The 42648-nt window shown below is 43.2% G+C and carries 36 protein-coding genes; 17 read left to right on the forward strand and 19 right to left on the reverse strand.

Going from position 1 to position 42648, the window contains the following annotated elements; all coding sequences use genetic code 11:
• The first annotated feature begins 545 nt into the window (after positions 1-545).
• The 5 genes from cpcB to IM496_RS00975 all read left to right on the forward strand — a co-directional run bounded on the left by cpcB (position 546) and on the right by IM496_RS00975 (position 5256).
• Positions 546-1064 carry a C-phycocyanin subunit beta gene (gene cpcB / locus IM496_RS00955; protein WP_002771747.1) on the forward strand — a complete coding sequence of 173 codons (519 nt, stop codon included), beginning with the start codon at positions 546-548 and terminating at the stop codon, positions 1062-1064.
• Between the two features lie 66 nt (positions 1065-1130).
• Positions 1131-1619, forward strand: coding sequence for a C-phycocyanin subunit alpha (cpcA, locus tag IM496_RS00960; RefSeq protein WP_004268966.1), 489 nt, complete (start codon positions 1131-1133; stop codon positions 1617-1619).
• Between the two features lie 176 nt (positions 1620-1795).
• On the forward strand, positions 1796-2674 hold the full coding sequence (locus tag IM496_RS00965) for a phycobilisome linker polypeptide (protein ID WP_002736362.1): 879 nt from the start codon (positions 1796-1798) through the stop codon (positions 2672-2674).
• Positions 2675-2811: 137 nt separating this feature from the next.
• Positions 2812-4488: a bifunctional 3,4-dihydroxy-2-butanone-4-phosphate synthase/GTP cyclohydrolase II gene (gene ribBA, locus IM496_RS00970; RefSeq protein ID WP_287660978.1), complete on the forward strand. Its 1677-nt coding sequence runs from the start codon at positions 2812-2814 to the stop codon at positions 4486-4488.
• A gap of 66 nt (positions 4489-4554) precedes the next feature.
• Positions 4555-5256 carry a Uma2 family endonuclease gene (locus IM496_RS00975; RefSeq protein WP_287660979.1) on the forward strand — a complete coding sequence of 234 codons (702 nt, stop codon included), beginning with the start codon at positions 4555-4557 and terminating at the stop codon, positions 5254-5256.
• Between the two features lie 57 nt (positions 5257-5313).
• On the opposite strand, the gene IM496_RS00980 is transcribed toward IM496_RS00975, so the two are convergent.
• The 4 genes from IM496_RS00980 to metH form a co-directional block, all read right to left on the reverse strand.
• Positions 5314-6372, reverse strand: a complete 1059-nt coding sequence (locus IM496_RS00980; protein ID WP_002749933.1) for a D-alanine--D-alanine ligase family protein — start codon at positions 6370-6372, stop codon at positions 5314-5316.
• A gap of 232 nt (positions 6373-6604) precedes the next feature.
• Positions 6605-7606 (reverse strand): hypothetical protein, encoded by a 1002-nt coding sequence (locus IM496_RS00985; RefSeq protein ID WP_287660980.1) that lies wholly within the window; start codon positions 7604-7606, stop codon positions 6605-6607.
• Between the two features lie 2 nt (positions 7607-7608).
• A complete protein-coding gene (locus IM496_RS00990) occupies positions 7609-8211 on the reverse strand; it encodes a J domain-containing protein (RefSeq protein ID WP_008197935.1) in 603 nt (200 codons plus the stop codon).
• Between the two features lie 382 nt (positions 8212-8593).
• Positions 8594-12157, reverse strand: a complete 3564-nt coding sequence (metH, locus tag IM496_RS00995; RefSeq protein WP_287660981.1) for a methionine synthase — start codon at positions 12155-12157, stop codon at positions 8594-8596.
• A 146-nt stretch (positions 12158-12303) separates the two neighbouring features.
• On the opposite strand from metH, the gene IM496_RS01000 reads away from it, so the two are divergent.
• Entirely contained in the window at positions 12304-12888 is a 585-nt protein-coding gene (locus IM496_RS01000) for a MiaE family protein (protein ID WP_194015998.1), read from the forward strand.
• 30 nt (positions 12889-12918) lie between these two features.
• Here the strand turns inward: IM496_RS01000 and IM496_RS01005 are convergent, their stop codons facing one another.
• Positions 12919-14109 carry a GNAT family N-acetyltransferase gene (locus IM496_RS01005; protein ID WP_287660982.1) on the reverse strand — a complete coding sequence of 397 codons (1191 nt, stop codon included), beginning with the start codon at positions 14107-14109 and terminating at the stop codon, positions 12919-12921.
• 36 nt (positions 14110-14145) lie between these two features.
• Positions 14146-14826: a RibD family protein gene (locus IM496_RS01010; RefSeq protein WP_194016002.1), complete on the reverse strand. Its 681-nt coding sequence runs from the start codon at positions 14824-14826 to the stop codon at positions 14146-14148.
• Between the two features lie 91 nt (positions 14827-14917).
• Here IM496_RS01010 and IM496_RS01015 point away from each other — a divergent pair, with 91 nt between their 5' ends.
• Positions 14918-16843, forward strand: a complete 1926-nt coding sequence (locus IM496_RS01015) for a sensor histidine kinase (protein ID WP_194016005.1) — start codon at positions 14918-14920, stop codon at positions 16841-16843.
• A gap of 41 nt (positions 16844-16884) precedes the next feature.
• On the opposite strand, the gene pheA is transcribed toward IM496_RS01015, so the two are convergent.
• Together pheA and IM496_RS01025 are read right to left on the reverse strand one after the other, a co-directional pair.
• A complete protein-coding gene (gene pheA, locus IM496_RS01020; protein ID WP_194016007.1) occupies positions 16885-17739 on the reverse strand; it encodes a prephenate dehydratase in 855 nt (284 codons plus the stop codon).
• 55 nt (positions 17740-17794) lie between these two features.
• Positions 17795-18202, reverse strand: a complete 408-nt coding sequence (locus IM496_RS01025) for a ribonuclease D (RefSeq protein WP_228009639.1) — start codon at positions 18200-18202, stop codon at positions 17795-17797.
• Positions 18203-18220: 18 nt separating this feature from the next.
• On the opposite strand from IM496_RS01025, the gene IM496_RS01030 reads away from it, so the two are divergent.
• Complete coding sequence (locus IM496_RS01030) at positions 18221-18709, forward strand: universal stress protein (protein ID WP_194016009.1); 489 nt, start codon at positions 18221-18223, stop codon at positions 18707-18709.
• A 9-nt stretch (positions 18710-18718) separates the two neighbouring features.
• Here IM496_RS01030 and lepB read toward each other — a convergent pair whose 3' ends face one another.
• The 9 genes from lepB to IM496_RS01075 all read right to left on the reverse strand — a co-directional run bounded on the left by lepB (position 18719) and on the right by IM496_RS01075 (position 26550).
• Positions 18719-19294: a signal peptidase I gene (gene lepB, locus IM496_RS01035; RefSeq protein ID WP_287660983.1), complete on the reverse strand. Its 576-nt coding sequence runs from the start codon at positions 19292-19294 to the stop codon at positions 18719-18721.
• Complete coding sequence (gene mazG / locus IM496_RS01040; protein ID WP_287660984.1) at positions 19294-20127, reverse strand: nucleoside triphosphate pyrophosphohydrolase; 834 nt, start codon at positions 20125-20127, stop codon at positions 19294-19296. Before mazG ends, lepB begins: the two co-directional genes overlap by 1 nt.
• 383 nt (positions 20128-20510) lie before the next feature.
• A complete protein-coding gene (locus IM496_RS01045; RefSeq protein WP_104395404.1) occupies positions 20511-20882 on the reverse strand; it encodes a hypothetical protein in 372 nt (123 codons plus the stop codon).
• 694 nt (positions 20883-21576) lie between these two features.
• Entirely contained in the window at positions 21577-21978 is a 402-nt protein-coding gene (locus IM496_RS01050; RefSeq protein ID WP_002738428.1) for a phosphomannose isomerase type II C-terminal cupin domain, read from the reverse strand.
• 94 nt (positions 21979-22072) lie between these two features.
• Complete coding sequence (gene gatC, locus IM496_RS01055) at positions 22073-22369, reverse strand: Asp-tRNA(Asn)/Glu-tRNA(Gln) amidotransferase subunit GatC (protein ID WP_104395410.1); 297 nt, start codon at positions 22367-22369, stop codon at positions 22073-22075.
• Positions 22370-22486: 117 nt separating this feature from the next.
• Positions 22487-23008 (reverse strand): photosystem I assembly protein Ycf3, encoded by a 522-nt coding sequence (locus IM496_RS01060; protein ID WP_002770118.1) that lies wholly within the window; start codon positions 23006-23008, stop codon positions 22487-22489.
• Positions 23009-23209: 201 nt separating this feature from the next.
• Positions 23210-23884 carry a discoidin domain-containing protein gene (locus IM496_RS01065; RefSeq protein WP_287660985.1) on the reverse strand — a complete coding sequence of 225 codons (675 nt, stop codon included), beginning with the start codon at positions 23882-23884 and terminating at the stop codon, positions 23210-23212.
• A 266-nt stretch (positions 23885-24150) separates the two neighbouring features.
• Positions 24151-25350, reverse strand: a complete 1200-nt coding sequence (locus IM496_RS01070; protein WP_287660986.1) for a hypothetical protein — start codon at positions 25348-25350, stop codon at positions 24151-24153.
• A gap of 258 nt (positions 25351-25608) precedes the next feature.
• Positions 25609-26550, reverse strand: coding sequence for a glycosyltransferase family 2 protein (locus IM496_RS01075; protein ID WP_194018103.1), 942 nt, complete (start codon positions 26548-26550; stop codon positions 25609-25611).
• Between the two features lie 491 nt (positions 26551-27041).
• Between IM496_RS01075 and glmM the strand changes: the two genes are divergently transcribed.
• The 7 genes from glmM (at position 27042) to IM496_RS01110 (ending at position 34417) form a co-directional block, all read left to right on the forward strand.
• Positions 27042-28481, forward strand: a complete 1440-nt coding sequence (glmM, locus tag IM496_RS01080) for a phosphoglucosamine mutase (protein ID WP_194017130.1) — start codon at positions 27042-27044, stop codon at positions 28479-28481.
• 57 nt (positions 28482-28538) lie between these two features.
• A complete protein-coding gene (hpsL, locus tag IM496_RS01085) occupies positions 28539-30266 on the forward strand; it encodes a hormogonium polysaccharide biosynthesis protein HpsL (protein ID WP_287660987.1) in 1728 nt (575 codons plus the stop codon).
• A gap of 353 nt (positions 30267-30619) precedes the next feature.
• Positions 30620-31615, forward strand: a complete 996-nt coding sequence (gene hpsN, locus IM496_RS01090; protein ID WP_194017134.1) for a hormogonium polysaccharide biosynthesis glycosyltransferase HpsN — start codon at positions 30620-30622, stop codon at positions 31613-31615.
• Complete coding sequence (hpsO, locus tag IM496_RS01095) at positions 31612-32781, forward strand: hormogonium polysaccharide biosynthesis glycosyltransferase HpsO (RefSeq protein ID WP_194017136.1); 1170 nt, start codon at positions 31612-31614, stop codon at positions 32779-32781. Before hpsN ends, hpsO begins: the two co-directional genes overlap by 4 nt.
• Positions 32782-32937: 156 nt before the next feature.
• Positions 32938-33522, forward strand: coding sequence for a sigma-70 family RNA polymerase sigma factor (locus IM496_RS01100; RefSeq protein WP_104398216.1), 585 nt, complete (start codon positions 32938-32940; stop codon positions 33520-33522).
• Positions 33522-33896: a hypothetical protein gene (locus IM496_RS01105; protein WP_104398215.1), complete on the forward strand. Its 375-nt coding sequence runs from the start codon at positions 33522-33524 to the stop codon at positions 33894-33896. Before IM496_RS01100 ends, IM496_RS01105 begins: the two co-directional genes overlap by 1 nt.
• A gap of 20 nt (positions 33897-33916) precedes the next feature.
• Positions 33917-34417, forward strand: coding sequence for a Spy/CpxP family protein refolding chaperone (locus tag IM496_RS01110; protein ID WP_194017138.1), 501 nt, complete (start codon positions 33917-33919; stop codon positions 34415-34417).
• Positions 34418-34518: 101 nt separating this feature from the next.
• Here the strand turns inward: IM496_RS01110 and IM496_RS01115 are convergent, their stop codons facing one another.
• Positions 34519-35670: an NAD-dependent epimerase/dehydratase family protein gene (locus tag IM496_RS01115; protein WP_002747854.1), complete on the reverse strand. Its 1152-nt coding sequence runs from the start codon at positions 35668-35670 to the stop codon at positions 34519-34521.
• A 396-nt stretch (positions 35671-36066) separates the two neighbouring features.
• On the opposite strand from IM496_RS01115, the gene IM496_RS01120 reads away from it, so the two are divergent.
• Complete coding sequence (locus IM496_RS01120; protein WP_287660990.1) at positions 36067-37917, forward strand: polysaccharide deacetylase family protein; 1851 nt, start codon at positions 36067-36069, stop codon at positions 37915-37917.
• A gap of 45 nt (positions 37918-37962) precedes the next feature.
• Positions 37963-38736, forward strand: coding sequence for a hydroxyacylglutathione hydrolase (gene gloB / locus IM496_RS01125; RefSeq protein ID WP_287660991.1), 774 nt, complete (start codon positions 37963-37965; stop codon positions 38734-38736).
• A 140-nt stretch (positions 38737-38876) separates the two neighbouring features.
• On the opposite strand, the gene adhE is transcribed toward gloB, so the two are convergent.
• Positions 38877-41543: a bifunctional acetaldehyde-CoA/alcohol dehydrogenase gene (gene adhE, locus IM496_RS01130; RefSeq protein WP_287660992.1), complete on the reverse strand. Its 2667-nt coding sequence runs from the start codon at positions 41541-41543 to the stop codon at positions 38877-38879.
• Positions 41544-42648 lie beyond the last annotated feature (1105 nt).

Below are 42648 nucleotides of genomic sequence, written 5' to 3' on the forward strand. Positions count from 1 at the left end.
ACCCCACACCCCACACCCCACACCCCACACCCCACACCCCACACCCTTCTTTACAAAACTTCATCTTGTTGGAGTGCTGGAAAGGGCGATCCTTGGGTAATAGGGGAAGAGAAATCGGGAAAATATTAAAAAAAACTTAAAATTTTTATCTTGCTGCCCTTTATACCCTTAAAGCCTTGCTGTCTTTGATTTCCCGACAGTGAGAGGCTTTGAGCCATGTCAGGAATTGATGACCAACTCGATCGAGTTATTGTTAAGTGGCCGTTACAAAAAGACAGCAAAAAACTTAATAATTTGTAACAAACAAAGTTTCGACAGCAGTGTATAAATTTAACTTGAGGGGCCAAGATAACAGACAAAAGTTAAGCTGGATACTTGTTTAACCTCCCTAGGTGATTTATGAGAGAGCCGTGAAGTTTTTTCAGGTTTCTTAAAGTAAATCGCAACAATCACGGTCAAGGCTCGTCCAGACTCACCGTGAAATCCCTTAAGAGGGAAAATTTTAATTGCAAGCAAATCCCATTTAAATTTAGGAGATTGTGACAATGTTTGACGCATTCACCCGGGTAGTATCCCAAGCTGATGCTCGTGGCGAATATTTAAGCTCTTCGCAACTAGACGCTCTCAGCGCCATGGTTGCCGACAGCAACAAACGGATGGACTCTGTTAACCGGATCACCAGTAACGCTTCCACCATCGTTGCCAACGCCGCTCGTAGCCTGTTCGCTGAACAGCCCCAACTGATCACCCCCGGTGGTAATGCCTACACCAGCCGTCGTATGGCCGCTTGCCTACGCGACATGGAAATCATCTTGCGTTATGTTACCTACGCTACCTTCTCTGGCGACGGCAGTGTTCTCGACGATCGTTGCTTAAATGGTCTTCGCGAAACCTATGTAGCTTTAGGAGTACCAGGAGCTTCCGTAGCTGCTGGCGTAAGCAAAATGAAAGAAGCTGCTTTGTCCATCGCTAACGATCGCAACGGTGTCACCCCCGGCGATTGCAGTGCTTTAATGTCTGAAATTGCCAGCTACTTCGACCGCGCCGCCGCTGCTGTCGCCTAGTCCCCAGGGCTAGTCTTAATTAAACCGTAGGAAACTTATTGCAAGATTATTGGGAGATACCAAACAATGAAAACCCCCCTTACCGAAGCCGTAGCAGCCGCTGATTCTCAAGGTCGTTTCTTAAGCAGCACCGAAATCCAAGTTGCTTTCGGTCGTTTTCGTCAAGCTTCTGCCAGCCTCACCGCCGCTAAAGCGTTGACCGAAAAAGCCAGTTCTTTGATCTCTGGCGCTGCTCAAGCTGTGTACAACAAGTACCCCTACACCACCCAAATGCAAGGGGCTAACTTTGCGGCGGACCAACGCGGTAAAGAAAAATGCGCTCGTGACATCGGTTACTACCTCCGCATGGTGACCTACTGCTTAGTTGCTGGTGGAACCGGTCCGATGGACGAGTACCTCATCGCTGGTATCGACGAAATCAACCGCACCTTCGACCTGTCTCCTAGCTGGTACATCGAAGCTCTCAAATACATCAAAGCCAACCATGGTTTAAGTGGCGACCCTGCGGTAGAAGCCAACTCCTATATCGACTACGCTATCAACGCTCTCAGCTAGTCCAATCGAAAAAACTGCTGGTCTGGAAAGACAGGAGGTTGTTAGCAAAAGGGTTAGCAATCACCTGTTCTTCCAGACCTTGTTATATCCATCGTCAAGGCGGCCAGGTAATCGAACTGATCCTCCCCTAGTTTTGAGGGGTCAGAAAATGATCATTTTTTTGTAGGAGAACTTTAGTGGCAATTACTACCTCAGCTTCCCGTTTAGGGACAACCGCTTTTAGCGAGGTTGCTCCCGTGGAATTACGTCCCGATTGGTCCCGTGACGACGCACAGGCGGTTATTCGCGCCGTCTATCGTCAGGTGCTAGGCAATGACTATATCATGCGTTCCGAGCGCCTTACCAGTGCCGAATCCTTACTCTGCAACGGTTCGATCACCGTGCGGGAATTCGTCCGCGCCGTGGCCAAATCGGAACTGTATAAGAACAAATTCTTCTACGGTAACTTCCAAACCCGCGTCATCGAACTTAATATCAAACATCTTTTAGGTCGCGCTCCCTACGATGAGTCGGAAGTGGTCTATCACCTCGATCTCTATGAAAACAAAGGATTCGAGGCCGATATCGACTCCTATATCGATTCCGCCGAATATACCGAAAACTTCGGTGATAGCATCGTTCCCTACTATCGCGGTTTTGCCAGCCAACCCGGTCAAAAAACCGTGGGATTTACCCGGATGTTCCAACTCTATCGCGGTTATGCCAACAGCGATCGCTCTCAGATTGCCGGCAAAACCTCCCGTTTAGCGGTGGAATTAGCCCAAAACGGCGCTTCGGCAGTGGTCGGTCCCTCCGGTGGCAGCGATGGTTGGGCCTATCGTCCCTCTGCTCAACGCAACACCCCCAGTAAAGCTCTGGGTGGTAGTGTGGCCTATGGTGATGTGGGTAAGCTCTATCGCGTGGAAATTGCCGCTATTAGCAAACCGGGTTATCCCCGTGTCCGTCGCAGTAGCAAAGCGATTATCGTCCCCTTTGAACAGTTAAATAACACCCTGCAACAGATCAACCGTCTCGGTGGCAAAGTTGCCAGCATCACCCCCGCTAGTTTGAATTAATTTTCTAGCTTAAGATAGCTAAAAGTCTCCCGGGCAGCCGTCAGGTTCACCGGGAGACTTTTTTCTAGGGAACTGGCAGAAATTGACCCTCAGCAGATCGAGCAAACCTGTAGAATGAAAATAGTTCTATCGTTTTAATGCCTGTGACTGTCACTTCGAGCGCTTTTGACTCTATCGATACTGCCTTAGCGGAAATCAAAGCCGGACGGGCTATTGTAGTAGTTGATGATGAGAATCGCGAAAATGAAGGAGATCTAATCTGTGCGGCCCAATTTGCCACCCCCGATCTGATTAACTTCATGGCAGTGCAAGCTCGCGGTTTAATCTGTCTGGCAATGACGGGAGAGCGTCTTGATGCTCTCGAATTACCTTTGATGGTGACAAAAAACACCGATAGCAATCAAACTGCTTTTACCGTTAGCATCGATGCTGCTCCCCATTTAGGGGTTAAAACTGGCATTTCGGCAGAAGATCGGGCTAAAACCGTGCAAGTTGCCATTAATCCGGTCACTCGTCCCGACGATCTCACCCGTCCCGGTCATGTCTTCCCGATTCGTGCTAAAGCCGGTGGAGTCTTAAAACGTGCCGGTCATACGGAGGCAGCCGTGGATCTAGCTCGATTAGCCGGGTTGTATCCGGCGGGAGTTATCTGTGAGATCCAAAATCCCGATGGTTCCATGGCCCGTTTACCGCAACTATTTGAATACGCTCGTCAACATAATCTCAAGTTAATCAGCATTGCCGATCTGATCAGTTATCGCTTAAAACATGATCGCTTTGTCCATCGGGAAACGGTCTGTAATTTTCCTAGTCAATTCGGCACTTTTCAGCTTTATGCCTACCGAAATTTATTAGATCAAACCGAACACATCGCTATTGTGAAAGGGGATCCCGCTCTCTTTGGCGATCAACCTGTAATGGTACGAATGCACTCAGAATGCCTGACTGGGGATGCTTTGGGATCCTTGCGTTGCGATTGTCGGCAACAGTTACAAGCTGCCTTAAAAATGATTGAAAACAACGGTTTAGGGGTGGTGGTTTACCTGCGACAGGAAGGCCGGGGAATTGGCTTAATTAATAAGCTAAAAGCCTATTCTTTACAGGATATGGGATTAGATACGGTGGAAGCCAACGAAAGGTTAGGATTTCCCGCTGATTTGCGCGATTACGGCATGGGAGCGCAAATGCTCAACGATTTGGGGGTGAGAAATATTCGTTTAATTACCAATAATCCGCGTAAAATTGCCGGGTTAAAAGGCTATGGTTTGGAAATAGTCGAGCGAGTACCTTTGCTGATCGAGGCTAATGATTATAATTCCAATTATCTGGCCACAAAAGCGGAAAAGTTAGGACATCTATTCCTACAAACCTATCTAGTCACCATCGCTCTCAGTTGGGGAGAAAATCCGCCGTCAATTTCGCAGAGATATCATCAATTAGAGAAATTACGGCAGTTAAGTCGCGCTAATCAATTATCTCTCCAAGAAGAAACCCGACCGGTAGCCAATGCCCTTTTTGATCGCGCCCCTTTGATCGTACATTTAGGTTTAGATATTCGTCAGGGTGTTAGCAGTAATTGGTATAAAAATACTTCCCATCCTTATCTTCTGGTTATTGACAAGATATTAAATGACGTTAAAGATTGGTCGGAAATTGAACGCTTAGAATTTTTAATTTCCGACGGAGACGATTCGATGACGGGATTACAAATGAAACTCGATCGTCAAAAAATGTCCGATGAAGATTTCTCACAATTACCACAATTAGCTACCCAAATTATCTACAGTTTTACTCGTGATTCAGCAAAAAATTAGTTTTCTATGACCAGAAAAGAGCGTAACAGTTATAATTAAACAAAGCTAGTATAACGGGGAAAAACTATGACAACTCTCGACATTTTACCGGAAGTTACCTGTCCCCCCACCGATTTATGGAGTGATGAACCACCCTTGGAAAGTGATTTACATCTACAACAAATTACAATTCTGATCGGTTGTTTAGAAAGGTTATGGCAACAAAGAACTAATTACTATGCTTCGGGCAATCTTACCATCTACTATAACGAAGAACAACTAAAAAAACGTGATTTTTGTGGTCCTGATTTTTTTGTCGTCTTAGATACGGAAAGACATCCGCGTAAAAGTTGGGTAGTTTGGGGAGAAGGGGGTAAATATCCCAATGTAATCGTGGAAATTCTCTCCCCATCCACTGCTAATATTGATCGCAATAAAAAGAAAAATCTCTATCAAAATACCTTTCGGACTCCTAACTATTTCTGGTTTGATCCTGAAAGTTTAGAACTGCAAGGATTTAGATTAATTGCTGGACAATATCAAGCTATTGCTGCTAATGAAAACGGCTATTTATGGAGTGAACAGTTAGAACTATATTTAGGCATTTTTGAGAGGAAATTGCGTTACTTTACCCCCACGGGTGAATTAGTGCTAACTGCCGCAGAAGCCGAATTACAGGAACGACAAGCGAAGGAACAGGCTATCCTAGAAAAAGAACAAGCTATCTTGGAAAAGGAAAAATTAGCCCAAAAATTACGAGAATTGGGCATTGATCCTGAAACTATCTAATTGATCAATATCTCTAGTTTAGGTAATTCCTATCCTAGAAATGCTGGTGATTTAACCTTATTTTTCCTGTCTTTCTAAAGCTAATTGTACCAACTTATCGACCAATTTATCAAACTCTAAACCGGTGGCTTTCCAGAGTTGGGGATACATACTAAAATTAGTAAACCCCGGCAGAGTATTAATTTCATTGAGAAACACTTCCCCAGTCTTTTCCACATAGAAAAAATCCACCCGCGACAATCCCGCAGCATCCACAGCTTTAAATGCTTCTACAGCCATTTCTCGCACTTGATTAGCAATTTTATCGGGAATATTTGCGGGAATCACCATACTCGATCGCCCGTCAGTATATTTAGTTTCATAGTCATAAAAATCACTATCAAAAGTAATTTCTCCCACCAAAGAAGCTTGGGGATTATCATTACCTAAAACCGCACATTCGATCTCCCTTGCGGTTACTCCTGCTTCAACAATAATCCGTCGATCATAACTAGCAGCACTATCTAAAGCAGCCTCTAATTCTTGCCGGTTGCGTGCTTTACTAATACCCACCGAAGAACCTAAATTAGCCGGTTTAATAAAACAAGGATAACCTATTTCCTCGGCGATTTGATCGCACAATTGCGGAAAAACACAGGCATTTGACCACACTTGCGAGCGGGTTATAGCCTTATATTTAACTTGGGGTAATCCAGCGGCTGCAAAAGCAGTTTTCATGGCAATTTTATCCATGCCTAGGCATGAACCCAGTACCCCACTACCCACAAAAGCAACCCGCATGAGAGTGAGTAATCCTTGTAAAGTGCCATCTTCTCCATTCGGTCCGTGGAGAATTGGAAACCAAACCTCAATTTCGCTCACTTCTGGGGGAAATTGCCAGATATTGACTTTTATATCACTCTCAATAGCTAGGGGTTGCCCAGAGGTTAAAATTTGTCTAGCAGTTGCTGCCGAATGCCAACAGCCATTTTTATCGATATAGAAGGGGATAACGGCGTATTTGTCAAGATTTTCGGGATAATTAAAAGCTTGCAGGATCGATCGAGCCGAATTGATAGATACCTCGTGTTCTCCCGATCGACCACCAAACAACAATCCTACCTTGATCTTATCCATATTATCCTCTCTAGACCCAGCTAGATCCTAAATTAGAGTTCAACTATCATATATACTATGGGCGGAGTTGACAATAGTTGCCAATGATTTAGATGCGGCTGTTCCTCGTGAGATAGGAGTTTTAACCCAAATTCTCGATAAATTAATTATCGCTCATGATGAGATATGGTCGTTCTTTCCCTAAAAAAATGGATAATCACTTTGGAGCTATTCACCCCCCGAAATTGAATGATTATTTAGCTAATTTTTCCAGTTTTTTCTTAGTTTTCTGAAGTTTTAAGGCTAAATTACCATGATGTTCGGGATAGTAAACGTGCAAGAATTCGATAAAATCCTCGATGGTACAAGGTTGATGAAATCCCCCTAAATTACCGTGGAATTCTTGGTGAATTTCTTCTTTAATAGTCACCAAATTCAGATCTAATGTCGCTAGATGGGGATATTTCTGGAGAGAGTAAAGATGATGGACAGCGAGATTAAATTGTACATCTTTATCCGGTTTTTGCCCTGTCACCTGACAAGTGTTTTTATCTCTAGTTTTAGCTCGTTTTTTAGCCTTTTCAATCTCGATTTTTTGTTTGGTATCGTCATCTAGATTTTCCTGAATTTCTTTAAAGGCAAGAGGAAACTCCATTGCAATCGTTTTACACATTTCTTGGCGCGATTTATTCGTCAAAGTTTCACTCATGGATTTAGAAATCATCACTATTCCACTTTCAGAGAACCAAAACTCTCTTTTTTCATCTTCGTAAAAATCTACTCCTAATTCTAGAGGTTTATCAGTTCTTTGCTGAAGATGATTCACGGTTTTATTTAGCTTGGCTCCATTAGTTTCTAAAATTCGCCGTAAACTCTGTTTATGAATCATAGCCACTCCTTGATAAACTTGAATTTCGCCAGAGTCAATGAGTTCAGCAAAAATTAATTTTCGTGCCAAAGAGCGACGAATTTTTTGATCGTGCTTAGTAAAAAATTCTCTAAATCTGTATAAAATTCCTCGCTTTTCATGCTGATCAATATAGGAAGCAATTTTTAAAGCACCTTCAAAAGAAAACACTCTAACTTTATCTTTTTTGTTGACAAATTGATAATCGACACCTTCAACTAAATCCCAATCATCATTAGGATCGGCATCAAAAATATCAACAATTTTATCTAATTTTTCGAGAGTAATAGAAAACCATTGAGCTAATTCGGTATCCCGGATCAGGAAGGTATTTGCTTTCTGAGGCATGATTATTTTATCTCCGTGGTGATAGACTTATACATGACAGTTAAACAATCAAAAACTTCTGCGTCTCCTGTTTCTTGGTTATCAGGATGATAGATTTTAGAAAGACGATAATAGGCATTTTTAATGTCTTCCTTGCTGGCAGTTTTTGGATCAAGCTCGAAAACACGATAGGGATAAAAATACTTAAATATATTAATACCATTAATACAATGCTTACCAGTTTCTCCATCTTCTTCTGGTAAAATACCTACATACTCTCTGTAAATTTTTTCCCAACTTTCTCGCTGAGATAAATTGATGTTATCAAAGGCTCTAGTAGCCATTTGAAACATACTCGATTTTTTTAATTCTGTGGTATTGCTAACCTCAAAATAGGCATAAACTGCCTGTTTAAGTTGCGTTAGAGTTAAAGGTTTAACTTTTGAGCCTGTGGTGGTGGTGGCTGTAGTTTTTGATTTAGTTAACGATGGTTTGGGAGACTTTTTACGGTGGTTTTTGATGACAAAATCGGCAAAATCTTCGAGAATACGACTTTCGATCGAGTATTGCTCACAGATATGACTAATCTGCTCTAAAATGAGCGAGTTAAGAGGATTAGTGGTCATAATTTCCCTAAGAAGCTGCAAAAAATCTAGCCTTTCTTATCAAGATGAAGTGTAGGCTAATTTGGTATTAACGACCGACGACTGACTCCCGAAAACTTCCTATCCTAAATTAATGCCACTGCTGTGGCCACTTTGTCATGTGGTTAATAATGAAAAAAATTGCTGGCATATTATAGATCTAAGTCGATAATTGCAATGAAAACTCAAATCTGATTACTGATAAGTAGGTAGGCGTTAAAAGTTGTCAGACACCCCCCTTATCAAGGGGGGCAGGGGGGATCCCCCCGCCTATCGGCACCCCCCTTATCAAGGGGGGCAGGGGGGATCGAACCTAAAATCCATTTTAAATTTAATTATAACCAGCTACTTAACTGATCACTGATTAGGTACTAAAGTATTTAGCGGTGGGGTGATAGGTAATAATGGCGGTGGTGGATTGTTCTGGGTACAATTGTTCGCTTTCGTCCATATACATCCCAATGCGATCGCATCCTAACAGATCTAGTTGCTTGTATTGGTCCTGAATATTAGGACAAGCGGGATAGCCGAAACTATAGCGAGAACCCTGGTAACGCTGTTGCAGTATATCGCGGATATTATCGGGATCGAACTCTGCAAAACCTAACTCGCGACGGATGCGGGTGTGGGTCCATTCGGCCATGGCTTCGGCGGTTTGGACAGCCATGCCGTGATAATAGAGGTATTCCGTATATTCGTTGGCATCAAAGAGAGATTTAGCGTATTCCGTGGCGATTTCCCCCACTGTCACCGCTTGCATAGGGAAAGCATCGATAATACCGGATTCCTGCGGGGCGAAAAAGTCAGCAATACAGAGACGGCGACCGGATTTCTGGCGAGGAAACTCAAAAATGGCTATCGGTTGCAGATTTTCGGGTTTTTCGCCTGCTTGTATCGATTCGGGATCGTAAATTAACAGGGAATTACCAGAGGATTGACAGGGAAAATAACCATAAATTAATGTGGGGTTTAGTAAATTTTCCTTGACAATTTTCTCTTTCCATGCTGCTAGAATTGGATGAACTTTTTCCTGTAAAAACTGGTCGTATTCTTGCTTCGATTGGCTTTTTGGCTTGCGGAATTGCCATTGACCGACAAATAAAGCTTGTAGGTCCAAATACCAGAAAACCTCCTCGATGGGAATTTCTGCTGCCGTTAATATTTTAGTACCCCAGAAGGGCGGTGTTGGTCGGGGAATATCAACTTCCACCGCTTCCGAGCGACGGGTATCAATAACTAATTCTTGGTTGACGCTGCCATCGGTAAAAATAGTATCGGGATTAACCTTTAATTCTTCGGCAACAACCGGGGTTTTTTCTGCCTCGGCAAACTTACCTAAAAAGCCTTTACTATCATCCCATTGACCGCCAGCTTTAGCGGGCATTAATTTATCCATAAAATGCAGGTCAGAGAAGGCATCTTTACCATAGATAACCTGTCCATTGTAGGTTTTTTGGCAGTCATCATGGACAAATTTGGGAGTTAAAGCTGCCCCGCCAAGGATAACAGGAACGGTGATTCCTTTTTCATTAAAAACCTCTAGATTTTCCTTCATAAAAGCCGTCGATTTCACCAATAAACCGCTCATAGCGATACAATCGGCTTTATGTTCTTTGTAGGCTTCGATGATATTTTCTACGGGTTGTTTAATGCCCAAATTAATCACCCTATAGCCGTTATTGGTCAAGATAATATCAACTAAGTTTTTACCAATATCGTGAACATCCCCTTTAACCGTTGCGATAATAAAAGTCCCTTTGGCATTATTATCCCCCTCTTTTTTCTCCATAAAGGGTTCTAAAAAGGCAACGGCTGCTTTCATAGTTTGGGCAGATTGGAGAACAAAAGGTAACTGCATTTGTCCCGAACCAAATAATTCACCCACTACCTTCATCCCATCCAGGAGAAAAATATTAATAATATCGAGGGGTGGATAGTCCTGTAAAGCTTGCTTTAAAGCCTCTTCCAGTCCCAATCTTTCCCCATCAATAATATGCTGTTTTAAGCGTTCCTCCACGGGTAAATTAGCATTACTAGAGGGGTCTTTTTTAGTAGTTTTCCCCGCAAATAATTCGGTTAATTTGGTCAGGGGATCATAAACACATATATCGCCCTCAAAACGACGATTATCATAGATTAAATCCCGACAAATTTGCTGATATTCTGGTTCAATTTTTGCCAGAGGAAGAATTTTATTAGCGCTGACGATTGCGCCATCCATACCCACCTGCATCGCTTCGTGGAGGAAGACAGAATTTAATACCTGACGCGCTGCCGGATTCAACCCAAAAGAGATATTAGACACACCTAAAAGAATGTGACATTCGGGCAATTCTTGGCGAATTCGACGCATTGCTTCGATAGTAGCCTTGCCATTTTCTCGGTCTTCTTCGATACCGGTAGAAATCGGTAAAGCTAAAGGATCAAAAAAGATTTCGTAGGGAGGAATTCCGTATTCTATCGCCCCATAATAGGCCCGTTTAGCTATCTGGAATTTTTTCTCGGCAGTGCGGCCCATTCCTTCTTCATCAATGGTTCCAATTACTACCCCCGCGCCGTATTTTTTCGCTAAATCCAAGACTTGATAAAAACGCGGTTCCCCGTCTTCGTAGTTAGTAGAGTTGAGGATACATTTACCCCCCGCTACTTTTAACCCCGCTTCCATTTTTTCCCATTCGGTGGAATCTAACATTAAAGGTAGGGTGACATTATTAACTAAACGAGAGGCTAATTGGTGCATATCGCGCACCCCATCCCGGCCCACATAATCGACGTTGACATCGAGAATATGCGCCCCTTCTTTTACCTGCGCTTTCGCCATCGATACTAAACTATCCCAGTCTTCAACATTGAGCAGTTCCCGACATTTTTTAGAACCACTGGCGTTTAATTTTTCCCCGACAATCAGGAAAGAATTATCTTGAATATAGGGTTGGGTACTGTAGATAGAAGCGGCGGAGGGTTCATAATGATAATGACGAGATTTCGGAGTTAAACCCTGACTTAGTTCCGCTAAAGCTTGAATATGGTCGGGACGAGTACCACAACAACCGCCGATAATTTGTACTCCCAAATCTTCGATAAAGTGCATTAAAGCCATTTTTAATTCTACGGGAGTGAGGCGATAATGCGCTTGACCGCCGACATTTTCCGGTAAACCAGCGTTAGGAATACAAGAAACAATAAAAGGGGAATTTTCCGAGAGATATTTAATATGGGGTTTCATTAAATCGGGACCAGTGGCGCAGTTAAGTCCCAAAATATCAATTTTATAGGGTTGTAAAATAGAGACAACTGCGTTAATTTCCGTTCCTACTAACATCGTTCCCATGGTTTCCATCGTCACCGAAACCATGAGGGGCAATCGTTGACCTTTTTTCTGAAATACTTCTTCAATAGCATTTAAAGCCGCTTTAATTTGCAGGACATCCTGACAGGTTTCTACTAATAATAAATCTGCCCCGCCATCGTAGAGACCCTCTACCTGTTCCACGTAGGCATTTTTGAGCGTATCAAAGTCAATATGACCCAAAGTGGGCAGTTTTGTCCCCGGCCCCATGGAACCCGCCACAAAACGGGGTTTTTCGGGGGTAGAGTATTTATTAGCGCAAGCTTTGGCCAGTTCGGCGGCGCTTTTGTTGAGATAATAGGCTTGGTCGGCTAAATCGTACTCGGCTAAAACTATCGAGGTTCCCCCAAAGGTGTCGGTTTCAATCACATCCGCACCCACGGCTAAAAAGGCTTCGTGGACTTTGGCTACGGCGCTAGGTTTAGTATGGACAAGATACTCGTTACAACCTTCGTATTCTGCCCCACCAAAGTCTTCGGCCGTCAGATTTTGGCTTTGTAGGGAAGTTCCCATCGCTCCATCAAAGACGAGGACGGGATGCTTGGGACCGTTGAGATAGTCGAGAAAGGGGCTATTCATAGAGAGGTTGACTACTATAGTGTTTTGAAAGTTTATGCTTCATCGATCATCTAGGCTATCACAGAAGCCATGTCCTTAGTTTTTGACTGGTGTTGTTCGACTTTTTCGGTTAGGGTAAAAGATGCAGCAAATTGGAATCAGCGACGATGGGAAAGATTAATTTATTGGTCACTGCCACCTCTAAGGATTGGATAGAACAGGCAATTAATAATTTAGAGATCATTCTACTCGATCATTCCCATTGTGAGCGAAAAGCGGCAGGAGTGGCCTTAAATCTCATGTTTCGTTATCCTTCCTACGCTTCCCTCGTGCGGAAATTGACAGCGATCGCCCAAGAGGAATTAGAACATTTTGAACAGGTCAATCAATGGTTAGATAAATGGGGAATTCCCCTCGCTCCCTTAAATTCTCCCCCTTATGGTGCTAAATTAAAAGCCCAGATTCGTCACCAAGAACCCGATCGCCTTTTGGATTCTCTGTTAATATCAGCTTTAATTGAGGCGCGTTCCCACGAAAGATTAGGTTTATTGGGAGAGTATTGTCCTGATCCTCAATTAGCTCAATTTTATCGCGGTTTAATGGCTTCCGAAGCGCGTCATTATGGTATTTATTGGCTATTAGCAGCGGATTATTTTGAACGGACAGCGATCGAGCAACGTTTAGAAACCCTAGCGGCGATCGAAAGTGAGATTTTAGCCAATCTGCACCCGGAACCTCGTATTCATAGTTGATTGCACTAATAGGAACAAACCCTATCTAAATTACTCGTTCAACTCAATTTCTCTTTTGGAAAAGGGTAAATCTTGATTGATTGCCTCGATTTCTTCCTGTTCCATTTGATTAATTTCTTGGATATAGTTGCGGAGAATTTGAGTCATTTTGCCATGATAAAAACGGTGTAAACTATGATTAGCAGTAGCGGGAAAACCCCGTCTTTTTTTGTGTTGTCCTCCCGCTCCAGGGTCAAACATGGTAATACCTTGACTAATTGCCCAATCGATCGGTTGATAGTAACAAGCTTCAAAATGTAAACAGTCGTACTCTTGAAAACTGCCCCAGTAACGACCATAAAGATTAGTATCTTTGCGAATACAAAAAGATAAACCCACCGGTTTAGTATCCTTTTCATTTTGGTAGGCAGTAATCAAAACCACTCGCTGACGATAATTCGGATATAATTGTTCAAAAAATTTCTGTGTCAGATATTTACTTCCCCAGTAAAATTTATCACAGGTACTGCTATAAAACCGATAAATTAACGGGAACAAATGATGGGGAATTTCTTCAGCGGCCAGAGTTTTAATAATTAACCCCGCATTAGTCACCGCTTTCCGTTCCCGTTTAATGTTGCGGCGTTGATTAGCATTAAAAACCGTCAGATAATCTTCAAAACTTTGAAAACTTTTGTTATTCCAAATATAACTATGATGTAACCAGGGAGTAAAGCCAAAATTTTCTATTAAAATTCGCCATTGGGGATCCACAAAAAGAAAATGACAACCCGACAGATTATTTTGATCACAAAAATGATCAATTGCCGCTATCATTAAAGCAGTAATCTCCAGTTCATTTTCCCCCGGAGCAATTAAAAAACGATAACCTACCGCCGGAGTAAAAGGGGTCATTCCTAACAGTTTTGGATAGTATCTAATCCCCAAACGATGGGAAAGATCTGCCCATTGGTGGTCAAAGACAAATTCACCATAACTATGACTTTTAATATACAAAGGAGCGGCGGCAATTAACTCAGCACCGCACCAAACTGTGAGATGAGCAGGTTGCCACCCCGTCCGTCCCGTGGCGCTGCCGGAAGTTTCGATATTATGTAACCATTGCCACTCTAGAAAGGGAGTAGTTAGGGGTTGAGCGAGAGCATCCCATTTTTGTTGGGGAATCTCACTCATTTTATCAATCCAAGCCACAGAATATTGAGGTTTAAGCTGTTCTACCATGGGACAAGATAAGTCAACCTTTTTATTTAAGGTAATCTAGTTTTGGGATTTGTGGGAATCTCGTTCAAGGGAATAATGTAGGAAAATTTCTGCTTCCACGGTTTCCATGCTCAAAAGTTGTAATTTTCTGGCAGAATCAGCCATAAATCCAGGGCCTCCCAGGGGAGTTGCCGCTTTATTGCCTCCTAACAGCAACGGACAAATGGTTAGATGGATTTCATCGATTAGATCTTCAGCTAAAAGAGAGGCAATTAATTCACCTCCTCCCAAAATCGCCAGCTTTTTGATACCTAGGGCGGTAAATTGACTAAAAATAGCTTTCCAATCCCCGCAGACTAAGACAAGCTCAAATAAATCCCGATTTTCCCATGCCGCCACTTTTTCCGCTGCCGTGATTAACCAGCGAGGGAAAGGCTGCTGAAAAAATTTCATCTGGGGATCAAGCTGGCCTGAGTGAGAACAAACGATCTGTATCGGCTGCGGGGATAATCCCCGTTGTTGACGGTATGCGAGAAAATCCCCATGACGGATAGGAAGACTGGTGTGATAAGCACGCAGGGTGTTAGCACCGAATAAAGCGGCATCCATGCGCGATAAATGTTGTTCTAGACGCATTTTATCGGTAGCAGAGGCAAATCTGGCCGCTGACTGGTAAGCGTCGGCAATTTTACCATCGGCACTCATGGCTAAAATAACGGTGGTGTGAGGATGATTCATGGCAAATGATGAGGGATATCACCGGGTCAGATTGGTGAATACGCTAGTATAGTTTGGAGTTTGATAGCAAGAATCAAACCGATTTCTGCCTATGTCTATCGGTCAATCCTCCTTTCGTCGTATTCTGCTCTCTCGCCTACTCCTAGTCAGTGTACCTGTACTACTGATGGGTGTTTATGTCACCTATCGTAAGGCGCGATCGGCTTTTTTGGAAACGGCCCGTCAAAATCTCACCGAAAGTGCCATCAGAAAAGCAGACAATATTGAGCAATCAATTCAATTTTTGCAGGTCAATCTGATCACTGCGGGGGAAAGTCTGGTTTTAAAACAGGGAACCTTAGCCGAAAAACAAGCTTTTTTACAACAATTCACTGCGCAGCTTCCTAATCAGATTAACTGTCTGGAATTAATTGATATTAAAACCAAGAAACCTTTATTAAGTCGAGCCTGTGAACCAGAAATTATCAAAGTTTTACCTCTGGAAAGATGGACAGAGAAACGGACTAGCTTTGCTGGAAACATCGAAAATATTTTAATTAAAAGTTTACCTCGACAACTTTTAACAAAATCTCCCAATAATAATCGTCAATTAGAATTAGTTTTTGCTGTTCCCATCTACGATAATCAAGGACAATTACAATCTAGTCTGATTCTGCAAACTTCTCTACTTTACCGTGAGAAGGTTTTACCCGGTTCTTTATCGGGTTATCCCGTGGTTATTTCTGAAAATGGTATTATTCTCGCTCATCCCTATTTTAATCGCATTGGTAGGCATATCAGTCAAGAAGCTGATGCGGAACGCCTCAATATAATAATCAGTAATGCTGTTAAAGGTCGGCAGAGATTTCTCCATTTATTTTCTTTCGAGAAAGATGGCAAAGAATTAGTCGCAGGTTATAGTTCCCTCCCCAGTCCAGTTACGGGAGAATCATCCCAAAAATGGATAGTTTTAGCCATTAGTTCCCTCTCCCAATCTCTCGCTCCTCTACAACAAATTTGGGAGGCAATTTTTTATCTGATTTCTGGTTTATTATTAGCTTATTTAGTAGCTATTGTACTTATTGCTAGGGATTTAGCTATACCTTTAGAAAAACTGCGAGATTATGCCTTAAATATTCAGAAAATTCCTTCCCAAAAGATTACACCACAAAATTTTAATATTAGAGAAATTAATCAGTTAGCCTCGTCCCTAGAGGAAATGCTCGAAAGGTTACGTCTTTGGGGAGAGGAAATAGTTAAGAGTCGGCAAGAAGCGGAAAATGCTAATCAATTAAAAAACCAATTTTTGGCTAATACTTCCCACGAATTACGCACCCCTCTTAATGGTATTATTGGCTCAATTCGTTGCGTTATGGATGGATTTTGTAACAGTGAGCAGGAGGAAAAAGAATATCTGCAACAAGCGGATAAGGCAGCCGTACATCTGTTGGAAATTATTGATGATATTCTCAGTATTGCTAAAATAGAAGCGGGCAAACTTTCTGTTAATCATGAACCAGTAGATTTACATCAAATTATCAATGAAGTTATTAATTTACAAACAGCTTCGCTGCAACGTAAGCACTTAAAATTTAATCGAATTTTGTGTCCAGAAAATCCCATAGTCTATACTGATCACACTAAATTTAAACAGGTAATTTTGAATGTTATTTCTAACTCAATTAAATTTACTGATACAGGCACAATTTCTTTAATAACTCGCCTAGAAAATACACAGGCTATTATTACTATAATCGATACAGGAATCGGTATAGACCCCCAGCAGCAATCAAAATTATTTCGCCCCTTTGTGATGATTGATGGTTCCACAACGAGAAAATTTAGCGGTACGGGTTTGGGATTAGCTATTTCTAAGAATTTTATGAAAATGATGGGGGGAGATATTACTATCTCTAGTCAAGGTCAAGGTTTAGGAACAACTGTGGAAATTATTCTTCCTCTGGTGGGGGAAAGAAAGCTTGATTCTCCCCCAGAGGAAAACTCATCTTTGCCGATTCTTCCCTCTCTTAAAAGCTAAAATATCTCTATTTAATTTCTGTAATTTATGAGGAATTTAGTTTATAATTCCTCTAAACTTTCTCTAGGCAAATTAACCACCTGATAAGCACCAAAAACCTCGATCGCATCGGTATAATTGGTTAATTCTTCTAAAGTTGCCGCGATTAAATGCTGTTGATCTGGATTAATTTCTAGATCAATAAAAAATATGTATTCCCCTAAAGATATTTTAGTTGGTCGCGATTCGATCCGAGATAAATTAAGCTGACGTTTGGCAAAAACTTCTAAAGGTTTGACTAAAGCGCCGGGTTGATCTAAAACTTGAAAAGCGAGGGACATCCGCTCACCTTGGCGATGAGAAGTTAAAGCCATGACCCAAAAACGGGTACAATTATCGGGATAATCATTAATTGGTTGTATTAATATTGGTACATTATAGAGTTTTGCCGCCCGGGGAGAAGCAATCGCGGCCGAATTAGCCTCTCGATCGAGAATTTGAATCGCTTCTGTGGTAGAATTGGTGGGAATAATCGGCACGTTAGGTAAATTATTTTCTAGCCACTTTTGACATTGGGCTAAAGCTTGGGGATGAGAATAAACGGTTTTAATTTCTGTTAGCGATTGCCTAGGAGATAGAAGTGCATGGGAAATCGGTAAAACTAATTCTTGTTGAATCTGTAACCCGGGTAATTGCCATAAAGCATCAAGAGTCATTACCACACTTCCTTCGGTGGAATTTTCCACCGGGACCACTGCTAAATCGGCCTGATTTTGGACAACCGATCCCAGGGCCAAGGCAATGCTAGGATAGGGTATTAATTGACGAGGCTGGGGTGGTAAACTATTAGCAAATGCTAAAGCAGCTGTTTCTGAATAGGTTCCCACCGGCCCCAGATAAGCGATCTTTACAGTCATTTAGATTATCCCCGCAAGCAATTTTTTCTAGCTATTACAGCCTTTCTCATAAATATCAAGTATAACCTAATTCAACCACAGTTTTCAGTTGATAATTGGGTAAAGGAGCAATATAGTAGGGAACCTTTTTAGCTAACTCTAGGGTACAGGTAATTTTTTTAACTTGGCTTTTACCGCCCAAAAATTTACAATCATAACTAGCATTGTGAAAAACCTTTTCTATCCGGTCAACCAGCATGATTTTAGTGATAAAATAGTTAGTAAGAGCGGGTCGATCAAGAACATCCAAAATTGTCACCCGCTCACCCGTTAAGTCCGTGGAATCAGCCAGAATTTGAATCAGAGACAAACGGGGAGTCTTGCTATTGTAATCGGCTACTTCCGTATCTAACCAAAGAATGGGAAAATGACAAAAGTGATCGATCGCATTCCTAATAGCGTCGGATTCCGTTAAATAAGGCATGGTTGCAGAGGCTGAAAAATGTATCAAAAAATCTTGATAGCAGTAGATTTATCAGAGATGGGGGAGAGTGTCTTTAAGGAGGCTGTATCCTTAGCCAGTAAGTACGAAGCTAACCTTCTACTACTGCACGTCCTTTCCCCTGAAGAAGATTATAGCCCTTTACCGATTCCGCCCAATTTAGCCGATATTTACCCCGCCCAGGGTAATGATCTCACTCTCGATTTTTGGCGGCAACAATGGGAAGAATTCGAGCAGAAAGGGGTAGAAATGTTGCAAAAAAGAGCTAATCAGGCGGGAGAAATGGGTGTTAAGGGAGAATACCGGCAAATTTACGGTCATGCAGCCAAAACTATCTGTAAAGTGGCGCGAGAGGAAAATATTGATTTAATTGTCATTGGTCGGCGTGGGCGATCGGGTCTAGGAGAGTTATTCTTAGGTAGTGTGAGTAACTATGTTCTCCATCATGCCCCCTGTTCCGTCTTAATTGTTCAACATCGTCAGGGCTAAAAATTCCTGTCAGCGATTCCCCCCTAAAATCCCCAAACGATTAAAAGGAAAAAAGCGAAAAACCGCCCTACCAATCACGTTATTTTCCGGTAAAAACCCCCAGATATGGGAGTCATTGCTATTATTGCGATTATCTCCCATGACAAATAAGTTATTTTGCGGCACAAGCAAAGGCATTAAATTATATTGAGGGGATTCGAGAATATAATCCTCTGACAAGGGTTGATTATTCAGGTAAATTTTGCCCTCCTTGACAGCAATCACATCCCCTGCTGTGGCAATCACTCTTTTAATAAAAGCTTGGTTCTTTTGATATCCCTGTAATTGTAATTGTACCGGCGGTTCAAAGACGACGATATCCCCCCGTCGAGGAGGATGGAAATCGTAGGAAAGTTTTTCCACCACTAAGCGATCGCCCTGTTCTAAAGTGGGTAACATAGAATCGGAGGGGATAAAACGAGGTTCAGCCACAAAAGTGCGGATCAGTAGGGCTAAAACTAAAGCTATAGTGATAATTTGCAGATTTTCTCGAATAGAAGCCCAAAAACTCTTAGATTTGTCCTTATTAATTTCTTGCTCTTGCATTATTGCCCAGATGATGGTTGATGTAACTTAGCTTTCGCTTGCTGCCAGAAAACCGTTAATTCCTCTAGTGTATAGTCATGGAGAGGCTTTTCTGCCACAGATTCCACTAGGGAAAAACGTTGAATAAAACGCAGATTAGTCTCTTGTAAAGCGATGCTGGGGTCCAAATCATACCAGCGAGCAAGATTGACAATAGTAAAGAGTAAATCGCCTAATTCGGCCTGTTGATGCTCTTTATCGCCCGATTCTAGGGACTCTTGCCATTCTGCTAACTCTTCGCCGAATTTTTCCCAGACTCCTCCGATATTTTCCCACTCAAAACCGACTCGCGCCGCTTGCCGAGAAATTTTCATTGCCCCCATCAAGGGTGGTAAAGTTTGGGCATAACGGGTTAATTTGCCGCTAATAGTCGGGTCATTTTTTTCCTCAGCTTTGATTTTCTCCCAATTTTGACGCACCTGTTCAGGATTTTCTAGGGATAGCTCCCCGAAAACGTGGGGATGACGACGAATTAATTTATCGGTGATGCCTCTAGCCACTTCTTCTAGGCTAAAATTACCCTCATCACTGGCAATTTGGGCTTGTAAAACCACCTGCAGCAGTAAATCGCCTAATTCCTCGGCAATGGCAGTTTTATCACCGCTTTTAATCGCCGCTACCACCTCATAAGCTTCTTCGATAACGTAGGGAATCAGGGTTTCCGGGGTTTGGGCTAAATCCCAAGGACAGCCGCTTTCTGGATCTCGTAAACGGGCAACAACGCTGATTAAATGGTTTAATGCCGCTAAGATGGCCTTGTAACTGGGATTGTCGGTTTCTGGAAGGCTAGACATCGATTTTTTCCGGTTTTCTGGCCCATTATACCAGTTAGTTATCAGTTATCAGTTATCAGTTATCAGTTATCAGATGTGAGTTTTCAGTTAACTGATCACTGTTTACCGATCACAGCAAAAAAGCTTTTATTTCCCTATCTTCTAATATTCAGTTACAGCCTTTCTCATAATTTGATATCGACGACCGGCGACCGACTCCCCAAAACGAAAACTTCGTACCTCACCATTCAGATAACTGCTTTAGTTCAATAATGATGAAAAAACCCGGGGAAACCCGGGTTGCACTAGCTTGGAGTGTGTATAATCAACCGATAAGGCAGTTGAAAACTTAAATAAATCTAAATAGAAAAAAGATAAGCAATTCCACTGTAAGAAAATCAGATTTAATGAACTACTCCGCAAGTTAGGGGACAAGAAGCATAAACAGCTTGATGAGAGGTTTTTACCTCACCGTGTAACCAGTGCAACCAGCTAACTTCATGGGGATGAACACCTTTTGCTGTTAATAAAGCGGCACTAATTAGGATAGCCAAAATGTTAATACCAATAATCATTCCCGCCACTAAAAGCACGGAACTAACCGGTAAAACTGACTGTAAGACAATCGCAGACAATGCCCCCACTGTCATCATTAATACTACTAAAGGAAATCCCACTACTAATAAACAGACAGTGAGGACGAAACTCCAGAGAAGAAAGCTTTTTAGCATTGCTAAAGAAACGTGGCCCCAGTTATTTCTTGCGGTTAATTGCATCTTTCTGACCTCTTACAAACTTGGTGGTCTAACTTTTCTGCACGTCGGCTCAAAGTTGATGAAAACCAGTATAGGAAAAACACCGAGGAAAATGAGCTATTCGCAATATAAATTTACAATCATCGCCGATCATCTATGTTATGTGTATCGAACTATTACAAAAATCGGCCAGAGGTATCGAAAACTTTACAATCGGTTTTCCTTGATCCCCAATCCAGTTTCCTACTGAAATCCTTGATCCCCGTCGATAATCCTTTTTTGTCTCCCGGTCCTCAGATTTTTCCTCGTCTCTTTGTAACAAATATTTACAATTACTTCTAGAATTCTCAGAAAATAGGTGGACGACAGTAACCAGTAATCAGTCACCAGTAATCAGTAAACTGAAAACTCGCATTTGTCATAGAATTGACATCTGGCTGTTATAGTCCTGACAAATCAGAGTTATATGCTAGAGTTAATCCAGCAAAGGAATAAATTATTTCCCCTAGCCCAGCTTTCCTCAAGCTTCCCACACAGGGTCTAGGGGAAGTTTATTTTTCTGCCATGGAGGAAAACCGCTACCTAGCCCGAAAAGAAATTTTTTCTAGAACTTGACAAGCCTTGACAGCAGGGAAGACAGTCAGGCAGACTGACCTAAACAGGTTTTTGGAGCGAAAATATAGTTTCTTGCCTTTCTGTCTCCCTAAACACGGTCTTAGCTCTGATGACGAGCATAATCATCCTGAAAACGCACTATATCATCCTCTCCTAAATATTCCCCATTCTGCACTTCAATTAATACCAATTTGATCACCCCGGGGTTTTCCAGACGGTGAGCGGTACACTGCGGCACATAAGTGGACTGATTGGCTCCGAGAATTTCTTCGTTATCTCCACAGGTGACTTTTGCCGTCCCCGAAACGACAATCCAGTGTTCACTGCGATGGTAGTGCATCTGTAAACTGAGACGATGACCCGGATTCACTTCAATCCGCTTGATTTTATAACCAGGACCCTCCTCTAGGGTGGTGAAGGAACCCCAGGGCCTAAATTCTGTTGCTGCCGATTCTACGCTCGAAATAAGCTGAAATGGTGCCACATCTTGGGCTGCGATCATTATATTATGTCTCCATTGCTAGGTCTGATCTTAGTCCAAGATAGCAGCAAAAACCCTAGATGGCATCTAAATCAGTGATCAACTGATCACTGATTCACTCTTCGTCGCTGTTGAGAATACGGGGAACCCGGAAATAATCCCCTTCTGGGGCCGGCGATTCCTGCACTAAGACCTCGTGATCGGGATAAAGTCTATTACTATCAGTGCGAGTGATATTTTGAATCTCGATCGCTCGCGTGGTGGGTAGCACATTTTCTGTGTCTAATTCGCTTAACTGCTCGAAATAATCAAGTATCCCGCTTAATTGCCCCGCAAATTGTTCTTCTTCAGCGGTGGTAATTTCTAAACGGGCTAAATGGGCGATTTTTTCAACTGTAGCTCGATCGATCATGGGAGGAATGGGGTGTGGGGTGTAGGGTGTGGGGTGTGGGGTGTGGGGTGTAGGGTGTGGGGAGAATAAATAAAAATGATCTCCCCTCTCCCGTCTCCTAACGATCGACTCCTCAATTTAAAAGAAAACATCAATTTCCGATCGCCCGGTAATTTTCAGCCAGTTTTGGGCTTCAATGTAGTTATTGGGGGCCAATCGGATGGCTTGTTTCCAGTATTCTGCCGCCTTGTCGTAGAGTGCTTCTGCTTCGGCCTGTTGTCCGTCTTCTCTGGCTTTTTCCCCTTGAAAATGGTAAATAACGGCGATATTATTCAAGGCGGAGGGCATTCTGGGATTAAGTTGGATAGCTTCTTCGTAATATTCCAGAGCCTTTTCATGCTCGCCATTACTAGCGTGGATAATACCGATATTGTAGAGAATGTAACTGCGATCGTTAGGATCTTCTTCTAATGTTAAAGCTTCATAGTAATTATCGAGGGCTTCGGCGTATTCGCCGTCAGCTTGGGCAGACATCCCATCGCGGTAATAAACAAAGGCTTCCTTGGCTTTTTTATTGGCGGGCAGTATCTTTAAAATGATATCCGCCATGACGGTAAAAGATTTATCAATAAAGTTATCGTTACGTTGAGTGCGTGGCATAGTTAGGTCGAGTAGGCGATCGAGATGACTATCTACCTTTATAGCACTCGCGGGCAATTCAATGGCTGTTTTTCTAGTTTTTGCTGCCAGGATGACGCGACTTCAATCGAGATTTTGAGTAAGTAGGCTGGACTTTGGGAACGAAACCCAAGAAATACCCTGTTATGAGATTATCGTGTCATCCAACCTACTATCTAAAGATTAAATTCTTTTTCTCAAACCAACACCCGCTAAGCCTAAGCCCAATAGAGCAAGGGAGGCAGAAGGTTCGGGGATTGATTTAAATGCAATCTCATTGAAGCCAACACGTTGTGCCTGACCATAGTTGCTGGTGATATTCAATCTAACATGAGTGGCCTTGACTAGGCTAAAATTGACTACTTCTGGACCACTAGCAGTAGTACCTCCTTTTAGGAAGGAGCCAGTCCATAAACTAGAGAAATTAGTTCCGTCGGTGGAGTATTCAAGGTTTGCGTCTTTAACTCCCATGGGATTAGAAATAGTTCCAGAACTAGGACCAGTTATATTCCAGAAACTAAATCCAATCAGATCAGTGGGGACAGCACCGAGCTGAAAAGTAATGCTGAGAGGATTAGTTGGACTGGGAAGGGGTAAGGCTGTCGTTGCGCTGTTTGTCCGCCAAGCATTAGTAATAGCCGAGAGAGCGTGTGTTCCCCCCAGACTTGGTTTGTTGCCGGGCAACCCGCTCCCATTGATGACATTGTCTACTGCCCAATTCTGGGTGAGATTGGGGCTCGTAGCCGAGATGGTGACGCCGGTAATCAGTTTGCTAGCTTGGGCGTTTTGTGCCACGCCTAGCATTAGTCCGAAAGTGGCAGTGGATAACACAAGTGATTTAGTAGTTAGTTTCATCATGAAATCTACTCAAGAAGATAAAGTTAAGTAAAGCCAAGCGGATATGGAATATCCTCGCACATCTTATTCGCTTTTTTTCCTCTCGTCTGTTACTTTTGATACAGTTTTTCAATTTTTATTATGTTACTGAAGGAGAACGGATGCGGAGACACTGTCCCGTGGTGTTGCCAGCTTTGGTGTTAGGGTTTATGTCTCCACCGTCGTGGGGTAGCGATGGACAGTTGTATTATAATACAAAGCCGTCCTCAAGGGACGGGGTTTCACACCTAAAAATTTCGATGAGATTCTGGCATTGTGGTTTTGCTATTGTCCCCATCGGAGAATAAATTATCGTTAAACAGATCATCGAGGGGAAATTCTTCGTCAGAAGGCAGTGATTCTAGATCACTCACTCCCGCATCATCCCACATACTAAAGAAATCTAGTTCTTCTTGGTTGCTGAGAACAGATTGGCGGTTAGATTCAACTTTAGGAGTTTCTTCAGCAAAAGGCTCGAATAGTTCGGGGCTATTGCTGTCAGTAATATCGGCAAATAAGTCATCTAGAGAATTTGGGGCAGCGGCGAATTTTTCCGAGTCAGTGGCTAATAAATCAGAGAAACCCGTGTCACTGTCAAGGGTTTCTTGACTGTAGATCTGATCGTAATTACCCGATAATTCTTCTAGGCTACCGATCATTCTAGTTTCTTCTTCTTCGCCAAACCTATCCATCTCAGGAGTGAATTCTGCTGCCAAGTCTAGATTTTCCTCAGTGATAAAACCATCAAGAGGATTGATTGCACTGGAGAATTCTGGTTCATAAACTGTGGCTTCTAGCAGCGTTTCAGGAGCAAATTCCGTTTCCAATCCTAGGGTTTCTTCGGTGATAAAACCATCAAAAGGATTGATTTCTTCCCCAAGTTGGATTGTTTGGGTGGCGTTTTGTAGTTCTAACAGTTGGCTTTGATAACCCTGTTCTAGTTGTTGAATTTGCGACTGATAGCCCTTTTCTAATTCTAGAATCTGCGCCTGTTGACTTTGACGCAGAGCTTCCATTTCTGCTTGCTTGCCGTCGATAATCTCGCGAATTTGACTTTGATAGCTTTGGCGCAATTCCTCGATTTTAGTTTCGTATTCCTGTTCAAGTTCCTGAATTTGGGTTTTATAGGCAACTTCCATGGCTTGAACTGGATTTGCGCTGACTGCCTCTTGTAAAAGTCTTTGGCTGTCTTCTAACTCTTTTTGCAATTTAGCTACTTCTTCTCTATGGGTGGCTTCGATATTGCCAATTCCTTCTTGGGAGAGTTCGAGTCGTTTTAACTGTCCTTTGGTATCTTCTAACTCCGCTTCGGTTTCACCTAAATCCGCCCGAATTTTCTCCTGTTTTTGCAGTGCTTCCCTGATTTTTCCCTGTTGCAGGGCATATAAAGCCCCACCCCCGATCGCACCTCCACCGACAAAACCGATTAAAATATCGACGATACTCATTATGGGATTCCTCCTCTAGGAAAATTTACTTCTAATATGCCCAATCTCAGACGATAATTGACAAGGGGCAAAGTTGGTCAGTGTTTTCCGCTGCTCTCGCTGCCGATTGCTTTTGATTGTGGCAGCAATTATCGGAAAAAGAAAGAAAATATTAAGTTTTCTCTCGGTAAATATGGTGAGGTACAAAGTCTCTGGTTTTAGGGAGTCGGTTGTCGATGCTAAATCCTGTCACACCGCATCGGTGTTTGGCAAGACATTTCACTGAGGCTGCATTTCCCGATAAGCTTGATAAACGCCGCGCACGTTGTACCGATTGAGAAAAATGCGGGCAATTTCTAGGGCTAATTGCGGTTTACCTCGATCGATCAACCATTGTAACAGCGGGGAGAGGCTGCGTTCATTCAGAGTTCCGCCTAGGGAAAGTAAACCCCACAACAATCGGTGAATCCAAGTCATTTGAATCATCATCCGCACTTCCCAGGTGGGATGTTTTTGATAAAAAAGCACTCCCATTCGTCCCCGTTGAATTTCCTTATCGATGAGATTGGGAATTTGAGCGAGATTAAAGGGGGGATGCCAATGATAACCGACGGCTTCAGGACATTTAATTAATTTTAGTCCTAATTGCTTCAATCTCACCCCTAATTCCAAATCTTCCCAACCGTAGAGTTGAAACTGGGTGTCGAATAATCCCGCTGCTAATAACCATTTTTTAGCGATCGCCACGTTGCCAGTGGCAAAATAGGCGGCGGAGAAATCGGTGATTTTATAGGGTTCACTGGTGGGATGATCGAAGTTACAGGTATTAATGACGCTGCCGTAGGTAAATAAGCGATCGCTGCCAAGACTGGCTGCTCCAGCAGTTAAAGCGTCGGCGTGGGCTTGCAAAAAATTTTCTGTCACTACCAGATCGCTATCGATAAAAATGATTGTATCACCACGAGCTTTTTCTACCCCCAGATTCCTAGCGATCGCTGGTCCGCCGTGATCCTGTTGCCACAGTTGCAGATGGGGTAAATTGGCTTTTTGAGTTTCTAGCCAAGCGATCGTCCCATCGGTAGAGCCATCATCGACAAGGACTATTTCGTAGTTTTCCACCTTATTATCGGTTAAACGCTGATTTTCTAGGGCGAGTAAACATTTTTTTAAGATTGCTTGGCGATTGTAGGTAGGGATGACAACACTGATCAGCACGGGCATTCGGGGGTCAAGATTATCGTTTCAGCTTACCAAATAACCTAGGTTTCTTGATTAGACCTCCGGCAAAAATCAACAAACTTTATTCAGGAGGCAGGATTCAGGAGGCAGGATTCAGGAGACTATTTTTATTTATTCTCCCCATCTCCCCACACACCACACCCTACACCCTACACCCCACACCCCACCACCCCATCTCCCCATTTCCCCATCTCCCCATTTCCCTATCTCCCTATCTCCCTATCTCCCTATCTCCCCATCTCCCCACACACCACACCCCATACCCCACACCCTACACCCCACACCCCACACCCCACACCCTACACCCCACACCCTACACCCTACACCCCACACCCCATACCCCATCTCCCCACACCCCACACCAGATGTAAGGAACTCCGGGAGGAGGATTAAGGTCAACTGGGAACATTGATTTTAAAAAATCGGTGATCATGTTATCCTCTGAATGTGTTGTGTGAGGAAAGGAATCGGCCATGGTAGCGTCTCTATCGTATCAAAATGGGCAAAAAGCTCGATCGCATCCCCTGTTATCCTTAGGGGGTTTGATCGAATTACCGTCATCACCCCTGTTCGGCACGGACGGAATTCGCGGTCAAGTGGGAGAATTATTAACTGCCCCCCTAGCGCTACAAATCGGATTTTGGGCGGGACAGGTATTAAAAAATCAAGCTGGTGTCACCAAACCAGTAATTATCGGTCAAGATTCGCGTAATTCCAGTGATATGTTAGCTAATGCTATCACTGCGGGTTTAACCTGGGCGGGAATAGAAGTCTGGCAACTGGGATTATGTCCTACCCCCTGCGTCGCCTATTTAACCAGAGAAAGCGAAGCGATGGGGGGGATTATGATTTCTGCCAGTCATAATCCTCCGGAAGATAACGGCATTAAATTTTTTGACGGCAGCGGTTTAAAATTATCTGGCACTTTAGCAGGACAGATAGAAGCGGGTTTAAGAGGCAATTTAGAATTAGCAGATAAACCGGAAAATTGGGGAAAAGCGACTTTTTGTCCCGAATTAATCCAAAAATATTATCAAGCTGTGATTGATTCCGTCGGGACGGATATTAACCTATCGGGATTAAAAATAGTTTTGGATCTAGCTTGGGGGGCAGCTGTTAACCTAGCACCTTTAGTATTCCAAACCTTGGGGGCGGAAGTTATTTGCCTACACGATCGAGCCGATGGCGATCGCATTAACGTTAATTGTGGTTCTACCCATTTGGAAAGCTTACAGGCGGCGGTGATCAATCAGCAAGCGGATTTAGGGTTTGCCTTCGATGGCGATGCCGATCGAGTCTTGGCCGTGGATAGTCAAGGTAGAGTAGTAGATGGCGATTATATCCTCTATTTTTGGGGTCGTTCCCTCCTGGAAGCCGGACAGCTACCCGATGGGTTATTAGTAGCAACGGTGATGGCTAATTTAGGCTTTGAACGCGCTTGGCAAAAACTGGGGGGTCAATTCTTGCGGACTGCCGTGGGCGATCAGCACGTTCAGGCGCAAATGTGGGAAACTGGAGCCATGCTAGGGGGTGAACAATCCGGCCATATTCTCTGCCATCATTACGGAGTTTCTGGGGATGGAATGCAAACCGCCCTACATTTAGCGGCTTTAGTGCAGAAATCGGCGGTTTCCTTGGCTAATTTAGTCGATCATAGCTTTGTCACCTATCCGCAGATTTTACGCAATGTGCGGGTGGAAGATAGAGAAGTGCGACGTAATTGGCAGCAATGTGAACCTTTGCGGCGAGAAATCCGCCAAGCTGAGATAGCCATGGCAGAAAAAGGCCGAATTTTGGTACGAGCTTCCGGAACAGAACCGTTAATTCGGGTAATGGTGGAAGCAGAAACCTTAGAATTAGCCAGTTTTTGGACAGAAAGGCTCGTAGAAGCGGTCCGAAGCTATCTTTTGTAGTCGATCGAGGGGAACAGGGATTATAATGCCCTTAGCCTAGCCTAGCAAGGGATAATTATGACTGGACTAAGTATTGATCGCAAGAAAAAAAAGCATAAACAAGGGGAAACAAAAGCCGATAGTCGCCCGCCTAACATCAAGGAGAAACTTGCCCTCAAAAAAGAAGAAAGACAAAGTAAACAAAAGTTAACGGGGTTGATTGTTTTTGCTATTTGTGCAGCAATTTTGATCGGATTACCCCTCAGCTTATTATTTGATCCCAAGATAGGAGCTGCAGTAAGTTTAGCCTTAATTTTAGGAGTTTTCTCCTTTAGCTATCCTCGCACGGCTCTTTGGACATTTATTATCTATGTCCCCTTCACTGGAACTATTGTCTATTGGTTTGGGGGTAATCCAATCCTCCAGCTAAGTAAAGATATCTTTTATCTACCCGCTTTAATCGCCTTAGTTTTAGAATGTCGAAAAAAGCGATTACCGATTATTGTCCCGAAACAATTAGCTACAACCCTATTATTAATCTTTGTTTTCTGTGTAGTCTGTCTATTAGCCGTCAATTTACAGAGACAATTTCTGCCTACTTGTGATTCCGTGGCTGGGATGGCTATTTTTAGGGATGGCCGTTTGCGCGGGATTCCTTGTCGGCAAAGTGAGACTTTTCTGCAAGGACTATTAGGGTTTAAAGTTTTGCTAGGTTATGTACCCTTGATCTTCTGCACTTATTACTTGATCAAAGATAAACCCACCCTATTATTTTTTGGTCGTCTTTTGGTGACTTTAGTGATTATTTGTTGTGTCCTAGGACTAATGCAATACTGGATGCTGAAAACAGGCCGTTGTGTAGGAACTAGAGGCTATGTGGCTGATGCACTATTCAAAGCCACCTTAGAGGCAAGGTGTTTGGTCGGTGGGGGATTAGTCTATAGTCCAGAAGTAAATATGATCCGCCTACCTGGTACTTTTGTTTCCCCCTGGCACTGGGCTTGGTTTTTGGTCTCTAGTGCCGTAATTTGTTATGCCAGTGCCTTTAGTGAAATTTCCCAAAAATGGCGACTAGCAGCCCTAGTGGGTTTAACCCTAGTTTTTATTAATGCAGTGATATCCGGGCAAAGATTAGCTTTCTTTGCTGTACCGATAATTGTTGGTCTGCTGACGATTCTTACGGGACAAATCGCTAACTTAAAACGATTTTTGCCGATTATTTTTGGCGCCGCTTTACTCCTAGCTATCGGTTTTTCCTTCCTTAACCCCGATTTTGTCCAACAACGCTACGATAGTGCCATCAGCCGTTGGCAAAGCAGTCCACCCACCGCTTTTCTTCAAGAACAGTTGGATTTTGCTATCCGTAATCAGGGCGGTATTTTAGGGCGTGGACTTGGTGTGGCCACAGCTTCTGCTAGGGTTTTTGGTGATATTTCTTTCCTGGAAACCTATCACAGTAAAGTTTTATTGGAGTTGGGATACATTGGTTTTGCCTTGTACATGATATTCATGACCTATCTAGTTTATCTGGCTTTTCGCACCTATCTTTCCCTCAAAGATCCGACTCTGCGAGGTTTTGCTGGTAGTTATTCGGTTTTGCTGCTCTTTGTTGCCTATCTTCCCTATTGGTATGCCCTCGATACGGATCCTGTGGGGGTTTATTACTGGATATTTGCGGGCGTAATTTTTAAATTACCCGTGATTGAAAAACAGGAAAAAGAGGCTAAAATTCTAGCGGGAGAAACCGAAACAAAATCCTCCAAAAAGGGCTTAAATTTTAAACGCAAGGGTGTTTCTTTATCTTGAAATATGGGTGCTGGAGATTTCAGTTATCAGTTATCAGTTATCAGTTATCAGATGTGAGTTTTTAAGTGTGCGGTTTTCTACTGTCTTTTTACTGATTACTGTGGTTCTTCATTACTTGGTCTGGTTTGATCGGGGGGCATAAATCGACTAAATCCTTATCTGGCAAGAGACTTAATTGATTAGTTCGCTCTAGATCAAAAAAAAATTAACAAAAATCGCTAAATGCCTTTCTATATAAGGGTTACATACCTTATAACCCCCGTCCATTGCATAAGACAAACCGAAGAACCATTAAATAGAAGTTTTCTACTGTCTTTTTACTGATTACTGTTTACTGATCACTGATTACTGCTATGAATTTTCCCTCGATTTCTGTCATCATACCCACCTATCGACGTGAAGAACCCCTTAAAGATACTGTCGATGACCTACTCAAACAAGATTACCCCAATTTTGAGGTGTTAGTTATCGACCAAACCGCTACCCATAGCCTTGAAATACAATCCTATCTAGAAAATCTGGCTAATCAGCACAAAATTAGCTGGTATCGGCTAGATTGGGCGAGTTTACCCGGTGCCAGAAATTATGGAGTCCGTCGGACCCAGGGCGATATCGTTCTTTTTATCGATGATGATGTGCGGCTACCGGATAATTATCTCAAAGCACATAGTGAGAATTTTGTCAAGAATCCTGAGATAGGTGTAGTGGCCGGTCGAGTATTCGATCGCATGAAATTGGGTGACTCCCAAAAAATGGTGACAGATACCAGCAAACCCTACGAAATCGACTTTTTACCCCCCCAAGCCATGGATCCCGGCATTGCTTGGTATTACATCGATCTTGTCCACACCACTAAACCCCAGCAGGTAATCTCGGCCCGGGGCTGTAATATGTCTTTTAGAAGGGATATATTTACTAAATACGGCATTTGGTTCGATGAACGCTTTCGTGGCAGTGCCGTGCGCGAGGAATCGGATTTTTGCTTAAGGTTACGCCAGACTCCCTATCATGTCTGGTACGATCCCACCGCTTATCTGGTTCATTTAGGGGAAGAAACCGGCGGCTGTCATGATATTAGCACTCGTTCTCTGAGTTATCAGACGACTTTTTATCATAATCACTTTCTGATGGCTCTGAAAAATCTCACTCCCAGGCAACAATTGCGACTCTATGCTAAATTATTTGACTGTCACGTTCTTGGCAATCCTCCCTGTAATAAGGGTGGTTCCCCGATTAAAATCCTTTCTAGGGGAATTTTTTATGGTTTAGGTTTTCTGGATGCTCTGAAAACTCAAGTTAAGTCCCTCTGGAATGATGGCCAAATTTATACAAAACTAGATAATCTATGAGAATTTTAGTCGCTAGTCATACCTATGTCGTTGATCTCAACTGTGAGAAACTGCGCTCCCTGACAAGATTAAATCCCAATATTGAGGTTACTATTGTTGTTCCCCAACGTTGGCAACCGGGAGGAGTCCAAAATAAAATCATTGAAAGTCAACCGAAAATAGCCGATAATTTCCGAGTCATTCCTATCTCTAATTTTAGCCAGAATAACCAATCTTTATTAACTTTTGGCACTGATATAATTCCTTTATTGCAAAAATTTAGACCCGATATTATTCAGGTAGAACAGGGTTCTAAATCTCTCGGTTATGCACAATTTATTACTCTGAACCGTTTCTTAAATCTACGAGCTAAAAATGTATTTTTTACTTGGTGGAATCTTCCCTATACTCCTAAATTTCCCATCTCTTGGTTAGAAGCTTATAACCTGAAAAATACCGATGGTTTAATCGCTGGTAATCAGGACGGAGTAGATGTTTTAAAAGAACGGGGTTACAGGGGTAAATACACCGTTTTACCACAATTAGGCGTGGATGAAGTTCTTTTTTCCCCCAGCGAGCAACCCGATTTAGCCCGATCTTTAGGCATTGAAAGCGATGAATTTGTGATTGGTTTTGTCGGTCGTTTTGTGGAAGAAAAAGGCATTCTAACGCTGATTAAAGCTGTAACTAAATTAACAGGTAACTGGAAATTATTACTGTTAGGTCGGGGCATCTTGAAAGATAAAATAGTCAGCGAAGCTACAGCCGCAGGAATAAGCGATCGCTTGATGATAGTGGAAAGTGTTCCCCACGATCAAGTAGTTAATTATATTAACCTGATGAACACTTTAGTTTTGCCTTCAGAAATCACCTATCAGGTCAAAACTTTAACGGCCGTCGGTTGGAAAGAACAATTCGGTCATGTTTTAATTGAAGCTATGGCCTGTCAGGTTCCTGTTATTGGTTCTGATTCAGGAGAAATTCCCTTTGTTATTGCTGATACGGGGTTAATTTTTCCCGAAAAAGATGGGGAAGCACTGGCTAAATCTATACAAACTCTCTTAGATAATCCCAGCTTCGCTCAAGAATTAGGCCAGAGGGGTTATCAGAGAGTAATGACCAATTATACTAATAAAGCCCTCGCTCAAAAACAATTGGATTTCTATCAACAATTACTCCTTCGGTGATGGGGAGATGGGGTGTGGGGTGTGGGGTGATGGGGTGTGGGGAGAAAAAAGCTGATAACTGATCACTGATAACTGATCACTGATAACTGATAACTGGTTATGAACCATTCTTGACACCCCCTAGTCTAAAGGGACAAGTAGCTAGGGGTGAGGGGAATGATCGAGGTGATAACCGAGAAGCAAAAAAGTGTGAGCGATCGAGAGTTAATTTTAAAATGTCAAAGGGGTGATCGGGGTGCTTTTCGTCACCTTTACCGTCTTTATCAACCAAAAATCCGCTCTACTCTCTATCAACTCTGTGGACGGGAATTCCTAGAGGATTTTGTCCAAGAGGTCTTTTTAAGAGTGTGGCACGGGTTGCCGAAATTGCGTTCACCTGAATACTTTTCCACTTGGGTTTATCGGATCACTTGGAATGTGGCGATCGATGGTCGGCGACAATTAGCCAAAAGACAAATGAGGATCGCCAAAAGCACTGATGAGGAAAACTCCCTTGATAGCGAATCCCGTCCCCAAGATAGTCCCGATTTGATGCAACTGCATTATGAGGAAGTGGTCCGACAAGGGTTGGAAATTCTCAGTTTAGAACATCGCGCTGTCCTTGTCCTTCACGATCTAGAGGACTTACCCCAAAAGGAAATCGCTCAAATCTTAGAAATTCCCCTCGGTACCGTGAAATCACGTCTTCATTATGCGCGTAAAACCATGGGTCAATTTTTGCAAAAACAAGGAGTTCTCTAATGTCCCCAGAAGATGACAAAGTGGTTAATTTTCTGCGTCGCTATCGTCCATCGCTGCCACCTCGACCGATAGATGAAGAAGAACAGTTAATGCAAATGATTAGGGAAGAAAAGCCAGTAAATTTCCCAAAATTGCCCCCTTTATTGGGGTGGATAACTGGTATTACTGCCTTATCTGTGCTGATTTTTGCTTCCTATCGTTGGTCCGATCCTCATCCACAACTGAGCCAAATTTCCGACGAGCAGTTAGAAGCTTTTTTAGTGGAAAGTTGGAACCATAGCATCGCTCCACCGATTGCTGCTTCCAGCGTTTATAGTTCCCCTTGGATGAGCTTAAACGAGCCTCAACTCACCTATTCTACCTATAATCCTTAATTTCTTTGTCAAGGTCAATTATGTACTTTTCTACCGTCTCGATTCTCGGCACAACCATGGTTTTAACTCTGGCCGCTAACTTGGCCCCAAGTGCCACTGTGCTATCCTATCCCCAAGATGGTCTATTTATTGCTCAAACTAGCTCTCCCCAGCGTCCTGAAAATCGTCCCCGTGGGATGAATAATTCTAGAGAAGGACTAATTGAACAATTAAACCTTACCGATGAGCAAAAGTCGAAAGTTGCCGCTATTCGTCAGAAATATCAGGAAAAAACCAAACAGTTGCGAGAAACCCTGAGAAGCAACGAACAAGAATTAAATAGTTTATTATCGAATAATGCCTCCGATCGAGATATCCGTGCTAAACATCAGCAAATCTCTCGCAATCGCCAAGAAATGAGTAACCTGCAATTTGAAAGTTTTTTAGAAATTCGCCAAGTGTTAACTCCCGCTCAAAGAAAGGAATTTTCCCAGTTAATGCAAGAACGTCGCGCTAATTCCCGCAATCGTGGACGACAATAATTCCTATCAGTTCGGATTAAGATCGAGTTTGATGGCGATACATTAGAAAAACGGAAAGGATGGGCAAGTAACCCATCCTCAACTTATCATTTACTAATAAATTATCGTTTCCAAGTGACTTTTGGTAGGATATGATTCATATCTACCCGATTTTTATACTTGGTGGCGAAGTTCAAGAGGGAATCGAGGAGAGAATCGGAGAGATAGTGAGGTTGTAGGCCTAGATCGAGTAATTTTGTGTTTTTAGCGTTAAAATAATGTTCCTCTAACTCGATGCGCGGGTTGTCAAGATTGTTAATCTCCACATTTAACCCTAATGCAGAACCAGCTTTTTTCACCATCAGTGCCAAGTCACCGACGCTAAACAGTTCGGTAAATTGGTTAAAAACGCGAAATTCCCCGGATTGAGCAGGATTAGCGATCGCTAATTCCAAACAACGCACGGTATCGCGGATATCTAAAAATCCTCGCGTTTGACCACCTTTACCGTACACTGTCAGGGGATGACCGATCGCCGCTTGAATACAAAAACGGTTTAAAGCAGTACCAAAAACCCCATCGTAATCAAGACGGTTAATTAACATCTCATCCATTCCCGTTTCTTCGGTGAGGACTCCATAAACCACCCCTTGATTGAGATCTGTGGCTTTTAAACCCCACATCCGACAGGCAAAATGGATATTATGGCTATCGTGGACTTTGCTGAGATGGTACATACTACCGGGCTGTTTGGGATAGGGTAAAGTATCCTTACGACCGTTATGTTCGATCGTGATGTAGCCTTCTTCAATATCTATATTCGGTGTGCCATACTCACCCATGGTCCCCAGTTTCACTAGGTGCGCTTCGGGAAATTCCTCTTTCATCGCGTAGAGGATGTTTAAATTGCCAACCACGTTGTTAACTTGGGTTAAAACCGCGTGTTCGCGATCGATCATGGAGAAGGGTGCAGATCTCTGTTCTCCGAAGTGAACAATGGTGTCTGGTTGAAACTGTCGCAGGGATTGAATCAGAAAGTCGTAGTTATTAATATCCCCGACAAAAAGATCGATCGATTTTCCCGTCAGATCTTGCCAGCGTTGAATCCGATGAGATATGGGTGCGATCGGTGTTAAGGTATCGCAGCCTAATTGTAAGTCCCAATAGCGACGAACTAAACTATCAAGTATGCCTACTTCGTAACCTCTATTTGATAGATGGAGTGCCGTTGCCCAACCACAATAGCCGTCTCCGCCAATAACCAAAACTCTCATACAATATCTGTAAAGTTTATATACTCGTCTTTGGTAACTCTAGCAGTTTTGTGTCACGCTTTACCAGCTTAATCCCCCTGAACATAGCGGGGGTGTGGGGTGTAGGGTGTGGGGTGATGGGGAAATGGGGAGAATCAATAAAGGTAGTCTATTGACAACTGATAACTGCTCACTGATAACTGATAACTGATAACTGATAACTGATAACTGATAACTGATGAGGGTGTTCTAGAAAACTTGACAAGGGAACGGATTATAGGGAAACTCAGCTTGTAATCGGTGGGCTTTGCTGACGAGAAAACAAAAGCCAAAAATCTAGATAAAAAGCAGTTTTTTCGGTAAATCAAGGACTATCTGCTTTTTTACTTTTTACTTTTTACTTTATTACTTGATCTTATGCGTTGGCAAGCTCGGCAAAAATCTTCCTTTTCTTTCCTTCCCCTATACGGATTTTTGGCATTTATCGTCACTTGTCTGATTATTTGGGCAATTTCTTTCTATCCTCGTTCTAATGCTCTGGTGGGGGGTGATTATCTTCCCGCACCTTTTAGGGAGTTTCAACCGGAATGCGCGGATTATGTCCTAGAAAATAGTTCCTTTAAGGATATATCGAGAATTTTTGACTGTAAAACCTATAAAAACATCTCTGATCGAGTGATTCTACCCCTATCTCTCCAAAAAAACGATATTAGTCTCGATAATTGGCAAAATAACTCGGCAACAGCGATCGAATTAGCACCCTGGCCGGAAATTCATCCCCGCGCTCAAGAGACAAAAGTGCCGATTTTAATGTATCACGACATTTTACCGGAAAAAGAGGTATTTTTTGACGTTACTCCCGCCGAATTAGAGGCACATTTTCAGTTTTTGCAGGAAATCGGGGCAACTCCGATCAGTATCGATTGGTTAATTTCCCATCTGCGGACAGGTATCCCCCTTCCCGCTAAACCGGTTTTATTAACTTTTGATGATGGTTATGGGGGACATTACCAGTATGTCTATCCTTTATTGAGAAAATATAACTATCCCGCCGTTTTCTCGATTTATATCAATAAAATGACTCAAAAAACCGGCCGAACCAGTGTCACTTGGCAACAACTCCAGGAAATGGCCGCCGATCCTCTAGTACAAATTGTCTCCCATAGTGTCAGTCATCCCCGGGATTTAAGGTTATTATCCGATGCAGATTTGGAGCAAGAAGTCAAGCAATCGAAACAAATCTTAGAAAAAGAATTGGGCATTCCCGTTAATTATTTCACCTATCCGGAAGGTAAGGCGGACGATCGAGTGAAGGAATTCGTCAAAAAAGCGGGTTATCGGGCGGCTTTATCGATGAATGACCTCGATGAGCATTTTGCTGGACAATCCCCCGATTTACTCACGATTGGACGCTTTGGACAATCGCGCACGCGAGAAATTGTCCCGCAAGCTTGGGGAGGTGATCCCTTACCCCGTACCGATGGCGGTTTTAACTTTGCCACCACCATCCAAAAACGGGAAGTAGAATTCCCAACTAATACACTTGTTCTGATTAGTGGCGGTATTCCCAAAACCATCCACGCTGATAGTCGTTATCAAGTGGAGGAAATTATCGCCGGTACAGAAGCGATCGCGGCTGTAGATGGCGGTTTTTTCTCTCTCAAGGAATTGGACTCAAATCAGATGATCGGGCCGGTTTTAAGCGAAAATGGCGGCTTTATACCAGGATATGAGGGAGAAATCGACAAGTTAGAGGGTCGTCCTTTAGTAATCATTACCGATGAATGGGTGCGTTATCTTCCCTTCGATCCTGCCCGTCATAATACCCTAGAAGGAATTGCAGCGGAGGCTAGAAATGATCTCAAGGTTACGGATGCTTTTGTCGCGGCCGCTTGGTTAGTCAAAGATGGACAACCACAATCGCGAGAATCCTTTGGTACACTTTACGGTTTTGATGCCCTGCGTCACCGGGCTTTTTGGGGGATTAATCAGGCAGGACAGCCAGTAATCGGGGTTTCCAGAGATCCGATCGATTCCATGGCTTTGGGAGAATTATTAGTACAGGCAGGTTTTCGGGACGCAGTGATGTTAGACTCGGGAGCAAGCACCTCCCTCGCTTATCAAGGTCAGTCGCAAGTGCATTATACTCCCCGTCCTGTTCCCCACGTTGTCGCTTTATTTCCCCCCACAGAAACCTATATTGTTCCCATTAATCATGTGGGGATTCCCTGCGTAATTTTCGCCGATTCCTGTCCTGCGGGGAGTTAGGTTAGCACTATATGATCGAGTTAAACCTTAGCCCAAAATTCTACCATGGAGATCGAACGTCTTAACGCCCTTTCCGATAATTATATTTTCCTCCTCTACGATCCGGCGCAAAAAATCGCGGCCGTGGTGGATCCGGCGGAACCTGAACCCGTTTTCAGGCGATTAGAGGCTTTACAGGTGGATTTAGTCGCTATTTTCAATACCCATCACCACGGCGACCATGTGGGGGCTAATCAGGCTTTAATTAATCGTTATCCCCATCTTTGTGTTTATGGGGGAAAGGAGGATCGCGGTCGCATTCCGGGCCAGCAGCTGTTTTTAGAGGAGGGGGATCGGGTGGAATTTGCCGGTCGCTGGGCCGAGGTTTTCTTTGTCCCCGGCCACACTCGCGCTCATATTGCCTATTATTTTCCCCCGGTTAACCCCGGAGATTACGGTGAGTTATTCTGTGGTGATACCCTGTTTTCTGGGGGTTGTGGTCGTTTATTTGAGGGAACACCGGGCCAAATGGTGGCTTCTTTAACTAAATTGCGATCGCTGCCCGACCAGACTCGGGTTTGGTGCGCTCATGAATATACGTTAAATAATTTAAAGTTTGCCTTGACAGTTGACCCTAATAATGCTGCTCTGCAACAGCGTTATCGGGAAGTGGAGAAAAATCGCGCTGAAGATATTCCCACGATTCCGGCAATTTTGGGGACGGAAAAGCTGACTAATCCTTTTTTGCGTTGGGATAGTCCCGCTTTGGCAATGACCATGGATAGCAACGAACCAGTACAGGTGTTTGCACGGCTACGGGGGAAAAAAGATAATTTTTAAGTAGTGGCTAAGTAGGGTTTGCTGAAAAAGTTTTTCGTGGGGGCAGGGTGTGGGGTGTGGGGTGTGGGGTGTGGGGTGTAGGGTTGATTCATGAATCAACCCTACTAGGGGGTAGGGGGGATCAAAGGCAAAATCTATCTCTACAAGCTCAAGGGTTGCGGATCTAACTTCAAATCGGCAAGACTGACCTCACCGTAACCATTTACCGCCACCTCTAGGGGCAAATTGCCGTGATAAGCTTGGATTAACAGGGTTTTTAAGTCCTCAATCAGGGGATAACGGGGATTGGCTCCGGTACACTGATCATCGAAAGCTTGTTCAGCTAAATGGTCTAATTTGGCCATAAATTCGGCTTCACTTTCGGGAATTACCTCTTTGATACTGGCCGGAATACCGATTTCCCGTTTTAAACATTCGATCGCTAATACCAATCTTTCCACACTTTCGGTCTCGCTTTCTCCTCCTAATCCCAGGGAATGAGCGATCCTGGCATAGCGCCACTTCACGTTAGGATATTTGTACTGAGAGAAAGTCGCCTGTTTAAAGGGGGCATCGGTGGCATTATAGAGGATGACGTGGGAAATCATCAAAGCATTGGCGAGACCGTGGGGAATATGGAAAATTGCCCCCAATTGGTGAGCCATGGAGTGACAGATGCCTAAAAAGCCATTAGCAAAGGCCATTCCTGCCATTGTCGCCGCGTAATGGACTTTTTCCCGCGCTTTCGGGTCTTTGGCTCCGTTATGATAGGAACTGGGCAAGTATTTAAACAGCAGTCGGATGGCATCTTGAGCAAGAGCATTGGTATATTCTGAGGCTAAAACCGAGACGTAGGCCTCAAGAGCGTGAGTTAAAGCGTCAATTCCGCCGTAGGCTGTCAATTTTTTCGGCATATTCAGCACTAATTCTGGATCGACGATGGCCATGCTGGGAGTTAGGGCATAATCTGCCAAAGGATACTTAATATTATTACGGCGATCGGTCACGACGGCGAAGGGAGTCACTTCTGATCCTGTTCCCGAAGTGGTGGGAATACAAACCATCAGAGCTTTTTCGCCTAAAGGGGGCAATTCATAGACTCGTTTGCGGATATCCATAAAACGCATGGCCAAGCTCTCGAATTCTATCTCTGGATGCTCGTAGAGTAGCCACATGATTTTAGCGGCATCCATGGGGGAACCACCACCGATAGCGATAATTACATCGGGATTGAAGGTATTAATGACATTTAACCCCCGTTCGACGGTTTCTAGGGAAGGATCGGGTTCCACATCATAAAAGATATTAACCGTGATGCCGATTTCTTCTAAAACCTCCTCTAAAGCTGCGGTAACTCCTAGGTCAAAAAGAGGTTTATCGGTGACAATAAAAGCCCGTTTTTTGCCGGCTAATTCCCGAATAGCGACGGGTAATGCCCCGTATTTAAAATATACTTTTGGGGGTACTCGGAACCAAAGCATATTTTCCCGGCGCTCGGCTACGGTTTTAATATTTAATAGGTGGGTAGGTTCGACGTTTTCGCTGATGGAATTACCGCCCCAAGTGCCACAACCGAGGGTTAAACTAGGATCGAGACGGAAGTTATAGATATCACCGATCGCACCTTGGGAGGAAGGGGTATTAATTAATACCCGGGCTGTTTGTACGTTGTCTTCAAAGCGCTTAATATGTTCCCGATTAGAGGGTGCAGTATAAAGCACGGCCGTATGACCTCGACCGGCAAATAAGACCAGTTTTTCGGCTTTTTTTACCCCATCTTCAAAGTCTTTGGCTCGGTACATGGCTAAAATTGGCGAGAGTTTTTCGTAGGAAAATGGTTCCTCTAAGCCAATATTTTCTACTTCTCCGATTAGTAAGCGGGTATCTTCGGGAACGGAAATTCCGGCCATGGTGGCTAATTTTTCTACCGGTTGTCCGACGATATCGGGGTTGATATGACCATCTTTGAGGAGAATCCCGACGACTTTTTCCCTTTCTTCGGGGGAAAGAAGATAGGCCCCGCGATCAATAAATTCTTGTCGAACTTCTTCATAGATGCTATCGACAACGATTACCGATTGTTCGGAGGCGCAAATCATGCCGTTATCGAAGGTTTTACTGAGAATAATCGAGGAAACGGCCATTTTTATGTGAGCAGTTTCGTCAATTAAAGCGGGGGTATTGCCGGCACCGACTCCTAGGGAAGGTCTTCCCGAAGAATAGGCCGCTTTTACCATACCGGGACCGCCGGTAGCGAGGATTAAATTAATGCAGGGATGTTGCATTAATGCTTGGGAAAGTTCCACCGATGGCTGATCGATCCAACCAATAATACCAGCCGGTGCGCCCGCTTTCACGGCCGCTTCCAAGACAATTTTAGCCGCCGCGATGGTGCAGTCTTTGGCTCGCGGATGGGGAGAAAAAATGATGCCGTTGCGGGTTTTCAGGGCAATTAGGGCTTTAAAAATGGCTGTAGAGGTAGGATTTGTGGTGGGTACGATCCCCGCTAAAATGCCCACGGGTTCGGCGATTTTTTGCAATCCAAAGGATTTATCTTCTTCGATAATGCCGCAGGTTTTGCTGTGTTTATATTTGTTGTAGATGATTTCTGAGGCAAAATGGTTTTTAATCACTTTATCCTCTATTACTCCCATCCCTGTCTCTTGTACGGCCATTTTAGCTAGGGGAATGCGAGCGTTGTTGGCTGCTAATGCCGCTTTTTTGAAGATAAGATCTACTTGTTCTTGGCTATAGTTGGCAAATTGTTGTTGAGCTTTTTTTACCTGTTGAATCAGTGCTTCTAGCTCTTGTCTATTGGTAACTATCATAACAATTTTGTCGAAAAAATTACGCATTTTATTCTACTATAGTGTTTTTCGGCAAGGGACTCGCCTAATCTTGGGATTTTCTTTATAGTCTCCTAAGAATTGGTATTATAGAATACTAATAATCCTAGGTAATAGGTATGGGGGAAGTGGGGAGATGGGTTTTAAAGTTCGATTGGGAGTTTATCATATTATTCAAAACAGAATCTATTATGAGAAGGACTGTATCAAATTTAAGTCCTTCTTTTGATCAAATTTAAGTCCCCCTTAAAAAGTGGGATTTAGGGGGATCAAATTTTTTAAGGGGGATTTAGGGGGATCAAATTTTTGTCAGTTCTTTGGGATGCTTTTGGGTGCGTTACACTCCGCTAACACACCCCACTGGATTGTTTCAGCTAATTTGGTGTATTAGAAAAATGCTATAAATTCTATAATCTAAGACTTTAAGCCGAAATCTATTGCCCTATTTTAGCTGAAACAGTCCACTACATTTATATTTATAGCGTTTCCTAAGCTAGTGAGGTACACTTGTTTTTCTTCCCCTTTGCCTTTTGCCTTTTGCCTAAAACCCATAACTTTTGTACCTCAGCAGACTGAAAAACGCTATATTTTATTTCTCCCTCTATTATCATCAGGGTAAGCTGCTCTAATTTAGTATAAATTGTACTTGACAAAGATTTCTGAATAGGGTATTGAAATCGCCATAGCACCGTCCCGCACTGCCAGTACCCAGACTCAGCCGCTGCTAAGCTAAGAATAAGCGGGTTAAATGCGTCTTAGCTTACAAAGCCTGATGATGCCGTTGATGCTCTTGCTGTCAATGAAAGTGCCAATAATCAGGCCAAGGGACTTGCGTGGGAATAATATCCCAGCTAGAAAATCGCTCTGTAGAAGAATCAGACCAGCCAGATGGCATATTATCAAAGCGCAAGTCCCTTAGCTGCGGGGGCTCTCGAAGGCTCTCCCCCTACTTAGGGTTTGCTGAATAAATCTAAAAACCTTGTTGGGTAAACCTTTTAGACTTTTTTTCCCTCAAAAAGTGCCAACCATTGGAGTGATCGGGGGTAAAATCCCTGAACTTTTTCCCTGAAAATTAGGTAATTGACCA

Source organism: Microcystis sp. M049S2 (assembly GCF_020245625.1).
GTDB lineage: Bacteria > Cyanobacteriota > Cyanobacteriia > Cyanobacteriales > Microcystaceae > Microcystis > Microcystis ichthyoblabe_A.

Excerpts from the sequence above, each read along its gene's own strand:
- IM496_RS01010 (WP_194016002.1), bottom strand. The coding sequence starts at position 14,826 with ATGAATCATCCTCACACCACCGTTATTTTAGCCATGAGTGCCGATGGT.
- metH (WP_287660981.1), bottom strand. The coding sequence starts at position 12,157 with ATGAATAGCCCCTTTCTCGACTATCTCAACGGTCCCAAGCATCCCGTC.
- IM496_RS01000 (WP_194015998.1), top strand. The coding sequence starts at position 12,304 with ATGGGAAAGATTAATTTATTGGTCACTGCCACCTCTAAGGATTGGATA.
- IM496_RS01060 (WP_002770118.1), bottom strand. The coding sequence starts at position 23,008 with ATGCCACGCACTCAACGTAACGATAACTTTATTGATAAATCTTTTACC.
- IM496_RS01120 (WP_287660990.1), top strand. The coding sequence starts at position 36,067 with ATGCGTTGGCAAGCTCGGCAAAAATCTTCCTTTTCTTTCCTTCCCCTA.
- cpcB (WP_002771747.1), top strand. The coding sequence starts at position 546 with ATGTTTGACGCATTCACCCGGGTAGTATCCCAAGCTGATGCTCGTGGC.
- IM496_RS01065 (WP_287660985.1), bottom strand. The coding sequence starts at position 23,884 with ATGATGAAACTAACTACTAAATCACTTGTGTTATCCACTGCCACTTTC.
- hpsN (WP_194017134.1), top strand. The coding sequence starts at position 30,620 with ATGAATTTTCCCTCGATTTCTGTCATCATACCCACCTATCGACGTGAA.
- IM496_RS01030 (WP_194016009.1), top strand. The coding sequence starts at position 18,221 with ATGTATCAAAAAATCTTGATAGCAGTAGATTTATCAGAGATGGGGGAG.
- cpcA (WP_004268966.1), top strand. The coding sequence starts at position 1,131 with ATGAAAACCCCCCTTACCGAAGCCGTAGCAGCCGCTGATTCTCAAGGT.
- IM496_RS01025 (WP_228009639.1), bottom strand. The coding sequence starts at position 18,202 with ATGCCTTATTTAACGGAATCCGACGCTATTAGGAATGCGATCGATCAC.
- IM496_RS00985 (WP_287660980.1), bottom strand. The coding sequence starts at position 7,606 with ATGCCTCAGAAAGCAAATACCTTCCTGATCCGGGATACCGAATTAGCT.
- hpsL (WP_287660987.1), top strand. The coding sequence starts at position 28,539 with ATGACTGGACTAAGTATTGATCGCAAGAAAAAAAAGCATAAACAAGGG.
- hpsO (WP_194017136.1), top strand. The coding sequence starts at position 31,612 with ATGAGAATTTTAGTCGCTAGTCATACCTATGTCGTTGATCTCAACTGT.
- IM496_RS01045 (WP_104395404.1), bottom strand. The coding sequence starts at position 20,882 with ATGCAATTAACCGCAAGAAATAACTGGGGCCACGTTTCTTTAGCAATG.
- IM496_RS01110 (WP_194017138.1), top strand. The coding sequence starts at position 33,917 with ATGTACTTTTCTACCGTCTCGATTCTCGGCACAACCATGGTTTTAACT.
- lepB (WP_287660983.1), bottom strand. The coding sequence starts at position 19,294 with ATGCAAGAGCAAGAAATTAATAAGGACAAATCTAAGAGTTTTTGGGCT.
- IM496_RS01050 (WP_002738428.1), bottom strand. The coding sequence starts at position 21,978 with ATGATCGCAGCCCAAGATGTGGCACCATTTCAGCTTATTTCGAGCGTA.
- gloB (WP_287660991.1), top strand. The coding sequence starts at position 37,963 with ATGGAGATCGAACGTCTTAACGCCCTTTCCGATAATTATATTTTCCTC.
- IM496_RS01100 (WP_104398216.1), top strand. The coding sequence starts at position 32,938 with ATGATCGAGGTGATAACCGAGAAGCAAAAAAGTGTGAGCGATCGAGAG.
- glmM (WP_194017130.1), top strand. The coding sequence starts at position 27,042 with ATGGTAGCGTCTCTATCGTATCAAAATGGGCAAAAAGCTCGATCGCAT.
- IM496_RS00975 (WP_287660979.1), top strand. The coding sequence starts at position 4,555 with ATGACAACTCTCGACATTTTACCGGAAGTTACCTGTCCCCCCACCGAT.
- ribBA (WP_287660978.1), top strand. The coding sequence starts at position 2,812 with ATGCCTGTGACTGTCACTTCGAGCGCTTTTGACTCTATCGATACTGCC.
- IM496_RS01075 (WP_194018103.1), bottom strand. The coding sequence starts at position 26,550 with ATGCCCGTGCTGATCAGTGTTGTCATCCCTACCTACAATCGCCAAGCA.
- IM496_RS00980 (WP_002749933.1), bottom strand. The coding sequence starts at position 6,372 with ATGGATAAGATCAAGGTAGGATTGTTGTTTGGTGGTCGATCGGGAGAA.
- IM496_RS01105 (WP_104398215.1), top strand. The coding sequence starts at position 33,522 with ATGTCCCCAGAAGATGACAAAGTGGTTAATTTTCTGCGTCGCTATCGT.
- mazG (WP_287660984.1), bottom strand. The coding sequence starts at position 20,127 with ATGTCTAGCCTTCCAGAAACCGACAATCCCAGTTACAAGGCCATCTTA.
- IM496_RS01070 (WP_287660986.1), bottom strand. The coding sequence starts at position 25,350 with ATGAGTATCGTCGATATTTTAATCGGTTTTGTCGGTGGAGGTGCGATC.
- adhE (WP_287660992.1), bottom strand. The coding sequence starts at position 41,543 with ATGATAGTTACCAATAGACAAGAGCTAGAAGCACTGATTCAACAGGTA.
- IM496_RS00990 (WP_008197935.1), bottom strand. The coding sequence starts at position 8,211 with ATGACCACTAATCCTCTTAACTCGCTCATTTTAGAGCAGATTAGTCAT.
- pheA (WP_194016007.1), bottom strand. The coding sequence starts at position 17,739 with ATGACTGTAAAGATCGCTTATCTGGGGCCGGTGGGAACCTATTCAGAA.
- IM496_RS01115 (WP_002747854.1), bottom strand. The coding sequence starts at position 35,670 with ATGAGAGTTTTGGTTATTGGCGGAGACGGCTATTGTGGTTGGGCAACG.
- IM496_RS01005 (WP_287660982.1), bottom strand. The coding sequence starts at position 14,109 with ATGGTAGAACAGCTTAAACCTCAATATTCTGTGGCTTGGATTGATAAA.
- IM496_RS01015 (WP_194016005.1), top strand. The coding sequence starts at position 14,918 with ATGTCTATCGGTCAATCCTCCTTTCGTCGTATTCTGCTCTCTCGCCTA.
- gatC (WP_104395410.1), bottom strand. The coding sequence starts at position 22,369 with ATGATCGATCGAGCTACAGTTGAAAAAATCGCCCATTTAGCCCGTTTA.